The sequence below is a fragment of the Polynucleobacter sp. UB-Piko-W3 genome (assembly GCF_018881635.1).
Classification (GTDB): domain Bacteria; phylum Pseudomonadota; class Gammaproteobacteria; order Burkholderiales; family Burkholderiaceae; genus Polynucleobacter.
The window spans coordinates 110295-167965 of record NZ_JACVPY010000004.1 but is presented as its reverse complement, the minus strand read 5'-3'; the positions used below and the strand labels follow the sequence as shown (position 1 = coordinate 167965).

The window sequence follows — 57671 nt, the reverse complement described above, 5'->3', positions numbered from 1 at the left end:
TCTTGCTAAGGCATTGGGATCAATAAGCCCTAACTGTTCTGCGCGAAGACCATTAGCAATGCGCTTTTCTTGGCGATCAGCATGCAGAAGCTGGGCAGCCTTCCATAAAATAGAGAGCTCGTTGCGATAAGGATAAGTAGTAGCTTCATCAGCCAAACTTTCCTCGCTGACAAGATGCTCAATATCCTCTAGACGCAAATTGGCAGCCATGGGCACCATCTCGGCACGCATTTGTAACGAATCTCTATTTGTCACGCCTTGCGCATCGATATCAATGTAGATAGATAAGGCAGGCCTTGAATCGCCTTCATCCAAAGAAAATTGCTCAATGACAGAGTCAGGCAACATCGTAATTTTGTCACCTGGGAAATAGACCGTCGACATGCGACTGCGCGCCACCTGATCCAAGGAATCATCTTTAGCAATCACCAAACCAGGTGCAGCAATATGGATGCCAATACGATGACCCCCGTCAACGAGCTCTGTTACCGATAAGGCATCGTCGATCTCTGTAGTTCCAGCGTCATCAATCGAGAAAGCTTTTACATCCGCAAGAGGAAGCTCTGCGATAGCAGCAGCATAATTGGCTTGGTCAATAGCGATATTTTGACTGTGCGCAGCTCCATTAGGAAAATGTGCCTTGAGAAACATGCCTTGGTGATAAGCCAGAGGAGAATCAATTGCTCCGCAACGAATCATGAGTTGTGCAGGCGACTCGCTTGTCTGTGTGCAAGCAGCCATCAAGGCTTTGTATGCTGCAGTATTTTTATCTGGTGAAAATAGTAACTGCGAAGCCGAGGACTGAAGTGTTGCCGGGAAGGTACCAGCCACTAATTCTTGCTGCCAAGCAGACTGCTGCTCCAACTCTTTTTGCTTGCGCTCCAATGCTGCTAAGCCAGCCTGTAATTGCTCCAGTGGCGCCCTCTGAAAACGCCCACGCCCTTTGCGACGAAAAAATACCGGGGCTCCCTGCAAAGCAATCCCCAAGGAGACTTGCTGAGCAATAGTGGCTTGCTCACCAAAATATTCTTGTGAGACATCGACGAGACCAAACTCTTCTTCTGGAGCGCAATCCCAAAGCAATTGCAAATCGATGTCTTTAGATAAAACAGTGGCCTCATCCATGACGGCCTGAGCTTCAGGCTTTTCAAAGCGTAGCCAAACTTCCTTGGCTTTGAGCTTAATCTTTTTTCCCGAAAGACTAGTGGCTTGCCAAGACTCGGCATCACCCGAACCTGATGAAGCCTGCACTGTGGCAAGCTTAATGTCGCCGCCTTCTTCGTATAAAAGATTCATGCTTAGAGTGAGATTCCGCCACTAGCCTCTAAAGCAACTCCATTGATATAGCTGGCCTCATTGCTAGCTAAAAATAAATACACATTTGCTATTTCCTCCGGAGTACCAAGGCGCCCAAGCCAACTGCGCCTCTCGATATCCTGCAAAATATTTTCTGGCATCGCTTTAACCATCTCAGTTGCAATAAATCCAGGACAAATCGCATTCACCCGAACCCCTTTAGGGCCGAGCTCGCGAGCCCAAGTCTTGGTAAAACCAATTACGCCAAATTTAGTAGCCGAGTAATTCGTTTGACCAAAGTTACCGTAAATACCAACAACACTAGACGCATTGACAATCGCCCCTGATTTAGTTTCCAACATATGGGGAACAATTAACTGCGTGCAATTAAATACGCCCTTGAGATTGACATCAATTACCGCATCAAATTGCGCTTCTGTCATCTTCACCAAGCGGGCATCTTGCGTAATACCAGCGTTGTTAATCAAGATATCGATACGACCATGTTTTTGCATCACTTGATCTACTGCCGCCTGAATGCTGGCCCGATCGGTCACATTCATGGCATAAGCTTCTGCATTCGGGATTTGTGCAGCAGCGCCTTTTGCAGCCTCTAGATTCATATCCGCCATGATCACGATTGCACCTTCTTGTGCAAAGCGTTGCACCGTAGCAAAACCAATTCCTTTTGCCGCGCCTGTAATGATTGCTACCTTATTTTTTAATCTGTCACCCATTGTTAGCTCTCTGTATTTTGATTTACTTTGATTGTGCCGATTAAGCGCTAATCGCTTTTAATATTTTTTGGTGTACGCCACCAAACCCACCGTTACTCATCACCAGAATATGATCTCCAGGCTTCGCCTCTTTTGCGATGGCACTCACTAAGGAGTCCAGATCATCAAAAGCGTGCGCCTTACACTGCTCTTTTGTATTGAGTGGCGATAACACTTGGGCCAAATCCCAACCTAAAGACTCCTTACCAGCGTTAGCACCATAGGCAAAAACTTGATCGGCTTGTTCTAAGCTGCCAGGAAGCTGCGCTTTCATCACACCAAGCTTCATCGTATTAGAGCGAGGCTCTAATACCGCCAAGATACGGGCTTTGCCAACACGACGACGCAAACCATCCACAGTTGTCGTAATCGCAGTTGGATGATGGGCAAAATCGTCATAGACGGTAATGTCATTTGCACTACCGATTGTTTCAAGACGTCGTTTGACATTTTTAAACTCCGCCAAAGCGCGTGCGGAATCCGCTGGGGAAATGCCGATATGATTTGCTGATGCAATTGCTGCAAGAGCATTGAGTTGATTATGTCGACCCATCACCCCAGAATCTACAGCCCACTTTACGGTAGCCACCTCTTTGCCAGATTTGCGCACAATAAATCCATCGCCCTCTTGAGAAATGAATGACCACTCGTTGTTAGACTCATGACCAAAATGCTCTACAGGCGCCCAAGAGCCCCGAGTAATCACGCTTGCTAAGGCGGGCTCCTCGCCATTCACCACCAACAAACCATCACTCGCAACGGTCCGAACTAAATGGTGAAACTGGGTTTCAATGGCCGCTAGATCAGCAAAAATATCGGCATGATCAAATTCCAAATTATTTAACAAAGCAGTGCGTGGCCTGTAGTGCACAAACTTGCTGCGCTTATCAAAAAAAGCAGTGTCGTATTCATCAGCCTCGATGACAAAATATTTACTTTCTCCTAAGCGTGCAGATACGGTGAAATTGAGAGGCACACCACCAATCAAATAACCTGGTTTGTAACCATTAAATTCTAAGATCCATGTAAGCATGGCTGATGTTGTTGTTTTACCATGCGTTCCGGCAACCGCCAAAACATGCCTGCCATATAAAACTTGCTCGCCAAGCCACTGCGGACCAGAAATATAAGGAAGTCCTTGGTTCAAAATGGCCTCCATCAAGGGATTACCGCGAGAAACTACATTGCCGATCACAAATAAATCAGGCATCGTCTCAAACTGCAATAATTGATCTGGTGAAAAGCCCTCAATCAGTTTGATACCCTGAGCCTCAAGTTGTGTACTCATTGGCGGATACACGTTAGCATCACAACCAGTTACACGATGTCCGGCTTGCCGAGCGATTGCGGCAATGCCGCCCATGAAAGTGCCGCAGATGCCCAAGATATGTATATGCATCTACGAATTTTAGCGAAGGAGTAGCAATGAACCGAAGACAATTACTGACTATCTGCGGAATTAGTCTTTTGGCGCTGCTGGGAGGCGTGCTCACTTCGCAATGGATTTCGAAAACTGGCTTAGCTAGCGAACCCTCTGTAAAAGCTTTTTTTGCTAATCCTTGGCAAACTCCAGATGGAAAATCTATCAATCCAGCCCAATGGCAGGGAAAAGTACTAGTTGTGAACTTTTGGGCCTCCTGGTGCCCCCCTTGCATTGAAGAAATGCCCACTTTGGACCTGCTTTCGCAAGAGTTTTTACAACAAAATGTCTTATTTGTCGGTATCGGCATCGATTCACCCTCTAATATTCGCGAATTTCTGAAAAGTACCCCCGTCTCCTATCCGATTGTGATTGGTGGTCTAGAGGGCAGCAATCTTTCCAAGCAAATGGGCAATACCCAGGGCGCCCTTCCTTACACCGTGATTATTAATCCTAAGGGTAAGGCAACATATACAAAATTAGGTAAGATAAGCGAAGAAGAGCTCAGAAAAGTAATTAAAGATGCTTTATAGAGACTGATACTGATTTTTCTAGATTCAGATTGACCTTTTTATTGCTCAAAAACAAGGCAATTAGGGTATTTAGCCTCAAAATCACACCCCAAAAATCATCGAAGTCTCTTTTTTCAGAATCTTGAGAAGGTATACTCCTTCCATAGCATTCGATGCAATGAACATCAAACTGCCTCTAAAAACAGGGATCTATGTCGAAAAAAGCTTCAATTCTCGTAATTCAGGGTCCAAACCTTAATCTACTAGGCACTCGTGAACCAGGGGTTTATGGGACAACCACCCTCAAAGAAATTCATCAAAAGCTGGAAGATCAGGCTCAAGCTCAATCTGTAGACCTGAGCACCTACCAGAGTAACCATGAAGGCGAGTTAATTGACCGCATTCAAAAAGCGAAACAAGATGGGGTGAATTTCATCATCATCAACCCGGGCGCATTTACCCATACTAGCGTTGCCTTACGAGATGTTTTAGCTGGGGTGGCTATCCCCTTTATAGAAATCCATCTATCTAATATTCATCAGCGCGAAGAGTTCCGTAAACATTCCTATTTATCTGATATCGCTACTGGGGTGATTTGTGGTCTTGGCGCAATTGGTTATGAATTGGCACTGCAAGCGGCGATAGCCCATTCGCAAAAATAAGTCTATTTAAAGTATTACAAGAGAGGAAGTACTCCTATGGATCTGAGAAAACTAAAAACCTTAATCGACCTCGTTTCTGAGTCGGGCATTTCTGAGTTAGAAGTTAATGAAGGTGAAGACCGTGTCCGTATCGTTAACTCTGGCTCTGCGGCCCCTGCTGGCCAAATAGTCCATGCAAATCCAGCACCCGCTCCAGCTCCGCAAGCTGCGCCTGTTGTAGCACCTGCGCCAGCCTCTACTCCGATTGCTGAGACACCTGCTGCTGAATCTGGCTCTGTTGCTCGCTCCCCAATGGTGGGCACTTTCTATCGTGCCCCAAATCCAGAATCTCCAAATTTTGTCAGCATTGGCGATACGGTAAAAGTAGGCCAAACACTTTGCATCATTGAAGCGATGAAATTACTCAATGAGATTGAGTCAGAATACGCAGGTGTCGTGAAAGAGATTTTGTGTGAAAACGGTCAAGGAGTTGAATTTGACCAACCGCTATTCATCATTGCTTAATCTTTTAAGCTCCCCCTACCAAACCATTTTTACCTAACTCAGAGCAGCCATGTTCGATAAGATTCTGATTGCCAATCGGGGAGAAATTGCTCTCCGTATCCAACGCGCATGCCGTGAGTTGGGAATTAAAACTGTAGTGGTCTACTCCACGGCAGATAAAGAAGCAAAGTACGTGAAGTTGGCTGATGAGGCCGTTTGTATTGGACCAGCCCCCTCGCCGCAGAGTTATCTCAATATGCCGGCAATTATTTCTGCGGCTGAAGTAACTGATGCCGAAGCCATTCACCCAGGTTACGGTTTCCTCTCTGAGAACGCTGACTTTGCTGAGCGCGTTGAGAAATCTGGCTTTGCCTTCATTGGGCCAAAAGCGGAAACAATCCGCCTAATGGGCGATAAGGTCTCCGCTAAACGCGCGATGATTAAAGCAGGTGTTCCTTGTGTTCCTGGATCCGAAGGTGCATTACCAGACAACCCTAAAGAAATTCTTGCTACTGCCAAGAGAGTAGGCTATCCAGTCATCATTAAAGCTGCTGGTGGTGGTGGTGGTCGTGGTATGCGTGTTGTTCATACCGAAGCGGCCCTCCTCAATGCTGTCAATATGACGCGAGAAGAAGCGGGCCGTGCTTTTGGAAATCCAGAAGTCTATATGGAGAAGTTTTTAGAAAAACCTCGCCACGTTGAGATTCAGGTTTTGGCTGATACCCATGGCAATGCAATTTGGTTGGGTGAACGTGATTGCTCTATGCAGCGCCGCCATCAAAAAGTAATAGAAGAGGCTCCTGCCCCAGGTATTGATCGTCGCTTGATCGCTAAAGTTGGTGAACGCTGTGCAGAAGCCTGTCGAAAAATGGGTTATCGTGGCGCAGGCACGTTTGAGTTCCTTTATGAGGATGGCGAATTCTTCTTTATCGAGATGAATACCCGCGTTCAAGTTGAGCACCCCGTCACTGAAATGATTACTGGCGTAGATATTGTTCAAGAACAGATTCGAATTGCTGCTGGCCTGAAGTTAAGTTATCGGCAAAAAGATATCGTGTTCCGTGGCCATGCAATCGAATGTCGTTTGAACGCAGAAGATCCGTTCAAGTTCACGCCTAGCCCAGGCAAAATTGGCTCTTTCCATATGCCAGGCGGTCCAGGTATTCGAGTAGATTCTCATGCCTATAGTGGATATGTTGTTCCTTCAAACTATGACTCGATGATTGGCAAATTGATTGCTTATGGCAATACTCGTGAACAGGCGATCCGCCGTATGCAAATTGCCCTCTCTGAAATGGTGATTGATGGCATCACCACGAACGTACCCTTGCACCGCGAATTAATGCTGGACCCCAACTTCATGGAAGGTGGTACTAGCATTCACTACCTGGAGCATCGCTTAGAAGAACAAGCCGCAAGCCGCGGTAAATCTTAACTGATGCGAGTGCCTTATGTCTTATCGTGAACTGGTCTTCACGGTAGTTGCTGAAACAGCAGAACCATTAGGTGATGCGCTCTTGGAGTTAGGGGCGCTATCCGTCACCGTAGAAGATGATGCAGCTGGCGGCTATGATGAGAACCCACTTTACGGAGAACCTGGTCTTTCACCAGAGGTGCAGGCCTGGGATAGATCTTCAGTAACCGCTCTTTTTAACCCAGCGCTTGATGCTTCAGCTAGCGCGCAATTTATCCCTGAATTACTTGCTTCTTTAAAAGAGTCTGGTTTTAAGTTGTCAGCCCCCCAAGAAAAAATTGTTGAAGAGCAAGATTGGGTAAGACTTACCCAAAGTCAGTTTGCACCCATTCCCATTGGCAAACGTATTTGGGTTGTTCCATCCTGGCATGATGCCCCCGCCGATCCAAATGCAATCTGTTTGGCGGTTGATCCAGGCTTAGCTTTTGGTACAGGTAGCCACCCTACCACCCACTTATGTTTGTTGTGGCTAGAAGAGTATGCCAATCTAAAAAATCAGAGTTTGCTCGATTACGGTTGCGGCTCGGGCATTCTCGCCATTGCAGCGGCAAAACTGGGTTGCAATCCCGTAGTAGGCACCGATATCGATCCTCAGGCGATGGTTGCGGCTCGAAGTAATGCCCAAATCAACAATACCGAAATTGAGTTTGTTTTACCAAATGACAATGCTCCAGAGCTTGCAGCAGAAACAAAATACGATATTGTGATGGCTAATATTTTGGCTAACCCACTTCAAGTACTTGCTCCAGCGTTGGTCAATAAAATACGGCTAGGTGGACAAATTGTTTTATCTGGTGTGCTGGCGCGTCAAGCTGATGAGGTCATTGCCACTTACAGTCAATGGCTCAAACTCTCTGTCTGGAAAGAGAATGATGGCTGGGTTTGCCTACACGGAACTCTCTCTAAAAATGAAGGGGGTAGTAAAAAAACTTATTTTGCTGCACCTGCGCAAAAAAGAGGGGTGAAGTTCGCTTTACTAGCGAGCTTTTTTGCTCTGCTAGTAGTTTTTAGTGAGCACCTCTCTAGAAATTCTTTACTGCCAGCGTTAGCGCCGCGTGTTGATGGCACATCAAATGCTTTTTCGGTAACCGCCTTTGCCATTTTGCAATCCATAGATGAAAAAATATGTGGCGCATTAGGATGCGTAAATAGCCCCGTAAGCGATTTTGCTGCATGGAAAATAACTTCCGCCACGCTAACGCCCGAAAATGCCCGAGAGGGCCTTAAAAGCGACGCAAATCAATCAATACTGCAAGTTGAAATACAAAATCGTCTTGCACTTGCTGTTTTAGCCCCTAATTTGGAAATTACGCTCACTGATGCAGAAGAATCTGAGATCAAATCAATCCGCTTTACTCCAAAAGAATGGTTACCTATTGCTTGGCAAGAATCTCACCTTGATTTTTTGCGCTTGGGAATCGCCTCCGGAGAGTTAATCCAAGCTCAACTACCAATTCCATTGCCACAGAATGCTGCTGGCTATCGGGTGAAAGTGGTTTACCCCTAAAACGTCCCCAATTGGGCTTTTTATTTATTCTTAACCTTGATTCTTGTTTATCTCTTACAGAAAGTAATTTATGGCTAGCTTGATCTGCGGCTCTGTCGCCTACGACACCATCATGAACTTTGAAGGCAAATTTGCTGATCAAATCCTGCCTGAGCAGATTCATATTCTGAATGTGGCCTTCTTGGTACCAACAATGCGCCGAGAGTTTGGTGGTTGTGCTGGCAATATCGCCTATAACCTCAGCCTTTTAGGTGGCGATCCGATCATCATGGCAACCGTCGGCGGGGATGCCAAGCCCTACTTAGATCGACTCAAGCAATTGAGTATTGATGTCAGCCATATTCGCCAAATTGAACATGCATTTACTGCGCAAGCGATGATTACAACCGATCAGTCCAATAATCAAATTACCGCCTTTCATCCGGGCGCCATGAATGAATCCCATTTAAACCAAGTTGCTGCAGTGATTAGCGAGCGTAGCAAAAACGCCAAGGGTGCTACTAAATTCGGAATCGTTGCACCAGACGGTCGGCAGGGGATGTGGGAGCACTGTCGTCAATTAGCAAATGCCAACATCCCTTTTGTTTTTGATCCGGGCCAGGGCTTGCCCATGTTTAATGGTCCCGAGCTTCTTGAATTGGTTGATATTGCAAGCTACCTGGCTGTCAATGACTATGAGGGCGAAATGCTTGCCCAAAGAACTGGCTTAAGTCTTTCTAAAGTCGCTGAACGACTGAAAGCCTTGATTGTGACCAAAGGCGCAGAAGGTGCCGATATCTACTCTGATGGTAAATGCATTGCTATTCCACCAGTGCCAGCGGCAAAAATCATTGATCCTACTGGGTGCGGGGATGCTTTTCGTGGAGGATTACTTTTTGGTCTTGAAAATGGCATGGATTGGGAAACTACGGGCCGTCTAGCAAGCTTGATGGGTTCAATCAAAATTAGTCATCAAGGTCCACAAAACCACCAATTGAGCAAATCTCAGATTACAGAGCAATTCAAGTCAGCATTTGGATTCAGGCTCTGAGCTTCGCAAGACTATCCCGAGCCGGGCTTTTTAGGCAATAAAAAAGGGGTCTCATAGAGACCCCTTTGAACTACTTACCACCCGTCTAAAGTTAAAACTTAAGGACGAGCGCCAGTTGGGAAGGGCCAAGCAGCGGCAGGATTCAGTGCACTAGGCGCTGATGCAGCTTTCTTAACCGCGGGCTTTTTTACAGCAGAGCCCGCTTTCTTCGCAGCAGGTTTACTTACTTTTTTTTAGCTACGCGCTTCTTAGCAGCTGGACGCTTTTTAGCGGCTGGCTTCTTTTTAGCAGCTTTTTTAGCGGCTGGCTTCTTCTTAGCAGCTGGACGCTTTTTAGCGGCTGGCTTCTTCTTAGCAGCTGGACGCTTCTTAGCGGCTACTTTTTTCTTAGCAGCTGGACGCTTCTTAGCGGCTACTTTTTTCTTAGCAGCTGGTTTCTTTGCAGCAGGTTTTTTCTTTGTTGCCATGTGTGTTACTCCTTCACGTGAGGATTAGTACGAACTAACGATTAAGAAGACCCGACCATTCATTTCCGCCTGGTTTTGCAACCGATTGGATCTGACGAGCGAGCCATTCATCGGCGCGCGGCTTGATGCTAAGTGCTGCACGCTAATGAATCCTGGAAAAAAAGCCGTGGCCCCGAAGGACAACGGCTTCTTAAATGTGCTGGAAAAAATGGAGAGAATAGCCCAGACACCCTTGAGTAAGGGTTTTCGGATTTGAGTCTGATTTTGCTGACTTCTTAAACTATCCAACCGTCTAATCTCCTATTTAACCGACTATACGCTTAAGACTTACCTCACTACTCCCAACTTAGCGCACCACCGGTTTGATACTCAATAACGCGTGTCTCAAAAAAGTTTCGTTCTTTCTTAAGATCAATCATTTCTGACATCCATGGAAATGGATTCTCTTCATTTGGGAACATCGCGTCAAGTCCTATTTGCAAACATCTACGATTACAGATGTATCTTAGGTACCCTTTGAACATCGGAGCGTTCAATCCAAGCACTCCTCGAGGCATCGTATCTTCGGCATAACGGTACTCTAATTCGACTGCTTTTTCGAAGATGGATTTAATCTCGTCTTTGAACGCGGAAGTCCATAACTGCGGGTTCTCCAGCTTGATTTGGTTTATCAAATCGATGCCAAAATTGCAGTGCATTGACTCGTCGCGAAGGATGTATTGATACTGCTCAGCAGCACCCGTCATTTTGTTTTGACGACCCATTGCAAGTATTTGCGTAAAACCAACATAAAAGAACAAACCTTCCATTACGCAGGCAAAAACAATCAACGAACGAAGTAATTTTTGGTCAGTTTCTAATGTACCAGTCTTGAAATTTGGGTCAGTTAATACATCAATGTAAGGAATTAAGAACTGGTCTTTGGCGCGAATTGACTCAATTTCGTTATACGCATTGAAGATTTCGGACTGATCTAAACCCAAAGATTCAACGATATATTGGTATGCATGGGTATGAATTGCCTCTTCAAAAGCCTGACGCAATAGATATTGGCGGCATTCTGGAGCAGTAATGTGGCGATAAGTACCCAAAACAATATTGTTTGCCGCCAAAGAATCAGCGGTAGTAAAGAAGCCTAAGTTGCGCTTAATGATGCGACGCTCATCTTCAGTCAGACCATTTGGATCTTTCCAAAGCGCGATATCGCGGTTCATATTGATTTCTTGTGGCATCCAATGGTTTGCACAACCAGCTAAATACTTCTCCCAAGCCCACTTATATTTAAATGGAACCAACTGGTTTACATCAGTCTTAGCATTAATCACACGCTTATCAGCAGCGTTTACACGCAAGGCTGTGCCGCTCGATAAATGAGCGGCCTCAATTGACGCAGGTGCCGCAGTTGGCGCCATAGCTACTTGGTCTGGCTGTGGACGTTGTGGCTCCACTGCAACCGGCTGCGGTGCAAGACCAGCTTTCGCTAGTACTGGAGCAACTTCCTCTTCCCAATTCAACATAACTTTCTCCTCAATCCTTCTATTTCTGGCCAATGAGCAAATTGCTTATTGGCATGCTTCACATTCTTCAAAGCCAGCATCACCAGGACGCATTGTGCAAGCTGGGCCATCCGCCTCAACTGCACTGCCAGCACCTGCTGCCGCAGCTGCATCTGTACCGTTTACCCCACCACCGCTAGAAACGGAGTTCAATTGACCGCTAGAAACAGTTGATTTCTCAACGTGAGTTGCAGCCATAGTACGGAGGTAATAGGTTGTTTTCAAGCCACGCAACCAAGCTAACTTGTAGGTGTCATCCAATTTTTTGCCAGATGCGCCGCCCATGTAGATGTTCAATGACTGAGCTTGGTCAATCCACTTCTGACGACGAGAAGCTGCTTCAACTAACCAGCTCGGCTCAACCTCAAAGGCAGTTGCGTACAAATCACGCAAATCTTGTGGGATGCGATCAATCTTAGACAAAGTACCGTCAAAGTACTTTAGATCAGCGATCATGACTTCATCCCAAAGGCCGCGATCCTTCAAATCACGCACTAAGTACTCGTTTACGACCGTGAACTCACCCGAAAGGTTGGATTTCACGAACAAGTTCTGGAAAGTAGGCTCTATACAAGCAGAAACACCAATGATGTTGGAAATCGTGGCTGTTGGCGCAATCGCTACGCAATTGGAGTTGCGCATACCGTGTTGCTTAATACGGGCACGCAAACCGCTCCAATCCATCGTAGAGGAGTTATCCACCTCTACATAACCACCACGCTCCTCAGCTAACAGCGCTACTGAGTCTTGCGGGAGAATGCCGCGGTCCCATAAGGAACCTTTGTAAGTACTGTAAACACCACGCTCCTCAGCCAATTCGCATGAAGCTTGGTAAGCGTAGTAGCAAACTGCTTCCATAGAGGAGTCGGCAAACTTCACAGCCTCATCGCTAGCGTAAGGAATACGTTGCATATGCAAGCAATCTTGGAAGCCCATGATGCCCATGCCGACTGGACGGTGCTTCAAATTGGAATTGCGTGCTTTAGCAACTGCGTAGTAGTTGATATCGATCACGTTATCTAGCATGCGCATCGCAGTACGAACAGTCTTCTGAAGCTTCTCATGGTCCAAAATCATCTTGCCGTTGGCATCAGTCGTCATGTGAGCGGTTAAGTTCACAGAACCCAAGTTACATACAGCAATCTCGGTCTCGTTTGTATTCAGAGTAATCTCTGTGCACAAATTAGAGGAATGAACTACACCAACGTGCTGCTGTGGACTACGAATATTGCAAGGGTCTTTGAAAGTGATCCATGGGTGACCTGTTTCAAACAACATACCAAGCATCTTGCGCCACAACTGCTGCGCAGGGATTCTGCGGAATGGCTTTAACTCACCACGGTCCGCTTTTTGCTCATAGGCAACATAAGCTTCTTCAAAGGCTTTACCAAACTTGTCATGCAAATCAGGGGTATTGGATGGTGAGAACAGCGTCCAATCACCATTTTCCATGACGCGCTTCATGAACAAGTCAGGAATCCAGTTAGAAGTATTCATATCATGCGTACGGCGACGGTCGTCGCCAGTATTCTTGCGCAACTCTAAGAACTCTTCGATATCTAGGTGCCATGTTTCTAGGTAAGCGCAAACTGCGCCCTTACGCTTACCACCTTGGTTCACAGCAACTGCAGTGTCATTCACTACTTTTAAGAATGGCACAACACCTTGTGATTTACCGTTAGTCCCTTTGATGTGGCTTCCTAAGGCGCGGACATTAGTCCAGTCATTACCCAAACCACCTGCAAACTTGGAAAGCAAAGCATTTTCTTTCAAAGCTTCGTAGATGCCATCAAGGTCATCATCCACTGTAGTCAAGTAGCAGCTAGAGAGCTGTGGACGAGTTGTTGCTGAATTAAATAGAGTGGGTGTGCTGGACATGAAATCAAATGTAGAGAGAATTTCATAGAACTCAATCGCACGACGTTCACGATCCATCTCATTTAAAGCTAAGCCCATTGCAACACGCATAAAGAATGCTTGTGGCATTTCAATACGACGCTCTTCAATGTGCAAGAAATAGCGGTCATACAAAGTTTGCAGGCCAAGGTAATTGAACTGCAGGTCACGGCTTGCATTCAAAGCTGCAGCCAAACGTGGCAAGTCATACTCGCGCATCCGTGGGTCTAACAACTCTGCAGAAATACCTTCATTGATGTACTTGGAAAAGTAAGTGTTGTATTCAGCCTGTGTATCACCTTGTAATACCTCTTTACCGAAAATCTCTTTACGGATCGTGTGCATTAAGATGCGAGCTGTCACCTGGCTGTATGCAGGATCTTTCTCAATCAGAGTTCGGGAAGCCAAGATAGCAGAGTCATACACTTGTGCCATTGGTACGCCATCATACAAATTCTTAATTGTTTCAGTGATGATTGGGCTTGCATCAATTTGATTGCCCAAGCCTTCGCAGGCGGCTTCAATCACAGTGCGCAAAGCAGCCATATCGAGCCACTTCTCTTGACCATCGTCGGTAACCTTAATACCAGACTCACCAGCCTGATTAGCTACTTGAGTTTCTTGTGAGGCTTCTTGCTGAGCTGCACGTTCTTGATTACGCTTTTCGCGATAGAGAACGTAGGCGCGAGCAACATTGTGCTCACCACTACGCATCAAAGCCAACTCAACTTGATCTTGAATATCTTCAATATGGAAAGTGCCACCGTTTGGACGGCTACGCAATAAAGCACGCACCACAGAGTGAGTGAGCTGCTCAACTTGTTCACGTACACGGGCAGATGCAGCACCTTGGCCGCCATTAACTGCTAAAAATGCTTTAGTTACTGCAATGGCGATTTTGGATGGCTCGAATGCAACAACAGAACCATTGCGGCGAATGATTTTGTAATCGGACAACTGGGTCGCCTGACTACCACCAACACCACCAGCTACAAAGCCGGCGGAAGGAGTTTGGTTAACGACTCCCGCAGGACCCATTCCTGGATTATTAGCTCCAGTTACTTGGCCTGCTGTCTGAGGATTGGCGTATGTCATGTTACTCCTGCTTATATATATAGTTATTTGGACAAAATATCGTTAAAAAACAAAGGGGTATTGCTGTATTCAAACACTACATCTAGTGTTTTTAAACGCATTGGGTACTAAGTATAGGGAAATATTTAGTTTTTGGTAAGTTTTTTCTGACCAATATTTATTAGTATTTTTACTAAGTTTTACAGTAATTTAGAGCTCATTTTGGTGCGGATTTTCTAGTCCTTTTTAGATAAAGGCTAAAAAAGTGAGCGTATGCTCACATACAAAGATTTGGTCTAGCGAGAAACTAATCCGTACGGTATTTTTTCCTGCGAAATACCTGTCTCTTTTTGGAACTTTTCCCAATCAAAATATTTTCCGGGATCTGTTTTTCGATCTGGTGCGATATCGCTATGTCCTGCAAATTGCAAATTTGGGTAAGTCAGTTGTAATTTCTGAACAAGCTTTGCTAATGATTTGTATTGAATATCCTCAAATGGCGTGTCGCCATCACCCTCCAGCTCAACACCAATTGAAAAATCATTACATCTTTCTCTGCCCATAAAATTCGATGCACCAGCATGCCACGCCCTGTCTTGAGTCGAAACAAATTGGATTAATTCTCCTGTGCGCGCAATCAGGAAATGACTGGAAACTTTTTGATTTGCGATCTCAGAAAAATAGGGGTGAGCATTTGCGTCTAATGTATTTTGAAAAAAACTCACAATATTCTGACTAGAGGTTTGACTTTTAAATTCGCCGGGCGGCAAACTAATGTGATGAATCACCAGTAAGTCGGGCTTTACTTCATCTGGCCTTGTATCTTTGTTTGGTGAGACGCGCCAAGCTGCGGCACCAATCCATCCTTGTTCATCTAAAGCATTGCGGTGCTCCATTGAACAATAAAATCGATTGTCATCAGTAATGGCGTCGGTTTTTGGCAGATGTACTTTGCAATACTGACACTGCACCATTGCCTCAGGCTCCGTCAAGCTCTGATCCTTGCTAGGACTGGAGTTACTTGATTTACTCCCATCAAATTTCGCCTGCTTTTTTCCCTTAAGCCAAAAATATAAAAGGACTGCTCCGGCAAATAGTAAAAGCCACTTAAGCAAAGGTCATACTCTCTGAAGAACCACTTCCAATACAAAGCGACTACCAACATAGGCGAGCAGTAAAACAACATAAGCACTCAATACCCAACGAATTGCCGCCCAACCCCGTAAACCAACCCACCAACGGGCTATCAGTAAACCAGCAAACAAGATCCAGGAGACAAGCGCAAAAATAGTTTTATGGTCAAACACAAAGGGCTTACCAAATAAAACTTGTGAAAAGAATAGGCCAGAAAAAATAGTCATTGTTAGGAGTGCAAAACCAACATACAACAAATTGAATAGCAAGCCCTCCATCATCATGAGTGGCGGTAAATCTTCTAACCAATGAGACAGGCGACTATTGGGAACAATTGCTAATTGACGATGCAAGGCGCGGTCATAAACACTCATCAACATTGCCTGCATCGCTGCTAAGCTTAAGAGACCCACTGAAATGGTTGCCACAATGAAGTGTGCCTTGAACCAAGGATCCGAAACAGCCACAGGCGAAATTAAGACCCCTGGGAAAAAAATCGGAAGTAGAGAGCAAACTAAAGCAAATAATATTGACATCCAAAGCAAGCTAGCGATTGGCAAAAACCAGGATTGGAACCAATAAAAAGCTAAACCTACCCAGGCAATCAGGGATAAGTCCTGAGCAAACCCAAAAACGAAGCCTTGAGATGTAAAGACGGAGTCATGCAACTCAATGCCGTGAAGTATCAAAATCACAAAAATACAGGCCTGCATTATCCCAGCTGAGAGCGGGGATTCCTTGCCAGCCCTAGCCCTCTGGCTCAAAAAGAGCAACAAAAGTAAATAAAGGACTGGGGGGAGCCAGCCGGAACTTGAGTAACCTAAAATATCCATATGGAAAGTCTAATCGATAAATGCTAGAGAATCTCACCGATCGCCTATCACGCGTTGTTAAAACAATGCGGGGGCAAGCCCGCCTCACTGAAGCCAACACTGCTGAAATGCTGCGAGAGATCCGCCTAGCCTTATTGGAGGCTGACGTAGCGCTACCAGTAGTGAAGTCTCTACTAGAGCAGATTAAGTTTAAAGCCCTTGGTGAAGAAGTGGTTGGTAGCCTTAGTCCAGGCCAAGCTCTGGTTGGCGTAGTCCAGCGTGAACTAACCCAAGTGATGATGGGCGATACCGATCAAAGTGGCGAACTCAACCTAGCCACTCAGCCGCCAGCAGTGATTTTGATGGCAGGCTTACAGGGTGCCGGCAAAACCACTTCTGTTGGCAAGCTGGCTAAATGGCTCCAGGAAAAGAAAAAGAAAAAAGTGTTGACCGTTTCTTGTGACGTCTACCGCCCTGCCGCTATTGAACAGCTTGAAACTGTCACCAAACAGGTTGGTGCGGAATTTTTTCCAAGCAATATTAATCAAAAACCAAATGATATTGCACTGGCTGCCCTGGATTGGGCTCGCCGTCATTATTTTGATGTCGTATTGGTTGATACCGCGGGTCGCTTAGGCATTGATGAAGCGCTCATGCAAGAAATTAAAACTTTGCATGCGAGCCTAAACCCAATCGAAACACTATTTGTAGTTGATGCCATGCTCGGTCAAGATGCCGTCAATACTGCGAAAGCCTTCCATGAAGCACTTCCGCTGACTGGCGTGGTTCTGACCAAGCTAGATGGCGACTCTCGCGGTGGCGCCGCCCTTTCTGTGCGCCAAGTGACTGGTGTGCCGCTCAAATTTATTGGTGTGGCTGAAAAAATGGATGGGCTTGAAGCTTTTGATGGACAGCGGATGGCCAATCGTATTTTGGGTATGGGCGATATTCTGGCTCTAGTTGAACAAGCACAAGAACATGTTGATGTTGCTAAGGCCGAGAAATTAGCAACGAAGATCTCTAAAGGTGGATTTGATTTAGGAGATTTTCGTGATCAACTCATGCAAATGCAAAAGATGGGTGGTATGGCGAGCCTGATGGATAAGTTGCCCAGTCAGGTTGCTCAAGCAGCTTCTAAAACAAATCTCAGCAATGCAGATAAACAAACAACGCGCATGCGCGGCATTATCGATAGCATGACCCCGCGTGAACGCAGCAAACCTGAACTACTCAAAGCCAGTCGCAAACGGCGTATTGCGGCAGGAGCGGGAGTGGAGGTCCAAGAAGTCAATCGTCTGCTTGCTCAGTTTGAGCAAATGCAAACCATGATGAAGCAATTCAAGGGCGGAAAGATGGCGCGCACCATGGCAACCATGGCTGCAAAAGGAGCCGCCAAAGGCATTGGCGGACTCTTTAAAAAATAAACTGGATGAATAGTGCGAAGAGCTTAATGAATTGAGTTCTTCGCTGCTTGAATAGCGGCAATCACCTTTGCTTTGATATCGGCTAACGGAATATTTTGGGACTCTGCATCTGTGCGACCTTTAAATTCGACTTCAGCGTTGGCTAAGCCACGATCACCAATCACTACACGGAACGGTGCGCCAATCAATTCCCAGTCAGCAAACATCGCGCCCGGCCGCTCATTGCGATCATCCAAAATCACATCGATACCAGCAGCAAGCAATTCATCATGCAATTGATCGCATGCTACCTTAACAGCCTCTGACTTGTCGTAAGCCATTGGGCAAATCACCACCTCAAATGGCGCCATGGAAATTGGCCAAATAATGCCACGCTCATCATGACCTTGTTCAATAGCTGCGCCTAACAAGCGCGTCACGCCAATACCATAACAACCCATCACCATTGGCTGTGCTTTACCTTGTTGATCAAGGTAGGTACAACCCATTGCTTCTGAATAACGGGTACCTAATTGAAATACGTGACCCACTTCAATGCCACGACAAATATCTACAACGCCTTTACCATCTGGAGAGGGATCACCAATGACTGCATTTCGGATATCAAGCACTATAGGCTCAGGTAAATCGCGGCCCCAGTTCACTCCCGTCAAATGGTGACCGGCATCATTGGCGCCGCACACAAAGTCAGACATATTGGCTACAGTTCGATCTGCCACCACCGTGACATCAGCACTTACTCCAACAGGGCCCAAATAGCCTGCTGGCGCATTACAGGCTTGCTTGATTTCAGTTTCAGTAGCAAAACGAGATTCTGTCATACCAGGCACTTTGCTTGCCTTCACCTCATTCAGATCATGGTCGCCGCGCACCAACAACATAAACAGTTTGGCAGGGCCTTTTTCTTGTTCAACTGCAAACAGTAAGGACTTCACAGTCTTCTCAAGAGGAATATTCAGAAACTTCGCAACATCTGCGCAATTCGTCTTTTCTGGCGTTGGTACCTTACTCATAGCGGCAGTTGCAGCAGCTCTTACTGCTAACAATGCAAGTGATTCAGCTGCCTCTAAATTGGCTGCGTAGTCTGAGCTTGGGCAATAGACAATGGCATCTTCGCCAGTATCTGCAATCACATGAAACTCTTGACTACCAGATCCACCAATAGCACCGTTATCAGCCGTGACCGCTCGGAACTTCAAACCCATCCGCTGAAAGATGCGGGTATAGGCATCAAACATGATTTGATAAGACTTTTTTAATCCTTCAGTATCGCGATCGAATGAGTAAGCATCTTTCATGCTGAACTCACGACCACGCATGATGCCAAAACGGGGACGACGCTCATCACGGAATTTTGTTTGGATCTGATAGAAATTGACAGGCAACTGCTTGTAACTCTTAATCTCATTTCGTGCTAAATCAGTAATCACTTCCTCAGAAGTCGGCTGAATTAAAAAGTCTCTATCGTGACGGTCTTTAATACGAAGTAGCTCAGGGCCCATCTTTTCCCAACGACCAGTCTCTTGCCATAGCTCAGCAGGCTGGATCATCGGCATCAGCAATTCAATTGCACCAGCACGATTCATCTCTTCGCGAATAATATTTTCGACCTTGCGAATTACCTTCAAACCCAGTGGCAAATAGTTATAAATGCCTGCACTAAGCTTGCGAATTAAACCTGCCCGCACCATGAGTTTGTGCGAAACCACCTCTGCGTCAGAGGGGGCTTCTTTTAGCGTAGCGAGAAATGATTGTGATACTTTCATGAATGGATATAATCAAATCGTTGATTTTAAAGGATTTGAGGCACGATCATGCTTGACCGTGAAGGGTATCGCCCCAATGTCGGCATTGTCCTCCTGAATGGCCGTAACGAGGTTTTCTGGGGAAAACGCGTTGGGCAGCATTCGTGGCAGTTCCCACAAGGTGGGATTCAGCATGGTGAAAGCCCTGAGCAGGCCATGTTCCGCGAATTGCATGAGGAAGTTGGCTTGCTGCCGGAGCATGTCCAAATTATTGGACGAACTAGGGACTGGCTTCGTTATGACGTTCCTGAGGAATACTTGCGCCGTCAAATCACCACTCGCGTCCACCGTACCGCCTATCGAGGCCAAAAACAGATTTGGTTCCTTTTGCGCTTAGTAGGTCTAGACAGCGATATTCAATTACGTGCCTCAGATCACCCAGAATTTGATGCCTGGCGCTGGGTCCCATTCTGGATTCAGTTAGATTCAGTCATTGATTTCAAGCGCGAAGTTTATGAGCTAGCCCTTTCAGAGCTCGCTCGCTACCTTTCTAGGGGGTTAAGAATGCAGCAACTTGCCTGGGGAACGCCACTCGATCTCATTCAGGCTTTTTACGCTGATCATGAGGATCAATACAAACCACCCACCAAATCGGATAAAGAAAAATGAATGCCACCTTACGCAAAATTAGCGCCTGCGCGATTAGCATTTCAATCGGCGGAAGCTTAATAGCTTGCACAGGCGACCCACTACAGAGTGGTTTAGATCCATTCGCTCCGATGGTATTTAAGGAGGGTACAACCACTATGCCTTTAAATCCACCCAATAAATCTACCCTACAGCCCTTTTATGTTACTCAAACCACGATCTTCAAATTTGCTGTAGACACTAACTCTATCCTCATTGGTGCGGATGGAATCACGCGCTACATCGTCGTAATCACTAATCCAAGTGGTGGCCAACAAAGCCAATACGAGGGGATTCGTTGCGACTCCTTTCAATGGCGTCTCTACGGGGTCTATGAAAGTAGCGGCTGGAGAGAAAATCCTCTATCTAGCTGGAAAGCTATTGAACGTGATATACCGAATCGGTATCAAGCCTCCTTAGCGCAAGGGGCATTTTGTAATTTCAACTCTCAAGAGAAAAATATCAACACCATCTTGAGTTCGCTAAATCCTAATGGCTTTATTGGTGGACAAAAGCCAACCAACTCAAACGGTATTCAATAAAAGAGTTACTTAACTTGGATTAATTAGCGCTTAAACAGGTACCAATCTTTTCACCCGCTAGAAGACGAGTCAGCACATTAGACTCACGACCAGAAGCGATCACTGTAGATGCTCCCGTTTGTACTGCAATCTTTGCGGCTAATACCTTAGTTAACATACCACCCTTACTCAATTCGCTGGCTGCACCACCCGCCATCTTCTCTAGAGCAGGATCACCCGCAACAGCATTGCTTAGTAGGGCTGCATCCTGATTGAGACGAGGATCGGCAGTATATAAACCACCTTGATCAGTCAAGATAATCAAAAGATCAGCATGAACTAAGTTTGTGACTAAAGCGGCTAAGCTATCGTTATCACCAAATTTAATTTCATCGGTTACTACCGTGTCGTTTTCATTGATGATTGGAATAACGCCCAGCTTTAACAAAGTTTCTAAGGTTGCTTTCGCATTCGCATTACGCTCAGGATTTGCCAAATCGGCATTAGTCAATAAAATCTGCGCGCTGTGTAAATTAAAGCGGGCAAAACAGCTCTCGTAAACTTGAACTAAACCCATTTGCCCAACCGCAGCAGCAGCCTGAAGTTGATGAATTTCTTGTGGGCGCTTAGCCCAACCTAAACGCTGCATACCTTCAGCAATTGCCCCTGAGCTCACCATCAACACTTCGTGGCCAGACTTCAATAGCGCTGCCATTTGCTCGGCCCACATCCCAATTGCAGCATGGTCTAAGCCCTCACCATTATTGGTAACTAGACTAGAGCCTACTTTGACAACGATACGTTTGGTTTGTTTAGCGTTCATAAAAACTGAGAAATTTGAATCAATACTTTAATCGGGTTTTTTATCTTCTAGCTGATCTTTATAGCGAGGATCTTGAGCGCGTTCGTCTTGCTCATCACGATCGCGACGCACAGAATCTAAATAATCCTGTAGTGCGTAGCAAAGCTTATCGCATCCAAGACCAGTCAAAGCAGAGATCTCAAATTTGGGGCCTTTCCACTTAAACTTTTTCACAAAGTCTGTAACCACCTTTTGACGATCCTCTTCGGGAATCATATCCACTTTGTTTAAAACTAACCAGCGCGGCTTTTCAACTAGAGCTTCGTCGTACTTACGCAGCTCATTGACAATTGCATTGGCATCGGCCACAGGATCAACATTCTCATCAAAAGGTGCAATATCCACCAAGTGCAATAGCACGCCTGTTCGTTGCAGATGACGTAAGAAGCGATGACCCAGGCCAGCCCCTTCAGCAGCGCCCTCAATCAAACCTGGAATATCGGCAATCACAAAACTGCGCTCACTCCCTACACGAACTACACCCAAATTAGGATGTAAGGTAGTAAATGGATAGTCAGCAATCTTTGGACGCGCATTAGAAACAGCAGTAATCAAAGTTGACTTACCGGCATTAGGCATGCCCAGTAAACCTACGTCAGCCAATACCTTTAACTCTAGCTTTAACTTACGACGCTCACCTGGCTTGCCATTAGTCTTTTGACGTGGTGCTCGATTCGTACTACTCTTAAAGTGAATATTGCCCCAACCACCTACACCGCCTTGTGCAAGACATAGACGTTCACCATGGGTTGTTAAATCGGCAATCGGTTCACCAGTTTCGTAGTCAGCAATGATTGTGCCAACTGGCATCCGCAGTTCAATATCATCCCCTGCGCGGCCATAGCAATCTGCACCACGACCAGGTTCACCATTTTTTGCAGTATGTGTTTTAGCGTAGCGGTAATCAATCAAGGTATTAATATTGCGATCGGCTATAGCCCATACACTTCCGCCCTTACCGCCATCACCGCCATCAGGTCCACCAAATTCAATGAACTTTTCACGGCGCATAGAAGCACTCCCGGCGCCACCTTGGCCAGCTATGACTTCAATACGCGCTTCGTCTATAAATTTCATGAATAAAAAAGGCCTCGCTTAGCGAGGCCTGTTCCTAAGAGTTAAATTCGCAATAAATCTGAATCAAACGGATCTCAGTCAGGCGCCTTATGAACGAGGCAAGACTGAAACTAGGGCCTTCTTCAAAGCACCCTTAACGCCGAATTGCACTTGACCGTCAATTAAGGCGAACAAAGTGTGATCTTTACCAATACCAACGTTTACACCTGGATGAACCTTAGTGCCGCGTTGACGAATAATGATGCTGCCAGCATTAATTTGCTCGCCGCCAAATACCTTAACGCCTAAGCGTTTCGATTCTGAGTCGCGACCATTTCGTGTTGAGCCGCCGCCTTTTTTCTGTGCCATATCTTTCTCCTACCCTGAATTAGGCTTTAATCGTGTTGATCAAAATTTCAGTGAAATTTTGACGATGGCCTTGGTGCTTTTGATAATGCTTGCGACGGCGCATCTTAAAGATTGTCACTTTATCGTGACGTCCCTGGGAGACGACAGTGGCCATCACAGCTGCACCATTAACCAATGGATCACCTAATTTCAGTGAAGCGCCTTCGCCAACGGCGAGGACCTGGTCAAGAGTGATTTCGCTGCCGATTTCCGCTGGTATCTGTTCTATTTTCAATTTTTCGCCTGCAGCAACTTTATACTGTTTGCCACCGGTTTTTATGACCGCGTACATGGTTTGAAACCTCAATTAATATCTACATTTAAGCTAATCCACCCTGGATCAGCTAAGCCCATTATTATATCTTGCATGCCAAGTACTGTCAAAATCAATGACTTAAGCCAAATCCTGGCCCCAATTGCCTTAGATTTCAAGGCTTTAGATGGGGTAATTCGCCAGCGATTGGCCTCAAAAGTCGCCTTAATTGACCAAATTTCCTCATATATCATCCAGGCTGGTGGTAAGCGGGTACGCCCCGCCCTATTGATGCTGGTGGCCAAAGCCCTTGGCAATGGCAAAGAAATCTCACACACCCTAGAAATGGCGGCAGTAGTTGAATTTATCCATACTGCCACCCTCCTGCATGACGATGTTGTAGATGAGTCCACCCTTAGAAGGGGTCGGGAGACCGCAAATGCGGCTTTTGGCAACGCTGCCAGCGTTCTAGTAGGTGATTTTCTTTACTCTAGAGCTTTCCAGATGATGGTTGATCCAAATGACATGCGCGTGATGAAGATTCTGTCAGATGCCACCAATACGATTGCCGAAGGTGAAGTATTGCAATTGTTAAACATGAATGACCCAGAGGTAGACGAAGCAAGCTACTTACAAGTGATTCGCTACAAAACTGCCAAACTATTTGAAGCATCTACCGAGTTGGGCGCAATGTTAGCTAATGCAACAGATTTACAGTGTGCACAAGCTGCGGCTTTTGGTCGCCACATTGGTACCGCATTCCAACTCATGGATGATCTACTGGACTACACGGCCAACGCTGCGCAGATGGGCAAGAATGCTGGCGATGATTTACGTGAAGGCAAACCGACATTGCCTCTCATTTATTTACTAGAAAACGGCAGCAGTGAAGAGCGTCTTTTAGTGCGAGCAGCCATTCAACAAAATCAAGATTTACCTGATGATGTATTTGTCCAAATTTTGAATGCTGTGCAAACTTCTGGTGCTTTAGATTACACCCAAGCTGCGGCCAAACGTGAAGCAGACTTGGCTTTGGCATGTATTCAAGATTTCCCAGCTAACGAAGCAACATCAGCATTGCGCGCCTTGTGTGAATACTCACTCGCACGCCAGACCTAAAAAGTAATTAGCCCCCAACGCTTTTCATTCTTAACTCGCGTGCAGTAATGCGCGCGCGCTCTGCTTCTTCACTTAAACGTGAAACCTCTGCTGGAGATAATTTTTCTAGATTCGAATAATCTAACTTCCAGCTTGGATCAGTAGACCAAATCAAGGGTGACTGCACTGTCGTGCGCGCCGCAGTAGCGCTTTCTAAAAGACTTAGCGCTAATTCAAAATTCAGCGTTCGGGAGCTGGAGTCATGAGGCTTTGCCGCTGAATTTCCGAGAGGAAAATCACTAAATAAAAATCTCGGTACTCCGCAATATTCAACAATATCCTTCGCAGCACCCATCACAACCGTAGAAATACCGTTTGCCTCTAAATACCGTGCTAGCAAACTTTGACTCTGATGGCATATCGGGCAATTCGGAATTAAAACTGCAATATCCACTTTATCTACGCGCAGCATTTCCAAAATAAGAGGTGCATCAATTTCTAGAGTGTGACGTTGGCTACGATTAGTCGGTAGCCCATAAAAATTCGGTGATAGCGCTCCAATCCTTCCAGACTGAACCGCTTGTTTAGCTGTCGCTAACGGAAACCAACAATCGCTATCCTCCATATTGGCATTTTTACGATCGATCCCAACGTGGGCAATTCGTAAATCGATATCACCAGTCACAGAGTTTTGATAGGGCTGGTAAAACTTGGCAGCAGCGTTATAAGGGGCGCCTGGGCCTTGAAGACCTTTATTGGGGTCATAAGGCACAGCAGTAGTAATGAGGCCCAAGACCAATTGATTTAGTGGTTTTTGGAGTGGCGCAAAGGGCGCCTCTATGTAATGAGCCCAGATGTATGGGTTGTCATAACCCAAGCCAAGGTAATAGCTTCGGGTGCGCTCCATATAGCGAATGGGCTGATCCATTTCTGGTGCAAAAATAAGCTCTAGAGCCTTAGACATCCATTGATCCCTGTAAGATATTACCTAACAAATATTCACTTTATAGGAACTCATTATGGCTCAATGGCTTAGATTTCAGCATCAGGGGAAAAGTGGTTTAGGTCAGGTGCAGGGCGACCAAATTCTGGTTTATGCGGGCGACTTGTTCAAGGATCCAAAACCAACGGGTGAAACACTCAAACTAGCAGATATCACGATTGATATCCCTTGCACCCCATCCAAAATGGTTGCAATGGTGGACAACTTCCATGCGCTAGTGACTAAACTAGAGCATGCTGTACCTGCTGAACCTTTGTACTTCCTAAAGGGGAATAACTCTTTCTTAGCTGCCAATCAAACTATTCGCATGCCTAAGTCCTACTCAGGCAAAGTGGTTTATGAGGGTGAACTTGGGATTGTGATCGGCCAGCATATCCATGAGGCTGATGAAGCTGAAGCTGCAAAAGCGATTTTTGGCTACACCTGTATCAATGATGTGACGGCTATTGAAATTCTGAATCGTGATCCAGGTTATGCCCAATGGACACGCTCGAAGAGCTTTAATACCTTTGGTGTCTTTGGCCCTTACATCACTACCGGTGTAGATCCCAGCAAATTAAGCATCAAGACAATTCTGAATGATCAAGAGCGTCAAAACTATCCGATTGCAGATATGATTTTCCCGCCCGCGAAATTAGTCAGCTTAATTTCGCAAGATGTTCCCCTGCAAGCGGGCGACATCATTGCTTGTGGAACCTCAGTAGGTGTTGGTTCAATGAAGCCGGGCAGCAATGTCAGCATCATCATTGATGGCGTTGGTCGCCTCGATAATCGTTTCGAATAAAAAAGTAGTTGCCTTAAGAACAAAAACCCTTGCAACTAGATAGCAAGGGCTTTTAATGCCTTCAGTTTATTGTTGTAATGCTTAGTAACCTGAAACTGATGGCAAAGCTAAACTACCTTTGGAGACTTGCACGTTTTCATCTAGGTACTTTGTCAAAGCAAATACAGCGTTCAAACAAGGTGTTGGTGTTTGAGTGATCTGACCTAGCTCAATTGCAGAGCCCAAAAGTGCATCGATCTCTAGGCTACGGCCAGCCTCTAAGTCCTGCAACATAGAAGTCTTGTGTTTACCAACTTTTTCAGCGCCAGCAATACGACGCTCAATATCAACCCGGAAAGTTACACCCAGCTTTTCTGCAACACTTTGAGCTTCTGCCATCATGTTGCGCGCTAATTCTTTGGTCAATGGATATTGGCAAATACCTTCCAAGGTTCCATGCGTTAAAGCACTAATTGGATTAAAAGTCATATTGCCCCACAGCTTGAGCCAAATCTCTGAACGAATATCTTCCAAAATTGGAGATTTAAATCCAGCTGCGGCCATCACCTCAGAGATCTTCTGAATACGCTCAGTAGGCTTACCATCCAACTCGCCCAATGGGAAACGATTGCCCTCTACGTGTCGGATCACACCAGGAGCTTGAGTAAAGGTTGCAGGGTAAACAACGCAACCAATAATATTGTTTGGATTAATGGCTTTCTTTGCTACACCACCGGCATCTACTGTTTCAACCGAGTGATCTTGATACTCGCCAGCAAGCTTTTGGAAATACCACCAAGGAATGCCATTTTGCATCGGAATCAAAACAGTCTCTGGGCCCATGATGGCTGCTAAGTCATGAATGATTGGATCAACTTGATGCGCCTTCACCGCTAGCATGATTACATCTGGTGTTTCAACATCTGCAATTTTTTCAACCGCTTTGACATGGGCCACTAGAGGCTCGGGCTGGTCATCCATGATTAATGCCAAACCGCGCTCTTTAACTGCAGCTAAAGTTGCACCGCGTGCCACAACGGTTACCTCATTGCCCGCTCGCGCCAACATCACTGCTAGGTAGCCGCCAATAGCGCCACCCCCGCCAATCACACAGATTTTCATAGGGATCCCATCAGAATAAAATTTTTGTATTACTTAAATACTAGATGAGAATATTTTCCGACACAACAAATTTGATTGCCTAATTTTTAGGCAAGGAGTATCTAAACTGTTTTTAAGCGGTCTTTAGATACATGGCTGCCTAAGACCATCCCCATAATACTGGCGAGTAAACCTGCCAACTGTGGCGGCAAAGTGGCATTTGGCGCCAAAATTTCACAGCTAATCCAAACAGTCAAACCACAGACTACCGACAAGAGGCCGCCTAAAGAATTTGCTTTTGACCAGTACACCCCGAATGCTAGAGGTACAAAGGCTGCAACTAACGTAACCTTATAGGCACTCTCAACCATTTTGAAAATGGATAGCTCAGAATTAATTGCAAAGAAGGTAACTACAACAGCAAAACACAATACTGTGATGCGCATGATTTTTAGTAACTCATGGTCCGTTAAATGATTAAAAAATCCTCGCACAATATTTTCTGCAAAGGTTACTGAGGGGGCGAGTAATGTTGCACTAGCGCAACTCTTAATTGCCGAAAGTAAAGCTCCAAAGAACATGACCTGCGCAATCACCGGCGCATGATTCAGAATCAATTTTGGCAGAATCATTTGTGAATCAGTATATAAATACTCTTTCACTAGATCTGGATTAATGAGCGTTGCCGAATAAGCTAAATACATTGGTATGAAAGCGAAAATAAAATACAGGACCCCACCCAAGATGGCGGCCTGCACAGCAATGTTGACATTCTTAGAAGAGGTAATGCGCTGGAAAACATCCTGCTGGGGAATGGAACCAAGCATCATGGTGCATAAAGCAGCCACAAAGCCCAAGATAGAGGCCAGATTCATATCCGGCCAGAAGTTACTAAATTGGCCCGCAGCTGCAGCATGCTCTATTACTACACCGATGCCACCGGTTTGCGCGGTCATCTCGCCACCGATATACAACATCCCAATCACAATAATGATCATTTGAATAAAGTCGGTAATTGCAACCGACCACATGCCACCGAATAAGGTATAAATCAGCACACTTCCAGCTCCAATAATCATGCCAGCAGTCTGAGAGATGCTGCCCTCAGACACCACATTAAATACGAGACCCAAAGCTTTAATTTGTGCAGCGACCCAACCCAAATAAGAGACCACAATACAAAGCGTAACCAATACTTCAACAGTGCGTCCATATCTTTCACGAAAGAAGTCGCCAATCGTGAGCATCCGGCGGTTATAGAGATGGCGAGCAAAAAAGAGGCCAACTAATATCAAACACAAGGAAGATCCAAAGGGGTCAGAAACAACTCCGCCCAAACCTTCTTTTAAAAATGTAGCAGGAATACCTAAAACGGTTTCAGAACCAAACCAGGTAGCAAAAACGGTGGCAGTAACGATCGGCAGAGGAAGGCTATGACCAGCGGCAGCAAAGTCAGCGGTATTTTTAACCCGTAAGGCAGCCCATAATCCAATGCCAATGGATATAAGCCAATAAATGATGACGAACCAAATGAGCACGCCCTATTTCTCCTTCAATAATTTGGTGAAATTATATGGCCATGTCAACTTTGCTAGTAAGGGAATTTATAGCTATTTAGGGCACCCTACTCTGACATAATTCAAGGGTGAATTTACCTCAAATGAGCCTTAGCGAGAACCCAAGCACAGATCTGGCTTACCAAAAAGCCATTTTGGGCTCCGTCTCCCGCACCTTTGCTCTCACTATTCCGCTGTTGCCTCCCATGATTGAAAAAGTGGTGGGCAATACTTATTTGCTGTGCCGGATTGTGGACACCATTGAAGATGCAGCAGATTTAAGCCCAGAGACTAAACAAAAGCTTTCTCAACTATTTTTAGATGCAGTTCTGGAAAAATCATCTGTTGAGTCTTTTGTAGAGCCTTGCCTTAGGGCGCTAGATCAGTATGGCAATCTAGATGAGTTAGATCTCATTGCCCATACCCCAACCGTTTTACGTATTTTGCATACTTGCTCAAAAGATGATCAAGCAGCAGTGAGTCGTTGCATCTCCATCATGTCAGAGGGCATGTCTTATTTTCATGGCAAACAGACTCAGGTAGGTCTAAAAGACTTAAGCGAATTTGAGAAATATTGTTATGTTGTTGCGGGTGTAGTAGGAGAGCTTCTCACCACTATTTTTAGTAATCACTCGTCTGCATTTGCAAAGAGTATGAAGGGTCACGATGAACTTGCTGTTGCTTTTGGCCAGGCCCTGCAAATGACCAATATCCTCAAAGACTCCCCCGAAGATCATGCACGCGGCGTATCTTGGAAGCCAGCCAATATCAGCGAGAAAGAGCTTTTAAAGATTTCCTATCAGAAGCTCCAAGACTCCTTAAGTTACATACTCCTCATTCCAAAAACAGAACTTGGAATGAGGCGCTTTTGTTTCTTGGCTTTTGGCTTAGCAGTAATGACACTCTCAAAGATAGCCAAGCGAAACGAATTTAGCAACAAAGATGAGGTAAAGCTTAGTAGAAAAACAGTAATGGCCTTTTACACTTTTACAAAATTTTCTGTGAAGAGCGATGTACTCATGCAGACTTTTTTTAGAATGTTTTCTCAATCGCTCAGAAAAGAAATCTGAACTTACAGCGCGCCTTCGTGCTTTAAAAGCCATAATTTGATTTGACGATATAGGCCAGGCGCATCTTCTTTCATAAACCCACCAATTCCTTGCGCAGAAACTACTCGATGACAAGGTGCGATTAAAGGATAGGGATTAGCGCCACAGGCTGTGCCCACTGCACGTGGGCCGCTCTTAATCTGGCTTGCAATCTCGCCATAGGTTTTAGTTTTACCAACCGGTATCGTCTGAATGTTACTCCAAACTCTTTTCTGATGATTGGTTCCTGATGGCTTTAGGGGCAAATCAAATGGATGATGCGGATTTTGGAAGTAGGCCTTGAACTGCTTTTCCGCCTCTTTTGCCAATTGATTTTTAGGGCTTACTAGGGCAGCGGTAGCAGGTAGATACTCAATTCTAGACAACATCAAACTACCATCAACCAACTCAGTCAAAATCCCCAAACCCCCAAAAGGGGCTGCAATGACGCAATATTGAGCGCTATCTGAGGCAGCTTGTTTTTTGATTGGGGTCATAGAAAGTGATTCTCACATAATTAAACACTGAAGACGACACTACTTTCTTTCATATCTATAGCTTGCGAAATGCCACTTTGCTATATTGATTCATTCTTACTTTTTGCAGGCAGACATCATGGACACCTTTTTTGACGATTGGCCTTTTTATAGCCAAGTTGCTCTAGTCCTCTTTTTACTAGCTCTTTCTGGCTTTTTTTCAATGGCCGAAACCAGCATGCTTTCATCGAATCGTCATCGCCTACGCGCCATGGCTAGTAGTGGCAATAAAGGGGCTGCCTTGGCAGAGCGACTCTTAAAGCGGATTGATTCGCTTTTATCAGTTCTCTTAATTTCCAACAACCTGATTAATACTATCCTACCGATTCTGGTAACGGGAATTGCACTGCATATCTTTGGAGATAGTGGGCTCGTACTTTCCTTGGCTACTTTAGTGGTTGCTTTGCTCATTATTATTTTTAGTGAAATTACTCCGAAGGTCATAGGAGCAGCTTTTCCAGAAAAGATTGCTTCTCGAGTCGGCTGGTTTATTTTGCCGCTGACTTTTTTCTTAAAACCCTTACTGTGGTTTATTAATAGCTTTGTATCAGGGCTGATGAGGGTCTTCGGCCTGCAATCCTCCTCAGATAGCAGAACTATGAGTAAAGAAGAATTACGTAGCTTGGTTCTGGAATCGAATCGCTTCGTATCAAACCATCATCGCACTATTTTACTGAACTTATTTAACTTAGAAAATATTACGGTTGATGATGTAATGACCACAAGATCAAAAATTGAAATTTTGGATCTTGCGCGGCCGATTGATGAAGTTGTTCAACAATTAGAAACCTGCTATCACAATAAGCTACCAGTCTGCGATGGTGACTCTGAACAAATTGTTGGCATCCTATCCGTTAAGAAGGCCTTGTCACTATTGGGTGATACAGACCTGAAACATCAAGACTTTAAGGCCCTATTAAATGAACCTTATTTCATCCCGAGTGGGACGCCAGTTTTACAACAAATGCAATTCTTTCAAGACAATCAACAACGCTTAAGTCTGGTCGTCAATGAATATGGTGAAGTCCTGGGTTTAGTCACCTTTGAAGATATCGTGGAAGAGCTCATTGGCGAATTCACAACCTCTTTTTCTAATCTTTCAACTGATCCCCAATGGCTAGCAAATGGTACCTACCTAGCCAGTGGTACTGCATCTCTAAGAGATCTCAATCGCTTACTCAATCTCAATCTGCCTTTAGATGGCCCTCGCACTTTAAATGGTCTGATTCTAGAAAAGCTCGAGGCAATACCGGATCACGATGTCAGCTTACGAATTGCAGGCATTGTGATGGAGATTGTGCAGTTTGATGAGCAAGGCGTAAAGACTGTCAAACTCTATCGACCCACCCTCGCTCAAGAGCAAGATTGAGCAACACCCAAGATGACTCACTCATTATTCGTACCTGGCATGAAATCGCAATTAATGCGCTGGAATCTAGGGCGAGTGATATTCATATTGAAGCTGGATCACAGGCTACTTTAGTCCGTATTCGAGTGGATGGCTTGCTACAAGTGCAAGCGCAATTTGAGATTGCACTTCATGAGCGATTAATCACTCGCATCAAGGTATTGGCACGACTTGATATTGCTGAAAAACGCCTCCCTCAAGATGGCCGACTCTTAATTGGGCCTGATTTTTCCAAACCCAATGTTGACTGCCGAGTTTCAGTCATTCCGACACTGCATGGAGAAAAAGCAGTAATCCGGATTTTGCCCAATTGCATTAATGATCTTGCTATCGAACAAGTTGGCTTACTTCCAGAACAGTTAGTAATATTTCGGAACGCTCTCAATCAAGCCAATGGTCTGATATTGGTGACTGGTCCTACCGGTAGCGGCAAAACTAGAACGCTCTATAGCTGTTTGCGCACACTGAATCAAAGTCATCGCAATCTTTGTTCTATAGAAGACCCCATTGAAATTCGCCTACCTGGAGTAAATCAAGTAGCCTATCACCCTCGTTCAGGCTTAGATTTTCCGACAATCATCCGTGCCCTATTACGGCAAGATCCAGACATCATCATGATTGGTGAAATTCGAGATAGCGTTACCGCACAGCTTGCCATACAAGCAGCGCAAACTGGCCATCTTGTCTTAAGCACGCTACATACCCGCAACGCTAGAGGTGCACTCACTAGATTAAAAAGTTTAGGTATTGACCAAGAGTCTCTCGAATGTTGCTTGCGTAGCGTCAGCTCGCAACGCTTGGTTCGCAAAATATGTCCACAATGTTTGGGTCAAACTATTGAAGAGGCTAGCTTATGCCCTGTCTGTAAGGGCGCTGGTAGCTATGGGCGTATTGGGGTACATGAAGTCTTGAGTGCAAACCATTTGTTTGATCCATCCTTAAAGCATCCAAGCATGTATGAGGCTGGCCTTCATTACGTCAAGACAGGCTTGATTCAAGAAAGCGATTTACAGACTGAGGTCGGTACATGGCACTAAGTAAATCTGATCAACTGACTTTTGCACAACAGCTCCTATCACTGTTAACCGTTGGTCTCCCACTCTTAAATGCCATGGAGCTCATACTTACCTCTAGCCCAAAGCAATGGCAACGCTGTTTAAATAATTTATGTGAGCAGTTAAGGCAGGGGCAAAGCTTTTCTCAAGCTTTACTATTACAGAGAAACCAATTTTCAGCAGAATTTATTAATCTCATTCGGGTTAGTGAGCGCACCGGAAATATTGAACTGGCACTACAAACTATTTGTCAGCAGCTTGAGGCGCAAATTGAATTGCGCCGCAAAGTACAGCAGGCTTTAAGTTACCCCACCATCACTCTTGCCAGCTCTTTTCTGCTAATTCTGGTCATGATGATTTGGGTTGTACCCGTATTTAAAGATGTTTTTGCCCACTTTCAGGCTGAATTACCAGTGCCAACCAAAGCACTCATTCAAGCATCTACCATCATTGAATATTTTTTCTTAGAAATAAGCGCCCTTCTAATTAGTAGCGCTGGATTATTTCTGATCGCTTGGCTCAAAATACCGCGCCTTCAGAAAAAATGTGACCAACTGATTTTTTGCATTCCGATGTTGGGTAAATTGTTTCGCCTAGCAACCCTGACCTACTGGTGCAGAACCTTGGGGCATTTATTAGAGTCAGGCTTAGCTCTTCCCGATGCGCTTCGCGTGACTGCGCAATCCTCCAATCATTGGCTTAGCCATGACTTTAGTGCTGAAGTATTCAAACACCTTGCTAGGGGCTGGCCACTGGGTGATGCGCTGATCCGCGCTGACCCTAAACATGTTTTGTTTGATATTGAAACCTTACAATTGCTGAGAATTGCTTCGGAAAGCGGAACTCTTCCTCAGATGCTAGGCAAAAGAGCAAATACACTAGGCGCCCAGCTCAGTAATCGCCTTAATACCTTGAGTCAAAGCTTAGAGCCCTTGCTGATTATGTTTGTTGGGATTGTTATTGGTAGTCTTGTCATAATCTTATATCTCCCAATCTTTAATTTAGGACAGATTGTGTAATGGGCTCTATAGCACTCATTGACCTTATTCGGCTTTTGTTAATTTTTGTATTGGTCTATTTGGCCTACATTGATTTACGGACCTTTCGATTGCCCGATCTCATTACTCTGCCCCTCATCTTTATAGGCCTTTGTTTTAACAGCTTCTCCAACCTACAATTTGTAGGTCCGCAAGAATCTATCCTTGGCGCCCTGCTTGGCTATCTCTTCCTATGGCTACTGAATCGCATCTATCGATATCTAAGACAGCAAGATGGTGTTGGCATGGGTGATGCCAAGCTTTTGGCTGGTCTAGGCGCCTGGCTCGGCTGGCATGCTCTGCCCGGCATCCTGTTCATAGCATCAGCCTTGGGAATCATTGGCGGAATGCTTTGGCTTAGGCTACATAAACAAAAGCATGGCTCACCATTTCCTTTTGGGCCATTTCTGATCTTTGCTGGCATCATGGAGTTGTTATGGCCCCAGCTGCTCCAACACCTACTCCTGAGCAATCCGACTTAAGCCTACTGAAGGGACACATCCCCCTGATTGGCTTAACCGGTGGAATTGGCTCTGGTAAAACGGCCGTTAGCGACTTACTGGCAAAGCTTGGTGCTGGCATCGTAGACACAGACCTCATTGCCCACCAAATAACAGCGCCTCATGGAGCCGCAATCGCGCCGATTGAAAAGCAATTTGGTCCAGACTTCATTACAGCCGATGGGGCACTCCATAGAGATAAGATGCGTTCCTTAGTCTTTACCAAGACCGAAGCCAGAAAATCCCTAGAAGCGATTACCCACCCACTGATACGCCAAGAAACTCTCAGACAAGCCCTGGGTTTAAGTAAAAAGGGTGTTCCATACCTAGTATTCGTTGTGCCTTTGCTAGTTGAATCTGGCTCCTGGCTCAAGCTCGTTGATCGTCTAGTCCTTGTGGACTGCCCCAAAGAGACCCAAATTCAAAGAGTGATGCAGCGCAGCAATTTACCCCGAGAAGAGGTTGAACGAATTCTGGCGGCTCAAGCGACCCGAGAAGAGCGCCTCAAGCATGCCGATGTGGTGATTGAAAATCAGGGAAGTCTGAGGGACTTAGAAGTAGTAGTAGAAAACTTGCACCAAAAAATCTTACGGTTTCAGAAAGACAAGTCCAGTTCGTCATAGAATATGGGCTTGTGATTGTCTACGAATACCCATTTAACGAATTAGTCCGAAGCATGCTTCGGCTGGAGTATTTGTTCGCCCGTTTCAATCACTTCCTTCGCTCAGATGATCCAGAGCTTCACCATAACGCCATCGCTATTTTGTTTGATCTTGGTGATATTGGTGCTAGGGGTGATATCAAGTCTCTATTACTCAAAGAGTTTGAGCGGCAAAAATATAATCTCAACGGCCTCAAGTCATCACAGAAGGTAGATCAAGAAACCCTATCCCAAACTCTTTCTGAACTTGATGCTGTTGCCAGCAAGGTTAACAGTTCTACCGGTAGACCTAATTCAATGATTACTGAGAGTGAATGGTTAAATGCGATTCGCACTCGACTCAATATTCCTGGCGGAACAAGTCCAATTGATTTGCCTAGCTATCATGCTTGGAAAAATAGCCCTTCGACTGAGCGCCGAAAACTTTTAGAAGGTTACATCAGTCCACTTCTACCTTGGCAGGAAGCATGTCAATTATTTTTGCGCCTATTACGTCAATCAGGAGAAGCAAAAGATGTGCTGGCTCACAATGGCTCATTTCAGCAAGCACCTTCTGGCAAGGTATATCAATTAATGCGCATTACATTGGAAGATGACGCTCTCTTTTCAGAAATCAGCGCCAACAAATATCTACTCTCAGTAAGATTCCTCAAGGCCGATCGAGACAAAAAAGCACAGCTTGTTAATGCAGATGTGCCATTTAAGCTAACGCTTTGCCAGTTCTAAGCTAAAGACCTTCGAAGGCACTCTAGCATTGGCCAGGCGGCCGGCAGCAAGGGGCCAACACTCGGGGCCTGTGCACTAATCGACTCCCAAGATAAAGCTTGTCCTTCACGCCCTATAGGCGCGCCCTTCCAATCACGGATGATGCTAACATATAAACGAACATAAGCATGTGGATAGTCATGCTCTAAGACTGTTAATTCTTCGCTAGACTGAACATCGATACCAAGCTCTTCTTGAAGTTCACGCTGTAGAGCCTGAAAAACAGTTTCACCTTTTTCAACTTTTCCACCGGGTACTTCCCAGTAACCAGCGTATGGCTTACCTTCAGGCCTTTGACCTAAAAGATAGCGATTTTCTGAATCTAGCAATATCCCTGCAGCAACGACAGTAACCGGGCGATTCATTTCATTCATAGAAATAAATCATCTTAGGTATGTGAGCCTGCCCAGTGTTTAGCAAATTGCCATGCAACCCGACCAGAACGTGAGCCGCGCTCCAGCGCCCAAACTAGGGCTTCTGAACGTGCAGATTCAACTTGCGCTGCACTTAAACCAAAATGACTTAACCAATGCGCAACGATCGCTAAATACTCATCTTGCTTCGGTGGATAAAAAGAGAGCCACAAGCCAAAACGCTCAGATAAAGAAATCTTTTCTTCCACCACTTCGCCTGGATGAATTTCGCCATCATCGCTATAAGCATAACTTTCGTTATCCTTCATGTATTCAGGCAATAAATGGCGGCGATTAGAAGTGGCATAAATCAAAATATTATCAACTTGGGCAGAAACAGAGCCGTCTAGGGCTGATTTCATTGCTTTATAGCCTGATTCCCCCTCATCAAATGACAAATCATCGCAAAAAATAATAAAATATTCAGGGCGCTCAGCCAAGATATCAGTAATATCAGCCAAGTCTGCTAATTGCTCTTTCTCAACCTCAACTAAACGCAAGCCTTGAGCAGCAAACTCATGTAAGCTCGCCTTAATCAAAGATGATTTACCTGTCCCCCTAGCGCCAGTAAGCAAAATGTTATTGGCTGGTTTTTTCTGAATGAAATTTTTAGTATTGTCCCGAATGGCATCCCGCTGTCGGTCAATATTCTTTAGGTCTTCAAAAGTAATGTCTGAGACATGCTTAACAGGCTGCAAGAAACCAATGCTACCAAAAATACTATCGCGGCGGCGCCATCTAAATGCAGTAGAAGAATCCCACTCCTTCTCAGTTAAGGGTTTTGGCAGAAAAGTTTCAAGATGATTTAAGAGTTGCTCTAATTTTTCATTCATATTGTTCTTAACTTTTAAGAGCGGTAGTCGGCGTTAATTGAAACGTATTCATGTGATAAGTCACATGTCCACATTGTTTGAGCAGCATTACCGCGCCCTAAATCAATCTTGACAGTAATCTCAGGGGCCTGCATCACTCTTTGGCCATCAACCTCTTGATAGCTTGGATTGCGGCCGCCATCTTTAGCAACCCAAACATCACCAAGCCACATTTGCACGCGACTCACATCTAGATCGGCAATACCTGCATAACCAATCGCTGCCAAAATACGACCCAAATTTGGATCGCTTGCAAAGAAAGCGGTTTTTACTAAAGGTGAGTGAGCGACAGCTTTTGCAACCAAACGGCATTCTTCCTCAGTCTTACCTCCAAGCACTTCGATGGTGATGAATTTCGTAGCACCTTCGCCATCACGTACAATCATTTGCGCTAACTTTCTAGCCAGAGCAATCAAGGCATCACGTACCGCCACATAACTTGGGTCTGTAACTGTCTGAATCTGTACTGCAGATTGACCGGTTGCGATAACAATGAATGAATCGTTCGTTGAGGTATCACCATCGATCGTAATGGCATTAAAAGAAAGATCAGCGATTTCACGAGTGAGATTACCCAATAAACCTGGTGCAAAACCTGCATCACTTGCAATAAAGCCCAACATGGTCGCCATATTTGGATGAATCATCCCAGCGCCTTTGCAAATACCGGTAATCACTACTGGCCCCGCTGGCGTTGATACCGTCATTGAAGTTGCCTTAGGCTGAGTATCGGTAGTCATAATGGCCTGAGCAGCATCAAACCAATTATCTTCACCCAGACTTGAAACTGCTTTTGGCAAAGCGCTAATCAGTTTTTCAATTGGTAAAGGCTCCAGAATCACGCCAGTTGAAAATGGCAGAATTTGTTCTGGATTCATCTTGAGCTCTTTGGCTAGAGCGGCACAAGTTTCGAGAGCATGTTTCATACCTGACTCGCCAGTTCCAGCATTTGCATTACCAGTGTTCACCACTAAGGCACGAATTTCTCCATTACGACCCTCTTGCGCTAAATGCTCACGGCAAATCTGTACGGGCGCAGCACAAAATCGATTGAGGGTAAAGACGCCAGCAAGCTGAGATCCAGGAGCTAAGGTCATTACTAACAAATCTTTACGATTTGCCTTCTTAATTCCAGCTTCGGCAATGCCCATCTCAAAACCCTTAACGGGCTTGAGATCAGCTTTTTGGGGGAGGGGTAGATTAACTGTCATAGTCTGACAATTGTAGATGAGGGTTTAAAGGGGTGCTAACGAATCCCTTTAAGGTGGTTCTAGCTTAAGGCGCCGCAGCAATTCTTATATTTTTTGCCGCTACCGCAAGTACAAGGGTCGTTACGACCAATCTTTGGTCCTGTTCGCACAGGTGCAGGCAAAATCTCAATCGCATCACCACGATCACCGGTTGAGCCAGCTACTTCTTTATCAGGATCCGCATGTTGATATTGGACATCGGCTAATTTAGCCAAATCATCATTCATCGATTCAGCAGCTTGATCTAATTCGCTAGCGCTTCTGATCTTGACCGTCATGATGTTTTTCACAACATCATTTTTGATAACACTCAGTAACTCGCCGTATAGTTCAAAAGCTTCGCGACGATATTCTTGTTTTGGATCTTTTTGAGCATAGCCTCGCAAATGAATGCCTTGACGCAAATGATCTAGTGCTGCCAAATGCTCACGCCAATGGGTGTCAAGACTATAGAGAAGCACAGAGCGCTCAAATCCAGCAAAAGACTCTCGACCAGATAGATCAACCTTAGCGTCATATTCATCTTTTGCCGCTTGCAGTACGCGATCAACAATCTCTGTGTCATCCGCTGTCTCAGCATTTTCAATCCAATTCCGCAAATCGATCGTTAAACCCCAGTCGTTTGCTAAGGCATTCTCAAGCCCAGCCAAATCCCATTGCTCTTCCATAGATTCAAGGGGAACATAGAGGGAGCAAACTGAACGTAAGACATCTTCACGCAAATTGGCAATTAAGTCACCAATATCTTTACTTTCGAGAACTTCATTTCTTAGGCGATAAGTTTCTTTACGCTGATCGTTCGCAACGTCGTCGTACTCCAATAACTGTTTGCGAATATCAAAGTTACGACCTTCAACTTTACGCTGCGCTGACTCAATCGAACGAGTCACCATACCGGCTTCAATTGGCTCGCCATCAGGCATCTTCAGTCGTTCCATGACAGAGCGCAAACGATCGCCGGCAAAAATACGCAAGAGCGAATCATCTAAGGAGAGATAGAAGCGGGAGGAACCTGGATCGCCTTGACGGCCAGAACGTCCTCTTAACTGATTATCAATACGACGACTTTCGTGACGCTCTGTACCAATGATGTGCAAACCACCAACAGCAAGAACATGATCATGAATTCCTTGCCACTCATCTTGCAGCGCCTTAATCTTGCTTGCCTTTTCTGCATCAGATAGAGCGGAGTCGGCTTGAATTAAGGCGGATTGTTTACCTACATTGCCACCAAGCACAATATCCGTTCCGCGGCCAGCCATATTGGTAGCAATGGTAATCATTTTTGGACGGCCCGCTTGCGCAATAATTTCCGCCTCACGTGCGTGCTGCTTAGCGTTCAAAACCTGATGCGGTAATTTACGCTGGTCTAGTAATTTCGCTATCAACTCCGAGTTTTCAATCGAGGTGGTACCCACCAATACTGGCTGACCACGCTCATAGCAATTCTCAATATCTTTAATGACGGCGTCATAACGCTCGCGAGAAGATTTAAAGATTTGATCTTGACGATCTTTGCGCTGACTAATTCTGTTAGGTGGAATGACTACTGTTTCAAGGTTGTATATCTCCTTGAACTCATATGCTTCAGTATCAGCAGTACCTGTCATACCAGACAACTTGCCATACATGCGGAAGTAATTTTGAAAAGTAATCGTGGCAAGGGTCTGATTCTCATTCTGAATCGCGACACCCTCTTTCGCTTCAACTGCTTGGTGCAAACCATCAGACCAACGGCGACCCTGCATTAATCGACCAGTGAACTCATCAACAATGATGACTTCTTTATTTTGCACAACATAGTGTTGGTCTCGGTTATACAGACAGTGCGCACGCAATGCTGCATAAACGTGATGCATCAAGGTAATATTTTGTGGGGCATACAAAGACGCACCATCATTTAAGGCGCCCAACTGCACTAAGATTTCTTCAGCTTTATCGTGACCCCGTTCGGTCAAATAGACCTGCTGTGACTTTTCATCTACCCAATAATCTCCAGGTTTCTCAACTCCAGTGCCATCTGCCTTTTCTTCACCAATTTGACGCTCTAAATAAGAAGGAAGCGCATTGATTTTGATGTAAAGATCGGTGTGATCCTCGGCCTGGCCAGAAATAATCAGCGGTGTACGCGCTTCATCAATCAGAATGGAGTCAACTTCATCAACGATCGCATACGCCAAACCACGTTGTACACGCTGATCCAAGTCCTGAACCATGTTGTCGCGCAAATAGTCAAAACCAAACTCGTTATTAGTACCGTAGGTAATGTCTGCTGCATAGGCTTCTTGCTTGGTCTTGTGATCCATCTGAGATAGATTGACGCCGACCTTCATGCCCAGGAAGTTATACAAGGTAGACATCCATTCGGCATCACGCTGCGCCAAATAATCATTTACTGTGACAACATGCACACCGTTACCAGTTAAGGCGTTTAAATAGACTGGTAGTGTTGCCGTTAAGGTTTTTCCTTCACCTGTACCCATCTCAGCAATCTTGCCTTGATGCAAGGCGAGGGCACCCATAATCTGCGCATCGAAATGTCGCATCTTCATGACACGAACACTAGCCTCCCGAACCACCGCAAATACTTCTGCAGAAATATCTTCTAAAGTCTCTCCTGCAGCTAGACGAGCTTTAAACTCGCCTGTTTTAGCAGCAAGCGCAACATCATCCAAAGATTGCAGGCTTGCTTCAAAAGCAGCAACCTTGGCAACGACTTTGCGATACTGTTTTAAGAGGCGGTCGTTACGACTGCCGACCAGGGTTTTAAGAAGACCGATTACCATGGGATATTGAATAAAATGAAGTCTTTGAGTTTATCACTCGCAACCCCATTTTTTATGAACTTTGCCCCTAAACCGTCTCGCAACCATTCTGCCCATGACTGGATGGAATACCTACGCGAATCTAATGGTCTTGGCGGTATTCTGGCTAAAACAGAGGATCTAGCCAAACTCAAGGCTAAGCTCTTTTTGGCCTTAGAGTCGCTAGATATGGGGCACTTGAGCCCAAAAATTGAAGTTGGATGGCGCTCAGGGGCTCAAGAAGAGCTTTTTTTTCTGGTTGGCAGCGCCAGTATTGGAACTCGCCTACAGCAATTTTTACCTAGTTTAATCAATGAGTTAGGAAAAATTGGACTTCATTGCAAGGCCATTAAAGTCAAAGTTAAGCCGACCTCCTCAGACTGGGAAGTGAAGCCAAGACAAAACTTCAAAAATATCCCTCCTAGAGGCTTGAATCCAGTGGCAAAAAAGTCATTGCAAGAACTCATTGAAAAACTTCCGCCAGGCTCTGAGCTGCGAAGTGCGGTTGAGCGCCTTCTACAAAATAAATCTAAATAACTAAAGAATTTTTAACCCACTCTAGAAAAAGAGTGGTTGGCTCTCTTGAGAATAGGCTGCTGGAGCCTTGGCTTCCGAGAAACACTCGATGGCATAAGAGCTTGGGTCCTCTAAAAGCTTACGCAATAGAGCGTTATTGAGGGCATGGCCTGATTTCTCAGCTACATAAGCCCCCACAATGGGGTGGCCTACCAAATACAGATCCCCAATCGCATCCAAAATTTTGTGACGCACAAACTCATCTTCATAACGCAATTCTTCGTTATTCAAGATGCGGTGCTCATCTAAAACAATCGCATTGTCCAAACTGCCGCCGCGAGCCAGGCCCATCTCACGTAAGGCCTCTACTTCATGGGCAAAACCAAAAGTGCGTGCACGACCAATTTCACTTCGGTAAGCATGCTCTGCAAAATCTACAATAAAACGTTGGCCAGTTTTATCTACTGCCGGATGTTTAAAGTCAATTGTGAAATCTAACTTAAATCCAAAGAAAGGTTCTAAGCGCGCAAGCTTATCGCCCTCGCGCACTTCAACAGGCTTCTTAATCACAACATACTGACGCGCTACATCTTGCTCAACAATTCCAGCCGATTCAATTAAAAATAAGAACGAAGCAGCGCTACCATCCATGATGGGCACTTCTTCATCGTCAAGCTCAATCAATAAATTATCCAAACCAAGGCCAGCACAAGCAGATAGCAAATGTTCGACGGTTGAGACGCGCACACCATCCTTCTGAATAACTGATGCAAGCCTGGTATCGCAGACAGCTAAAGCAGTGGCGGGAACTACCGACTGCTCTGCAGTATCAATACGGACAAACTGAACCCCTGAATTTGCCGGTGCAGGCTTAATAGAAATGGTCACCTTGCGGCCAGAGTGCAAGCCAATGCCAACAGTTTTCACTGTAGTGGCAATTGTTCTCTGTTTCATCATGGTGATGTCTCTAAATTCAGGGGGGTATTAGCTAATGACTTAGTACGAATTACAGTTTTTTCAAAATAGATGCAGCATCACTCACCTCAAACTTACCAGGAGCTTCGCGATCTAAAGATTTCACTACCCCGTCCTCAACAATCATGGCATAACGATCTGAGCGCATACCTAAACCACGAGCAGTCAGGTCCAGCTCTATACCCATCTTTTTAGTGAACTCGCCACTACCATCACCCATCATGCGAATCTTTTTGCCAACTTTTTGATCGCGGCCCCAAGCGCCCATAACGAAAGGGTCATTCACAGAAATACACCAGATCTCATCAACACCTTTTGCTTTAATCGCATCATAGTGCTCAACATATCCAGGTACATGCTTTGCAGAGCAGGTTGGCGTATATGCGCCAGGCAATGCAAAGATCACAATTTTTTTGCCAGCGACAAGCTTCTCAACTTCAAAGGCATTTGGCCCCAAGGAGCAGCCTTCGCTCTCTTCATTAAAAAATTCATAAAGAGTAGCGTTCGGTAATTTTTGTCCAACAGTAATCATGACATCTCCAATAAGTAATTGTTAGTAAGTATGCCAACGCAAGCGCAGGATTCGTCGTCCGGAGGGTCGCCGCGCTGGCATTTCGCAATTACCTATTGTATTGAGGTTTACTTAGTCTGCTTGTTTACGTAAAAAGGCTGGGATTTCATAGTAATCAGCCCCTTTATCCAACATGGATTTGGCCTGAGGAGAGCTATCAGCACCTAAAGTTGGTGCTGGAGAGGCCTCACGGGTACTTCGGAATACCCGCGGCAAATCATATTGACTGTAATTAACGGCACTACTAGCTGCTGGCGCTGACATTGCTGGTGTAACGCCAGAACTAGTCGAGGCTATGCCTGCACTAACACTCATCACTGAATCCAAGCCTACCTTGCTCATAGCAGCAGAAGCGCTAGTAGGGGCAAAAGTATTCAGGTCAGCCATTGTTGGCATTGCATCACTAGTACCAGTAGCCTGTCTCCACACTACTTCTGGCTGATGGTTGTGACGGGCCTGCGGATTATTCAAGCCAGTAGCAACTACAGTCACGCGCAATGCATCGCCCAAGCTTTCGTCATACACAGTGCCAAAGATCACAGTTGCATCATCAGCAGCATAGCCACGAATGGCGGCCATGACTTCGCGAGTTTCAGATAATTTCAATGAACGGTTGGCAGTAATATTCACCAATACGCCACGCGCTCCAGATAAATCAACGCCCTCTAGTAGTGGAGATGCAACCGCAGCTTCAGCAGCCAAACGAGCACGATCCATACCAGAAACGGTTGCTGTACCCATCATGGCCTTACCTTGCTCGCCCATCACAGTCTTCACATCTTCGAAGTCAACGTTGATCAAACCTTGAACATTGATGATTTCTGCAATACCAGAGACTGCGTTATGTAATACATCATCAGCACAAGCAAAGGCCTTATCAAACTCAGCATCTTCACCCATCACTTCAAAGAGCTTTTCATTGAGAACAACAATCAATGAGTCAACATAAGCCTCAAGCTCTGCAGCGCCATTTTCTGCAACTTTTAAGCGCTTTACGCCCTCAAAATCAAATGGTTTGCTGATAACGCCAACAGTTAAAATACCCATTTCTTTGGCCACTTGAGCAACGATTGGGGCTGCACCAGTACCGGTTCCACCACCCATGCCAGCAGTGATGAACACCATGTGAGCACCTTGCAAAGTATCAGCGATACGAGCACGCGCCTCTTGCGCAGAAGCTGCGCCAATTTCAGGTTTTGCACCAGCACCTAATCCGCTAGAGCCCAGTTGCAAATTCACAGATGCCTCAGAACGCTGTAAGGCGCCAGCATCGGTGTTCATGCAAATGAACTCTACTCCATTCACTCCGCGACGAATCATATGCTGGACAGCATTGCCACCAGCCCCACCGACTCCAACCACTTTAATAATGGTTTTGCCAGCTGTATCTTGATCTAACATTTCAAATTCCATATACCCTCCTAGGTAAATAACTTACTACATTGACGACGACGAAAAACTTAAAAATTTCCTGCAAACCATTCCTTCATGCGCGACATCACTCCTTGCAGCGCACCTGATTGAGAAGCACGACGACCACGCAAAAATTGCGCTTGGCCTTCCATTAGCAAACCAATGCTAGTAGCGTATCTAGGACTACGAAGAACTTCATGTAAGTGACCACGATATTCAGGTGTACCAATTCGAGCTTGTCTCAAAAAGACTTGTTCAGCTAGCTCAACCATGCCCGGCATTAGTGAAGTTCCACCAGTGAGCACAATTCCGGAAGAAACCATATCTTCATACCCAGAATCACGCACTACACCCCTCACCAAAGTAAAGAGTTCTTCAACACGTGGCTCAATCACAGCGGCAAGTGCTTGCTTAGACATTGGACGTGGCTCACGGTCTCCCACCCCAGGAACATCAATCATGGCACCTGAATCAGCCATTTCTTGGCGTGCTATTCCATGTGCAATTTTCAAATCTTCCGCATCAATCGTTGGCGTCCGCAATGCCATTGCAATATCGTTAGTAATTTGATCGCCTGCAATTGGAATCACTGCTGTATGACGAATTGATCCTTGGAAATAAATGGCGATATCTGTAGTACCCCCGCCAATATCAACCAAAACAACACCAAGTTCTTTTTCATCATCGGTGAGGACGGCTAAGCTTGATGCCAAAGGCTGCAAAATTAAATCGTTGACTTCTAAACCGCAACGACGGACACATTTCACAATATTTTGTGCGGCACTGACAGCGCCAGTCACGATATGAACTTTCACCTCTAAACGTAAACCACTCATGCCGATGGGTTCACGCACATCCTCTTGGCCATCGATAATGAATTCCTGGACTAGGATATGCAAAATTTGCTGATCGGTTGGAATATTGATCGCCTTAGCTGTTTCTAATACACGCTCAACATCACCCGCAACTACTTCTTTGTCACGTATTGCAACCATACCGCTCGAGTTAAAGCTCACAATATGATTTCCGGCAATGCCAGTAAAGACTTGAACAATCTGTCGATCAGCCATCACTTCAGCCTCTTCTAGCGCCTTCTGAATCGACTGAACAGTTGCCTCAATATTGACGACGACACCCTTTTTTAAACCCTTAGATGTTGTTTGTCCCACGCCAACTACATTGAATTGACCATCAGGAGTTAACTCTGCTACCAAAGCAACTACCTTGGAAGTTCCAATGTCTAAACCCACCAGCAGGTCGCGATTATCTTTGCTCATTCACATTCCTCATTGCTTCAACTCACTTTTCTTTCCATCTAGGTCATTCTTTTTCATACTTCCAGAAGCAAGATGCACTGCAAAACCATTTACATAGCGTAGATCTACTGCATCAATTCGATTTGCCCATTTCTCTTGTACTTGAGGCCAGTACTTAAATAGGCGTGCAATCCGTTCCTCAGTTAAGTTCTTATCAGAGCTTTCTTCATCACGTCCAAATTCCACCTTGATTCCATTGGATAACTTGACATGCCAGGCATAACGTTCAGTTAATGCCAGACTCACGACTTCAGCATTCCAAGGTTTAAACCAGTTATTGGCCTTTTCATAAAGACTCATCACTTCTTTACTAGCATCATCTGGACCCGAAAAATCTAGTAGGTGTTTGTCATCCACAATCTCTGAAACACGACCGGCAAATAGTTCGCCATGTGAATTCATTAAAGTACTGCTGCCCTCTCCACCCCAAGTAGCAAATGGCCTTTGCTCTTCAATATTGACAATCAATCCATTGGGCCAAACTCTACGGACATTAGCGTGTCGTACCCAAGGCATACTCTCGAAACCCCGTTTCACATCCTCTAAACGCACACTAAAGAAATTGCCTTGCACGGTTTCTATTACCTGACGCTTCACGAGGGATTTATTAACATGCTGAAGTGTTTGACCAGCAACAGGCTCCACCTGAATTTGCTTCAAAGTGAACACAGGCCTCTGACTTAACCAAACCAAGACTCCAACTACGACCATCACAATGAGGCAGCGCATCAAGAAACGACTAAGCTTTTGCATGCGCTCAGCATGGTTCCAAAGAGGAGACATGATGACAGAGAAGATATCTCCGAATCGGTCTAGAAGCGTACTCATGCAGTAGCGCCCTCTTTATGTTGCATGGTTTGATTGAGTAACCACAAGACCAAGTCCGCATAACTAACCCTAGCAGCTTTAGCGGCCATTGGCACCAAGGAATGTGAAGTCATACCTGGTGAAGTATTCATCTCCAGTAAGTAAGGTTTGCCAGTTTTTTGATCTAGCATCACATCAGCACGGCCCCATGTACGGCAACCCAAAGCTCTATAGGCAGCTAAAGCCAATGCTTGAACGCGCTCATTGACCTCAGGAGCAAGCCCAGTGGGGCACAAGTATTGGGTTTCATTTGAGAAATACTTATGATGAAAGTCGTAATTGGCTTGCGGTGGAATAATTTTAATAACCGGCAATGCTTCTGCTGTGTTGCCCTGACCAACTAATGGGCACGTTAACTCATCGCCCACAATGCAAGTCTCAGCAATCACTTTTTTATCTAATCCTGCAGCAAGTCCATAGGCAGTAGGTAACTCATCTACAGACTTCACCTTAGTTAAGCCAAGTGAAGAGCCCTCATGCGCTGGCTTAACAATTAGAGGCAGTCCTAATTTTTTAACGACTGCATTCCAGTCACTATCTGCAGTAAGCTCTTCAAACTCTGGAGTTGATAAACCGTTGCTTAGCCAAATTTGTTTGGTTGCAATCTTGTCAATTGCTAAGGCAGAGGCCAATACACCGCTACCGGTATAAGGTAGATTCAATAAATCCAATAAACCTTGAATCGTTCCATCTTCGCCATAGCGACCATGCAAAGAAATAAATACGCGATCAAATTTTTCTTTTGCTAGCTCTGTTGGACAACGCAAGCCTGGATCAAATGCATGCGCATCCACGCCTTTAGAGAGCAAAGCCTCCAAAACTCCATTACCCGACATCAGAGATATCTCTCGCTCACCAGAACGGCCGCCTAATAGTACCCCAACGCGCCCAAGTGATTTGATATCCAACTTGGATAGCTGAGACTTCACGCGATCACCCCACGCACCAAGGCTTGTATCTAACTTAGACACTCTTTGCCTCCGCCAAGGTATGCGGCAACGCCGATATTGATCCTGCACCCATCGTAATTAAGACATCGCCATCTTTTAACACCTGCGATAACTTTTCTGGCATCTCAGTAATGTTGGCTGCAAAGGCGACCGCAGCAGAATTTAAGGAGCGCTTTGCACCCTTCTCTTCTGCAAGCGCCGCCTTCATCAAACTCTTACCGTCTGCACCTGGAATCTTTGCCTCACCGGCTGGATAAACTTCGGTTAACACCAAAGAATCAAAGTTTCTGAGGACCTGTACAAATTCCCCAAAACAATCCCGTGTTCTGGTGAATCGATGAGGCTGAAACGCCAATACCAAGCGACGATCTGGGAAGGCACCACGAGCAGCGTCTAAGGTTGCCGCCATCTCTACTGGATGATGCCCATAATCGTCGATTAATGTAAAACTGCCTCCAGAGGCCAAGGGGATTTCACCATAACGCTGGAAGCGACGGCCAACACCGCTAAATTCAGAGAGTGCTTTGGTAATAGCCTCATCGCCAACACCTAGTTCTGTAGCAATACCAATTGCAGCTAAGGCGTTACGTACATTGTGCAAACCAGGCAAGTTCAGTGTCACATTTAAAGTTCCAGGTTTATTGCCATGCCTGCGAACGGTGCGACGATCTACTGTAAAGTGCATGCGCGTGCCATCGGCGCGAACATTACTAGCTCTGATATCTGCATCTTCTGATAACCCGTAACGTAACACGGGCTGAGATACAAATGGAATGATGTCGCGCACATTAGCATCATCAATACATAACACTGCTACCCCATAAAAAGGCATACGCTGAATAAATTGCACGAAGGCTTGCTTCAATCTCGCCATATCATGCTGATAGGTATCCATATGATCTGCATCAATATTGGTAACTACTTCCATGGCTGGGAAAAGCTGCAAGAATGAGGCATCAGATTCATCCGCTTCGACCACGATGAAATCTCCGCGACCTAAGCGGGCATTAGCACCTGCAGAATTCAACTTGCCACCAATGACAAAGGTTGGATCAAGGCCGCCTTCAGCTAGCACAGAGGCGACTAAGCTGGTTGTGGTAGTTTTACCGTGTGTGCCAGCGATAGCAATACCTTGTTTTAGGCGCATTAACTCACCCAACATCACCGCCCGCTGAATCACCGGAATCTTAGCTGCGCGCGCTGCTAGAACCTCTGGGTTATTTCCGGCTACAGCAGTAGAAATCACCACCGCTTCTGCAGTACCAATATTCTTAGGATCATGGCCAATATGAATGACTGCGCCTAACTCCTTTAAGCGCTTGGTTACTACACCTTCAGCCAAATCAGATCCAGATACTTGATAACCTAAATTCAGCAACACTTCAGCTATGCCGCTCATGCCGGCACCGCCAATGCCAATGAAATGGATTTGCTGCACGATATGCTTCATACGCCCACTCCTGCACAATCAGCGCAAACCTCAGCCACCCGCAAGGTTGCATGTGGTTTAGCTAAAGCGTGCGCACGCAAGGCTATTTCTTTAAGGTCCGCACGATTAAAATTTTGAATCATCAATGCCAAATCTTGTGGATTGAGATTTTGCTGTGGCAATAAAATAGCTGCATTTGAATCAGCTAAAAATTTTGCATTAGCAGTTTGATGATCATCAATTGCGAATGGAAAAGGAATTAAGCAAGAGGCAACGCCACAAGCAGCTAGCTCTGACACCGTCATTGCTCCGGCACGGCAAATCACAAGGTCTGCTTGTGCGTACGCAGAGGGCATATCATCAATAAAGGGAAGAACCTCAGCCTCAACCCCTAAATCAGCATAGCGCTTTTGTAAGTCAGCCAAATGCTTATCACCTGCTTGATGAATGACCTTAGGGCGCGCATCTTTAGAAATCAATTTCAATGCTGCGGGAATATTTTCATTTAAAGCGGCCGCACCTAAACTGCCACCCACCACCAAAATAGATAAAGGGCCTTGACGCCGCTCGTAACGCAGAGCTGGTTTTTGCATGTGATCAAATTCTTCGCGAATCGGATTGCCTACCCACTCAGCATTCGCCATCGTATTCGGGAAGCCGGTTAATGTGCGCATTGCAATTCTGGCAAGGGCTTGATTAGCGCTGCCAGCTACAGAGTTAGCTTCATGCAACACTAAAGGACGCTTTAATAATTTGGTTACTAAACCGCCAGGGAAGGTAATGTAACCACCCATACCTAAGACTACAGATGGTTTTAAGCGTCGCATGATCTTCCAACTCTGAAAACAAGCGCGTATCAAATTCATTGGCAGCATTAATTTAGCCTTGAGCCCTTTGCCACGTAAACCGCCAAACTCAATAGCCTCAAATGGAAAATCACAAGACTTCACTAAACGGTATTCCATACCATTTTGATTTCCTAGCCATGACACATTCCAGCCACAGATCCGCAAATATTCAGCGACAGCAAGACCTGGGAAGATATGCCCACCAGTACCTCCAGCCATCACCAATATTGAGGGTTTTGTCACAGCTTCCCTCCGCGCATCAAAATACGATTCTCATAATCAATCCGCAGCAGCATTGCAACCGCAATGGTATTCATCAAAATTGCGGATCCACCGTAACTCACTAATGGCAATGTCAAACCTTTAGTTGGCAACAGGCCTAAGTTCACGCCCATATTGATAAAGGCTTGCCAACCAATCCAGATAGCCACACCCTTAGCTGCAAGACCAGCAAAACTCCGATCTAATTGCAAAGCGGTACGCCCAATTAAGAAGGCACGTCGTACGATCCAGTAAAACAAGAAAATCATGACAACTACACCAACAAAGCCTAGCTCTTCCCCAATCACCGCCATGATGAAATCGGTATGTGCTTCAGGTAAATAATGTAATTTTTCTACGCTGCCACCAAGACCAGTGCCAAACCACTCACCGCGGCCAAAGGCCATCAAGGAATGGGTTAACTGATAAGCTTTATTAGCTGCGTTATCTGCCTGCCATGGGTCAACAAAAGCCATAATTCGTTTTTGTCTAAAAGGAGAGAGTGCAATAATCGTGACTGCACTGGCAACTCCAACAGCAATCAAGCCACCAAATAGCTTGGCATTAATGCCGCCCAAGAACAGAATGCCAAATGCAATTAAAGCGACTACTATGAATGCGCCCATATCAGGCTCAGCCATCAGGAGGCCACCAACTAAGGCAACCGCAATACCCATTGGCAGCATGCCCTTAACAAAAGAGTGTAAATATTCTTGACGTTGAACTGTGTAGCTTGCTGCAAAAATAATCGCTGCAAATTTCATTAACTCAGATGGTTGGAAGTTCATTAAGCCCAGCGGAATCCAGCGCTTAGCCCCGTTGACGCCTTTGCCAACACCTGGGATTAAAACTGCAATTAATAGCAGTACAGTAAAACCAAAAATCAGAGGGGAATAACGATCCCACATCTTGGTTGGAATATTAAACACTGAAATACCTACAACAACAGCAATAGCTAATGAGATTAAATGGCGAATCAAAAAGTAGTTACTACTGTAGTTGGCATATTTAGGACCATCAGCCAAAGTAATAGATGCTGAGTACACCATTACCAAACCAATCAACATAAGGGAGAGAGCTGCCCATACAAGCAATTGATCGTATTCCATCATGCGTGAGCGAGTTTGCTCAACACCGGATACCGCATCTCTCAATCCAGTACGGAAGTTATCAATACCACCTCGAGAAAAATTCCAGAACCGATCTAAGCCCAAGCGGTTATCAGGAAAAAACTTGTCTTTTAGGTTCACGCTTGCACTCCCTCAAAACGCATTCCTAATTCTTCAACCTCACCAACAAATGCCTGAGCACGGGCAACATAATCTTTGAATTGGTCAAAACTCGCACATGCTGGAGAAAGTAAGACCAAATCACCAGACTGCGCTTGTTCTGCAGCTGTCCTGACGGCAACCTCTAAGCTGCCACTTATTGAGCAAGGAACTTCCTGGCCAATGGCCTCGCCAATTGCAGCGCCATCTTTGCCAATCAAGAAAACACCCTTAACAAAACGTAGGGCAGGTTCGCGTAATGGGCTAAAGTCTTGTCCTTTGCCGTCACCACCTGCAATTAACCAAATCCTCTTAGCAGACTCATTACTACCCAATCCATTCAGCGCAGCTACAGTCGCACCAACATTGGTACCCTTGCTGTCATCGATATACTCCACATCATTCACAATCGCAACGCTCTGAACACGATGTGGCTCACCGTGATAATCGCGCAAACCATGCAGGAGAACATTCATAGGCAAGTTGGCAGATCTCGCCAATGCTAGTGCAGCCAGTGCATTCAATGCATTATGACGACCACGAATTCTGAGTGCATCAGCCGGAATTAAACGCCTCAAGCGTAACGGTTCATCTTCTTCAATGGCAGTTGATTTACGACGACGTTTAGGCTTTGGCTCAACATCTTCATCTATCTCCGCCCATACCAGCCAGTCAATTCCGCCAGCTCGTAAGTCATGCTCGATGCCAAAAGCGCCCTGTTCATCGGGGCTATTAGAACCAAAAGTCACAATCGACTTTTCTGCTTTTTGATCATCAGAAAGCAAATTCATCACTACAGAGTCATCGCGATTTAAGACGCAAATCGTGTCCACACCAAATATTTTTCCTTTTGCATCTGCGTACGCATGCATATCACCATGCCAATCTAAATGATCTTGTGTGATATTGAGAACAGTAGCTGCAGTTGCATTGAGACTATTTGTGTAAACCAATTGAAAACTAGATAATTCAAGTACCCAGATATCGGGCATGTCTTCAATTTGGTCAGAGTCATTTAGGCAGACCATCAGCTTGTCTAATGCTGCAGGGCTAATATTTCCGGCGACTGCAACCTTCTTGCCAGCTCGCTCGCAGAGTTGTCCTGTTAACGCAGTAGTAGTTGTTTTTCCATTCGTACCAGTAATAGCCAACACTGCTGATGAATAAGGAGAATGATTTACTTGTGCCATACGATCCAAACTGGCAATTGCACGCGCAAAAAATTCGATCTCACTCCAAACATCAATTCTGGCTTTTCTAGCCTTCTCCAAGAATGATTTAGTTGGCTCTTGAAGTGGGGATAAGCCAGGACTAATACCAATAACATCAATATCATCCAATAGCTCATCGCTAAATGGTCCAAACTGAATATCTTTCAATCCAGCTATTTTTAATTCATCAAGCCAAGCATTCTGGCGCTCAGAAAACTGAGATGGATCACGCGTATCTATGAAGCGAACGGTGACTCCATTAAGCAGGCACCACTTAGCCATAGCAACACCGGACTCACCCAGCCCCATAATCAAAAATCGGTGAGGGGCTTGATAGCCTGCATCATCTACCAAAGTAGGATTAGCAAAAGTATTTTGTAAGTTCAGCATATTTACTTTTAGGCTCACCGTAATTTCAGGCTAGATAAGCCAATTAATACCAACAAAATGGTGATAATCCAGAAACGAATAACCACTTGCGTCTCTTTCCAGCCACCCAACTCAAAATGATGATGAAGTGGAGCCATACGGAAAATACGGCGACCTTCACCCGAATATTTTTTGGTTAATTTGAACCAAAATACTTGCAGCATTACCGAAACTGTTTCTGCAACAAATATTCCGCCCATGACAAAGAGCACAATCTCTTGGCGCACAATTACTGCAATAGTTCCAAGTGCTCCGCCCAAAGCAAGTGCTCCAACGTCACCCATAAAGACTTGTGCTGGATGGGCGTTGAACCAAAGGAAAGCTAAGCCCGCTCCACCCATCGCGCCACAAAAGATCAGTAACTCACCAGCACCCGGGATATAGGGGAACAATAAATATTTGGCATAGATGGCATTACCCATCACATAAGCAAATGCACCCAATGCAGCGCCTACCAATATGACAGGCATGATCACTAAACCATCGAGGCCATCAGTTAGATTTACCGCATTACTACTACCAACAATCACCAAGTAACTTAAGATGATGAAGCCCATCATCCCAAGTGGATAACTAACCTCTTTAATAAATGGCAATAGCAAGTTCGTTTTTGCTGGAAGATCCAAAGCAAAACCACTCCTCAGCCATTCGTAGAAAAGTTGGAGTACTTTAAGGTTGTTTACTTCCGATACTGAGAATGCCAAGTAAATCGCTGCAAATAAACCAATCAAAGTTTGCCAAAGGAATTTTTCCTTAGAAGCCATGCCCTTAGGGTCCTTATGGGCAACCTTACGATAGTCATCTACCCAGCCAATTGCACCAAATCCGAAAGTGACAATCATCACAATCCAAATAAAACGATTACTTAAATCTGCCCACAACATGCAAGAAACAAAAATACCAATCAAGATCAAAACTCCACCCATTGTTGGAGTGCCTGATTTGACTAAATGGGTTTGTGGTCCATCAGTGCGTACAGCTTGACCCATTTTCAAGGCGGTCAATTTACGAATGACCCATGGGCCAGCAGCTAAGCCAATTAACAAGGCAGTCACTGTCGCCATTACTGCGCGAAAAGTGATGTAGTTAAAGACTCGGAAGAATCCAAAATCATCCTGCAGCCATTGCGCTAAGATTAAGAGCATGTTTTAGCCTCCTCTAACAAGGCTTGTACTACACGCTCCATGCGCATAAAACGTGAACCTTTGACCAAAATGTTTAAATGCTCATTACTACCAGTTGATTGGGCATGTAATGCATCTCTCAACTGCACAATCAGACCATCCATTTCAGAAAAATGTTTTGCACTAGCAATTGGGGTTTTATTTTTCTGAATGTCTTCAAAGCCTTTAATAGCAAATCGGCACTGCTCACCCAAAGCAAATAATTTGGCAACCCCCTGCTCGGCAGCGTAGGCGCCAACCTCGCGATGAAACTCAGGCCCTTGATTACCAACTTCACCCATGTCACCTAAAACCAACCAAGATTTATTACCTGACTGCTTTAGTGCGTCAATTGCAGCTCTCACTGAATCGGGATTAGCGTTATAGCTGTCATCAATTAAGGTGTGATTGAGATTGATCTTCTTCGCTTGCATGCGCCCAATTACCGGCGAGAATGCTTCAAGACCTTCCTTAATTTTCTCAAGACTGATTCCGGCAGCTATAGCAACAGCGCTGGCTGCCAATGCATTACGTGCATTGTGACTACCCAAGGTATTCAGTTGAACTTCTATAGAGCTTGAATCTGTTTGCACTTGGAGGTGGCCGTTACTTAACAGTCGTCCCATCACTGCAGCCCTTAATGTGGACTGACCGGACAGCAGAATAAAGTCGATGATCTTTCGTGCTGCAGCAGCTTCACGCCAAACATCTGCAAATTCAGAGTCTGCGGGGAAGATTGCAATGCCATCTTTTGTTAAAGCACGAATCGCATCGGAATGCTCTTGCGCTACCGCAGCTACAGTAGTCATAAACTCTTGATGCTCACGCTGTGCATTATTAATCAAGGCAATACTGGACTGCGCAATATTGGCTAGCTGCGTAGTTTCACCTGGATGATTCATGCCCAACTCAACTACGGCAAGCTGATCTGTCGAACGCAGCCTTAACAAGGTTAGCGGTAAGCCAATATCATTATTCAGATTACCTTTAGTAACCAAGGTATGCGCTTCCCCAACTGTCGCTCTAAAAATAGAGGCAATCATTTCTTTAACGGTCGTCTTACCATTGCTACCAGTCACTAAAGCCAATGGAATAGGATGATTGGCGCGCCAAGCTTTTGCTAATGCTCCTAGACCTATACGAGTATCGTTAACTAAAATAGCAGGTAGATTTGTAGGGCACCTATCCTTATTACTAACGAGTGCTCCCACTGCTCCTGCCTTAGCAACATCCGATAAAAAATCATGCGCATCGAAGCGCTCGCCAGATAAAGCTATAAATAACTCTTTAGCGTCAATCTGACGACTATCCGTTCCAATCCTTGAAATGTTGACTGACTGGGCATCTTGTGCAGAAATATTTAGCAGTAAGCTACCAGGTAACATGGCATGCACTTGAGCAAGTGTTGTCATGGCAGACATCAAGCGATACCTCCAGCAGCCAAGCGAACATGCTCTTGGTCAGAGAAATCAAATTTCTTACCATTGATTTCTTGGGTCGTTTCGTGACCTTTGCCAGCAACCAAAACAATATCTTGAGAAGCAGCATGACGTACAGCAGCCATAATCGCTGCAGAGCGATCAGTAATGACTTGAATATTTGAATACTCCTGACTGATACCGCTACGAATCATTTCGATGATTGCCTGCGGCTCTTCAGACCTTGGATTATCACTAGTAATAATGATGTGATCAGCGTATTGCTGAGCCACTGTACCCATTTCAGATCGCTTGCCAGCATCACGATCACCACCACAACCAAATACACACCAAATTTTTCCGTCACGCTGCTTTGCTATGGGTGCCAAGGTTTGTAGGGTTTTTTGGAGGGCGTCGGGGGTATGTGCGTAATCAACTACCACTAATAAACTCGCTGATTTTTGCTGCTTACCTATTTGAATTAATTCCATACGCCCAAGAACAGGTCGCAATTGACTTACTCGCTTACTTGCCTCATCACAACTGAAACCTTGACTGAGTAATGCCGTCCAAACTGCAAGTGCATTACTTAAATTGAACTCGCCCAATACAGGAATATGCAAGCTATTACTTCCGACTCCCTCATAGCTAAAGAGGGAGTCATATCCAGCACTATTAAAGATGCTATCTTTTGCGTAAATACGCTTTAGACGATCGCCAAATTTTTCAAATCCCTGAAGAGCGCTTTGGGCAATTGTGTATCCCCAAACCTGAATGCCGCCCTTAGCTAAAAGCTTTATGGCAATCTCACGGCCAAATGTATCATCTAAATTAATGATGGCATGCTCTAGCCCTGCCAGTGCAAATAGTTTTACTTTTGCCTCGCCGTAGTTAGCCATACTACCGTGATAGTCCAAATGATCTTGTGTCAGATTTGTAAATACCGCGCAATTTAGCTGGGTACCAGCTACTCGATGCTGATCTAAGGCATGAGATGACACCTCCATTACCGCTTGCTTAGCACCCGCATTGAGCAACTCTTTAAGTTGAGTTTGTAGCTTGGGTGCATCTGGAGTTGTATAGCCAGTTTGTACTAAAGAATCTAGGAAGCCAGCGCCTAAGGTACCTAACACTACTGTGCGGTGATTGGGCCCATCCAAGGCCTGAGCTAACCATTGTGAAATACTCGTTTTACCGTTTGTGCCCGTTACTCCAATTACCTTTAATTGTTTGCTTGGATGGTCATACCATTCTGCAGATAATTCACCAACTTTTTCTGCCAGGTTTTCAACTGCAATACATTGTGGGTGATCTACATATTGAGCGCCAGGGCCTGCAGGATCAAATACGACTGCAGCTGCACCATTCCCTAATGCAGCATCAATAAATTGACGGCTATCACGTAATGCATTGCCATGACCAACTGGATAGGCAAAAAAGATATCGCCAGAGTGGATCTGGCGACTATCTGCAGTGACCTTAGCAGTACTATTTACTAGGCTATGCAAGTGCTCAATCAGGTGATTGGGTTCTATATTCAATGCTACCCTCATCTTTTCAGAATCACCTGCTGCGTCTGTAAATTTGCAGTACGAATCTCTTCAGGACTCTTATCTTGCAAAACCATTTGTTTCACTTTGTTATCAGGTAATACATTGAGAGTATTGAGTGTTTCACTCACAATAGTTGAGAACACTGGGGCAGCAACATCGCCACCGTAGTGACTACCGTTAGTTGGTTCATCAATCATCACTGCTACCACAATTCGCGGAGCACTAATTGGTGCTAAGCCTGCAAAGTAAGCGCGGTACTTATTGCCATACCCCTTACCAACTAATTTATGAGCTGTACCTGTCTTACCACCAACTCTAAAGCCTTCAGCCTGCGCTTTGATTGCAGTGCCACCGGGCTCAGTAACTGTTTCAAGCATGGTGCGCATTTCAATTGCAGTCTTAGCAGAAAGAACTCTAGTGCCCGGCTTGAAATTAGGACTACGCTCTATGGTGAGTGGCACTAACTCACCATCACGCGCAAATACTGTGTAAGCACGGGCTACCTGAAAGAGAGATGCA

Annotated in this window: 52 protein-coding genes and 3 pseudogenes (2 of these 55 cut by a window edge); 20 read left to right on the top strand and 35 right to left on the bottom strand. The window is 45.3% G+C overall.

Going from position 1 to position 57671, the window contains the following annotated elements; all coding sequences use genetic code 11:
* The 3 genes in view from ICN31_RS10200 to mpl are tightly spaced (at most 40 nt apart) and all read right to left on the bottom strand, a layout consistent with a single transcriptional unit that may run on beyond the window.
* Window positions 1–1296: the 5' portion of a ribonuclease catalytic domain-containing protein gene (locus tag ICN31_RS10200; protein WP_216261147.1), read on the bottom strand. 708 nt of this gene lie to the left of the window's left edge; the window shows 1296 of its 2004 coding nt (coding positions 1–1296); its start codon is at window positions 1294–1296; its stop codon lies beyond the left edge, outside the window.
* A gap of 2 nt (window positions 1297–1298) precedes the next feature.
* Window positions 1299–2033: a 3-oxoacyl-ACP reductase FabG gene (fabG, locus tag ICN31_RS10195; protein WP_216261146.1), complete on the bottom strand. Its 735-nt coding sequence runs from the start codon at window positions 2031–2033 to the stop codon at window positions 1299–1301.
* A gap of 40 nt (window positions 2034–2073) precedes the next feature.
* Window positions 2074–3471: a UDP-N-acetylmuramate:L-alanyl-gamma-D-glutamyl-meso-diaminopimelate ligase gene (gene mpl / locus ICN31_RS10190; RefSeq protein WP_216261145.1), complete on the bottom strand. Its 1398-nt coding sequence runs from the start codon at window positions 3469–3471 to the stop codon at window positions 2074–2076.
* A 26-nt stretch (window positions 3472–3497) separates the two neighbouring features.
* Between mpl and ICN31_RS10185 the strand changes: the two genes are divergently transcribed.
* The 7 genes and pseudogenes from ICN31_RS10185 (at window position 3498) to ICN31_RS10160 (ending at window position 9160) form a co-directional block, all read left to right on the top strand.
* A complete protein-coding gene (locus ICN31_RS10185) occupies window positions 3498–4025 on the top strand; it encodes a TlpA disulfide reductase family protein (RefSeq protein WP_216261144.1) in 528 nt (175 codons plus the stop codon).
* Between the two features lie 191 nt (window positions 4026–4216).
* Window positions 4217–4666, top strand: coding sequence for a type II 3-dehydroquinate dehydratase (aroQ, locus tag ICN31_RS10180; RefSeq protein ID WP_216261143.1), 450 nt, complete (start codon window positions 4217–4219; stop codon window positions 4664–4666).
* A gap of 36 nt (window positions 4667–4702) precedes the next feature.
* Window positions 4703–5170 carry an acetyl-CoA carboxylase biotin carboxyl carrier protein gene (gene accB, locus ICN31_RS10175; protein WP_216261142.1) on the top strand — a complete coding sequence of 156 codons (468 nt, stop codon included), beginning with the start codon at window positions 4703–4705 and terminating at the stop codon, window positions 5168–5170.
* 49 nt (window positions 5171–5219) lie between these two features.
* The gene (gene accC / locus ICN31_RS10170) at window positions 5220–6584 is read left to right on the top strand and encodes an acetyl-CoA carboxylase biotin carboxylase subunit (protein ID WP_216261141.1); all 1365 of its coding nucleotides are present in this window, start codon (window positions 5220–5222) and stop codon (window positions 6582–6584) included.
* Window positions 6585–6600: 16 nt separating this feature from the next.
* A pseudogene (prmA, locus tag ICN31_RS10660) lies at window positions 6601–7521 on the top strand (50S ribosomal protein L11 methyltransferase); the annotation flags it as partial.
* 63 nt (window positions 7522–7584) lie between these two features.
* Entirely contained in the window at window positions 7585–8130 is a 546-nt protein-coding gene (locus tag ICN31_RS10655) for a DUF3426 domain-containing protein (protein ID WP_370624337.1), read from the top strand.
* Between the two features lie 70 nt (window positions 8131–8200).
* Window positions 8201–9160: a carbohydrate kinase family protein gene (locus ICN31_RS10160; RefSeq protein WP_216261139.1), complete on the top strand. Its 960-nt coding sequence runs from the start codon at window positions 8201–8203 to the stop codon at window positions 9158–9160.
* Window positions 9161–9258: 98 nt separating this feature from the next.
* Here ICN31_RS10160 and ICN31_RS10155 read toward each other — a convergent pair.
* The 5 genes and pseudogenes from ICN31_RS10155 to ICN31_RS10135 all read right to left on the bottom strand — a co-directional run.
* Window positions 9259–9623: pseudogene (locus tag ICN31_RS10155) on the bottom strand (histone); the annotation flags it as partial.
* Window positions 9624–9961: 338 nt separating this feature from the next.
* Window positions 9962–11143, bottom strand: a complete 1182-nt coding sequence (locus ICN31_RS10150; RefSeq protein ID WP_216261137.1) for a ribonucleotide-diphosphate reductase subunit beta — start codon at window positions 11141–11143, stop codon at window positions 9962–9964.
* Window positions 11144–11188: 45 nt separating this feature from the next.
* Window positions 11189–14173, bottom strand: coding sequence for a ribonucleoside-diphosphate reductase subunit alpha (locus ICN31_RS10145; protein ID WP_216261135.1), 2985 nt, complete (start codon window positions 14171–14173; stop codon window positions 11189–11191).
* A gap of 275 nt (window positions 14174–14448) precedes the next feature.
* Entirely contained in the window at window positions 14449–15267 is an 819-nt protein-coding gene (gene ampD / locus ICN31_RS10140) for a 1,6-anhydro-N-acetylmuramyl-L-alanine amidase AmpD (protein WP_255531003.1), read from the bottom strand.
* 3 nt (window positions 15268–15270) lie between these two features.
* Window positions 15271–15981, bottom strand: coding sequence for an inner membrane protein YpjD (locus ICN31_RS10135; RefSeq protein WP_370624335.1), 711 nt, complete (start codon window positions 15979–15981; stop codon window positions 15271–15273).
* A 158-nt stretch (window positions 15982–16139) separates the two neighbouring features.
* Between ICN31_RS10135 and ffh the strand changes: the two genes are divergently transcribed.
* A complete protein-coding gene (gene ffh / locus ICN31_RS10130; RefSeq protein ID WP_216261131.1) occupies window positions 16140–17522 on the top strand; it encodes a signal recognition particle protein in 1383 nt (460 codons plus the stop codon).
* Between the two features lie 23 nt (window positions 17523–17545).
* On the opposite strand, the gene ICN31_RS10125 is transcribed toward ffh, so the two are convergent.
* On the bottom strand, window positions 17546–19288 hold the full coding sequence (locus ICN31_RS10125; RefSeq protein ID WP_216261129.1) for a proline--tRNA ligase: 1743 nt from the start codon (window positions 19286–19288) through the stop codon (window positions 17546–17548).
* A gap of 48 nt (window positions 19289–19336) precedes the next feature.
* Here ICN31_RS10125 and ICN31_RS10120 point away from each other — a divergent pair, with 48 nt between their 5' ends.
* Together ICN31_RS10120 and ICN31_RS10115 are read left to right on the top strand one after the other, a co-directional pair.
* A complete protein-coding gene (locus ICN31_RS10120; protein ID WP_216261128.1) occupies window positions 19337–19936 on the top strand; it encodes an RNA pyrophosphohydrolase in 600 nt (199 codons plus the stop codon).
* On the top strand, window positions 19933–20496 hold the full coding sequence (locus tag ICN31_RS10115) for a CNP1-like family protein (protein ID WP_216261125.1): 564 nt from the start codon (window positions 19933–19935) through the stop codon (window positions 20494–20496). Before ICN31_RS10120 ends, ICN31_RS10115 begins: the two co-directional genes overlap by 4 nt.
* 25 nt (window positions 20497–20521) lie before the next feature.
* On the opposite strand, the pseudogene proB reads toward ICN31_RS10115, so the two are convergent.
* The 4 genes and pseudogenes from proB to rplU all read right to left on the bottom strand — a co-directional run.
* A pseudogene (gene proB, locus ICN31_RS10110) lies at window positions 20522–21298 on the bottom strand (glutamate 5-kinase); the annotation flags it as partial.
* A 27-nt stretch (window positions 21299–21325) separates the two neighbouring features.
* A complete protein-coding gene (gene cgtA, locus ICN31_RS10105) occupies window positions 21326–22414 on the bottom strand; it encodes an Obg family GTPase CgtA (RefSeq protein WP_216261121.1) in 1089 nt (362 codons plus the stop codon).
* Window positions 22415–22501: 87 nt separating this feature from the next.
* Window positions 22502–22762 (bottom strand): 50S ribosomal protein L27, encoded by a 261-nt coding sequence (rpmA, locus tag ICN31_RS10100; RefSeq protein WP_088525748.1) that lies wholly within the window; start codon window positions 22760–22762, stop codon window positions 22502–22504.
* A gap of 19 nt (window positions 22763–22781) precedes the next feature.
* The gene (gene rplU, locus ICN31_RS10095) at window positions 22782–23093 is read right to left on the bottom strand and encodes a 50S ribosomal protein L21 (protein ID WP_011902040.1); all 312 of its coding nucleotides are present in this window, start codon (window positions 23091–23093) and stop codon (window positions 22782–22784) included.
* A 75-nt stretch (window positions 23094–23168) separates the two neighbouring features.
* Here rplU and ICN31_RS10090 point away from each other — a divergent pair, with 75 nt between their 5' ends.
* Window positions 23169–24173, top strand: coding sequence for a polyprenyl synthetase family protein (locus ICN31_RS10090; protein ID WP_216261119.1), 1005 nt, complete (start codon window positions 23169–23171; stop codon window positions 24171–24173).
* Window positions 24174–24180: 7 nt separating this feature from the next.
* Here ICN31_RS10090 and ICN31_RS10085 read toward each other — a convergent pair whose 3' ends face one another.
* Window positions 24181–25116 (bottom strand): reductase, encoded by a 936-nt coding sequence (locus ICN31_RS10085; protein ID WP_216261117.1) that lies wholly within the window; start codon window positions 25114–25116, stop codon window positions 24181–24183.
* Window positions 25117–25171: 55 nt separating this feature from the next.
* On the opposite strand from ICN31_RS10085, the gene ICN31_RS10080 reads away from it, so the two are divergent.
* Entirely contained in the window at window positions 25172–25939 is a 768-nt protein-coding gene (locus ICN31_RS10080; protein ID WP_216261116.1) for a fumarylacetoacetate hydrolase family protein, read from the top strand.
* Window positions 25940–26020: 81 nt separating this feature from the next.
* On the opposite strand, the gene ICN31_RS10075 is transcribed toward ICN31_RS10080, so the two are convergent.
* Together ICN31_RS10075 and ICN31_RS10070 are read right to left on the bottom strand one after the other, a co-directional pair.
* On the bottom strand, window positions 26021–27040 hold the full coding sequence (locus ICN31_RS10075) for a 2-dehydropantoate 2-reductase (RefSeq protein ID WP_216261115.1): 1020 nt from the start codon (window positions 27038–27040) through the stop codon (window positions 26021–26023).
* Window positions 27041–27141: 101 nt separating this feature from the next.
* Window positions 27142–28557: a sodium:solute symporter family protein gene (locus ICN31_RS10070; RefSeq protein WP_216261114.1), complete on the bottom strand. Its 1416-nt coding sequence runs from the start codon at window positions 28555–28557 to the stop codon at window positions 27142–27144.
* Window positions 28558–28679: 122 nt separating this feature from the next.
* On the opposite strand from ICN31_RS10070, the gene ICN31_RS10065 reads away from it, so the two are divergent.
* On the top strand, window positions 28680–29645 hold the full coding sequence (locus ICN31_RS10065; RefSeq protein ID WP_216261113.1) for a squalene/phytoene synthase family protein: 966 nt from the start codon (window positions 28680–28682) through the stop codon (window positions 29643–29645).
* 2 nt (window positions 29646–29647) lie between these two features.
* Here ICN31_RS10065 and ICN31_RS10060 read toward each other — a convergent pair whose 3' ends face one another.
* The gene (locus ICN31_RS10060; RefSeq protein WP_216261112.1) at window positions 29648–30160 is read right to left on the bottom strand and encodes a methylated-DNA--[protein]-cysteine S-methyltransferase; all 513 of its coding nucleotides are present in this window, start codon (window positions 30158–30160) and stop codon (window positions 29648–29650) included.
* 118 nt (window positions 30161–30278) lie between these two features.
* On the opposite strand from ICN31_RS10060, the gene ICN31_RS10055 reads away from it, so the two are divergent.
* From ICN31_RS10055 to zapD, 6 genes are read left to right on the top strand one after another with little or no spacing between them, the layout of a single operon-like run.
* The gene (locus ICN31_RS10055; RefSeq protein WP_216261111.1) at window positions 30279–31568 is read left to right on the top strand and encodes an HlyC/CorC family transporter; all 1290 of its coding nucleotides are present in this window, start codon (window positions 30279–30281) and stop codon (window positions 31566–31568) included.
* On the top strand, window positions 31565–32644 hold the full coding sequence (locus ICN31_RS10050) for a GspE/PulE family protein (RefSeq protein ID WP_216261110.1): 1080 nt from the start codon (window positions 31565–31567) through the stop codon (window positions 32642–32644). The genes ICN31_RS10055 and ICN31_RS10050 overlap by 4 nt, the downstream gene beginning before the upstream one ends.
* On the top strand, window positions 32635–33681 hold the full coding sequence (locus ICN31_RS10045; RefSeq protein WP_216261108.1) for a type II secretion system F family protein: 1047 nt from the start codon (window positions 32635–32637) through the stop codon (window positions 33679–33681). Before ICN31_RS10050 ends, ICN31_RS10045 begins: the two co-directional genes overlap by 10 nt.
* Window positions 33681–34181, top strand: a complete 501-nt coding sequence (locus ICN31_RS10040; protein ID WP_216261106.1) for an A24 family peptidase — start codon at window positions 33681–33683, stop codon at window positions 34179–34181. Before ICN31_RS10045 ends, ICN31_RS10040 begins: the two co-directional genes overlap by 1 nt.
* Window positions 34136–34822: a dephospho-CoA kinase gene (coaE, locus tag ICN31_RS10035; protein WP_216861450.1), complete on the top strand. Its 687-nt coding sequence runs from the start codon at window positions 34136–34138 to the stop codon at window positions 34820–34822. The genes ICN31_RS10040 and coaE overlap by 46 nt, the downstream gene beginning before the upstream one ends.
* Window positions 34823–34833: 11 nt before the next feature.
* Complete coding sequence (gene zapD / locus ICN31_RS10030; protein WP_216261104.1) at window positions 34834–35586, top strand: cell division protein ZapD; 753 nt, start codon at window positions 34834–34836, stop codon at window positions 35584–35586.
* On the opposite strand, the gene mutT is transcribed toward zapD, so the two are convergent.
* The 4 genes from mutT to secA are packed head-to-tail and all read right to left on the bottom strand — an operon-like array spanning window position 35583 to window position 40946.
* Window positions 35583–35999 carry an 8-oxo-dGTP diphosphatase MutT gene (gene mutT, locus ICN31_RS10025; RefSeq protein ID WP_216261102.1) on the bottom strand — a complete coding sequence of 139 codons (417 nt, stop codon included), beginning with the start codon at window positions 35997–35999 and terminating at the stop codon, window positions 35583–35585. The genes zapD and mutT overlap by 4 nt on opposite strands.
* Before the next feature lie 14 nt (window positions 36000–36013).
* Window positions 36014–36871, bottom strand: a complete 858-nt coding sequence (locus tag ICN31_RS10020; protein ID WP_216261100.1) for an ATP-binding protein — start codon at window positions 36869–36871, stop codon at window positions 36014–36016.
* 14 nt (window positions 36872–36885) lie between these two features.
* Window positions 36886–38121, bottom strand: a complete 1236-nt coding sequence (argJ, locus tag ICN31_RS10015) for a bifunctional glutamate N-acetyltransferase/amino-acid acetyltransferase ArgJ (protein WP_216261098.1) — start codon at window positions 38119–38121, stop codon at window positions 36886–36888.
* 59 nt (window positions 38122–38180) lie between these two features.
* On the bottom strand, window positions 38181–40946 hold the full coding sequence (secA, locus tag ICN31_RS10010; protein ID WP_216261096.1) for a preprotein translocase subunit SecA: 2766 nt from the start codon (window positions 40944–40946) through the stop codon (window positions 38181–38183).
* 24 nt (window positions 40947–40970) lie between these two features.
* On the opposite strand from secA, the gene ICN31_RS10005 reads away from it, so the two are divergent.
* On the top strand, window positions 40971–41501 hold the full coding sequence (locus ICN31_RS10005) for a hypothetical protein (protein ID WP_255531001.1): 531 nt from the start codon (window positions 40971–40973) through the stop codon (window positions 41499–41501).
* A gap of 21 nt (window positions 41502–41522) precedes the next feature.
* Here the strand turns inward: ICN31_RS10005 and lpxC are convergent, their stop codons facing one another.
* From lpxC to ICN31_RS09935, 14 genes are all read right to left on the bottom strand, one after another.
* Window positions 41523–42437: a UDP-3-O-acyl-N-acetylglucosamine deacetylase gene (gene lpxC / locus ICN31_RS10000; protein WP_216261094.1), complete on the bottom strand. Its 915-nt coding sequence runs from the start codon at window positions 42435–42437 to the stop codon at window positions 41523–41525.
* 49 nt (window positions 42438–42486) lie between these two features.
* Window positions 42487–42987, bottom strand: a complete 501-nt coding sequence (locus tag ICN31_RS09995) for a peroxiredoxin (RefSeq protein ID WP_216261092.1) — start codon at window positions 42985–42987, stop codon at window positions 42487–42489.
* 111 nt (window positions 42988–43098) lie between these two features.
* Window positions 43099–44439 (bottom strand): cell division protein FtsZ, encoded by a 1341-nt coding sequence (gene ftsZ, locus ICN31_RS09990; RefSeq protein ID WP_216261090.1) that lies wholly within the window; start codon window positions 44437–44439, stop codon window positions 43099–43101.
* Window positions 44440–44486: 47 nt separating this feature from the next.
* Window positions 44487–45716 (bottom strand): cell division protein FtsA, encoded by a 1230-nt coding sequence (gene ftsA / locus ICN31_RS09985; RefSeq protein WP_216261087.1) that lies wholly within the window; start codon window positions 45714–45716, stop codon window positions 44487–44489.
* Between the two features lie 9 nt (window positions 45717–45725).
* Window positions 45726–46583, bottom strand: coding sequence for a cell division protein FtsQ/DivIB (locus tag ICN31_RS09980; protein WP_216261085.1), 858 nt, complete (start codon window positions 46581–46583; stop codon window positions 45726–45728).
* Window positions 46580–47551, bottom strand: a complete 972-nt coding sequence (locus tag ICN31_RS09975; protein ID WP_216261176.1) for a D-alanine--D-alanine ligase — start codon at window positions 47549–47551, stop codon at window positions 46580–46582. The genes ICN31_RS09980 and ICN31_RS09975 overlap by 4 nt, the downstream gene beginning before the upstream one ends.
* A 34-nt stretch (window positions 47552–47585) precedes the next feature.
* Window positions 47586–49022 carry a UDP-N-acetylmuramate--L-alanine ligase gene (murC, locus tag ICN31_RS09970; protein ID WP_216261083.1) on the bottom strand — a complete coding sequence of 479 codons (1437 nt, stop codon included), beginning with the start codon at window positions 49020–49022 and terminating at the stop codon, window positions 47586–47588.
* The gene (gene murG, locus ICN31_RS09965; RefSeq protein WP_370624334.1) at window positions 49019–50092 is read right to left on the bottom strand and encodes an undecaprenyldiphospho-muramoylpentapeptide beta-N-acetylglucosaminyltransferase; all 1074 of its coding nucleotides are present in this window, start codon (window positions 50090–50092) and stop codon (window positions 49019–49021) included. Before murG ends, murC begins: the two co-directional genes overlap by 4 nt.
* Window positions 50089–51324 carry a putative lipid II flippase FtsW gene (gene ftsW, locus ICN31_RS09960; RefSeq protein WP_216861454.1) on the bottom strand — a complete coding sequence of 412 codons (1236 nt, stop codon included), beginning with the start codon at window positions 51322–51324 and terminating at the stop codon, window positions 50089–50091. Before ftsW ends, murG begins: the two co-directional genes overlap by 4 nt.
* 32 nt (window positions 51325–51356) lie before the next feature.
* A complete protein-coding gene (gene murD, locus ICN31_RS09955; RefSeq protein WP_216261078.1) occupies window positions 51357–52979 on the bottom strand; it encodes a UDP-N-acetylmuramoyl-L-alanine--D-glutamate ligase in 1623 nt (540 codons plus the stop codon).
* Window positions 52980–52993: 14 nt separating this feature from the next.
* Complete coding sequence (mraY, locus tag ICN31_RS09950; protein WP_216261076.1) at window positions 52994–54163, bottom strand: phospho-N-acetylmuramoyl-pentapeptide-transferase; 1170 nt, start codon at window positions 54161–54163, stop codon at window positions 52994–52996.
* The gene (gene murF, locus ICN31_RS09945; protein ID WP_216261074.1) at window positions 54154–55602 is read right to left on the bottom strand and encodes a UDP-N-acetylmuramoyl-tripeptide--D-alanyl-D-alanine ligase; all 1449 of its coding nucleotides are present in this window, start codon (window positions 55600–55602) and stop codon (window positions 54154–54156) included. Before murF ends, mraY begins: the two co-directional genes overlap by 10 nt.
* Entirely contained in the window at window positions 55602–57140 is a 1539-nt protein-coding gene (locus ICN31_RS09940) for a UDP-N-acetylmuramoyl-L-alanyl-D-glutamate--2,6-diaminopimelate ligase (protein ID WP_255531000.1), read from the bottom strand. Before ICN31_RS09940 ends, murF begins: the two co-directional genes overlap by 1 nt.
* A gap of 8 nt (window positions 57141–57148) precedes the next feature.
* Window positions 57149–57671, bottom strand: partial view of a penicillin-binding protein 2 gene (locus ICN31_RS09935; RefSeq protein WP_216261070.1) — the end only. It continues 1250 nt past the right edge of the window; the window shows 523 of its 1773 coding nt (coding positions 1251–1773); its start codon lies off the right edge, out of view; it ends in the stop codon at window positions 57149–57151.

Bases quoted from the DNA above. Each gene is read 5' to 3' on its own strand.
- ffh (WP_216261131.1), top strand. From the start codon at position 16,140: ATGCTAGAGAATCTCACCGATCGCCTATCACGCGTTGTTAAAACAATG.
- ICN31_RS10145 (WP_216261135.1), bottom strand. From the start codon at position 14,173: ATGACATACGCCAATCCTCAGACAGCAGGCCAAGTAACTGGAGCTAAT.
- ICN31_RS10020 (WP_216261100.1), bottom strand. From the start codon at position 36,871: ATGAATGAAAAATTAGAGCAACTCTTAAATCATCTTGAAACTTTTCTG.
- ICN31_RS10115 (WP_216261125.1), top strand. From the start codon at position 19,933: ATGAATGCCACCTTACGCAAAATTAGCGCCTGCGCGATTAGCATTTCA.
- ICN31_RS10125 (WP_216261129.1), bottom strand. From the start codon at position 19,288: ATGAAAGTATCACAATCATTTCTCGCTACGCTAAAAGAAGCCCCCTCT.
- mutT (WP_216261102.1), bottom strand. From the start codon at position 35,999: ATGAATGAAATGAATCGCCCGGTTACTGTCGTTGCTGCAGGGATATTG.
- ICN31_RS10060 (WP_216261112.1), bottom strand. From the start codon at position 30,160: ATGACCCCAATCAAAAAACAAGCTGCCTCAGATAGCGCTCAATATTGC.
- murF (WP_216261074.1), bottom strand. From the start codon at position 55,602: ATGTCTGCCATGACAACACTTGCTCAAGTGCATGCCATGTTACCTGGT.
- ICN31_RS10045 (WP_216261108.1), top strand. From the start codon at position 32,635: ATGGCACTAAGTAAATCTGATCAACTGACTTTTGCACAACAGCTCCTA.
- argJ (WP_216261098.1), bottom strand. From the start codon at position 38,121: ATGACAGTTAATCTACCCCTCCCCCAAAAAGCTGATCTCAAGCCCGTT.
- ICN31_RS10150 (WP_216261137.1), bottom strand. From the start codon at position 11,143: ATGTTGAATTGGGAAGAGGAAGTTGCTCCAGTACTAGCGAAAGCTGGT.
- cgtA (WP_216261121.1), bottom strand. From the start codon at position 22,414: ATGAAATTTATAGACGAAGCGCGTATTGAAGTCATAGCTGGCCAAGGT.
- ICN31_RS10120 (WP_216261128.1), top strand. From the start codon at position 19,337: ATGCTTGACCGTGAAGGGTATCGCCCCAATGTCGGCATTGTCCTCCTG.
- rpmA (WP_088525748.1), bottom strand. From the start codon at position 22,762: ATGGCACAGAAAAAAGGCGGCGGCTCAACACGAAATGGTCGCGACTCA.
- secA (WP_216261096.1), bottom strand. From the start codon at position 40,946: ATGGTAATCGGTCTTCTTAAAACCCTGGTCGGCAGTCGTAACGACCGC.
- ICN31_RS10090 (WP_216261119.1), top strand. From the start codon at position 23,169: ATGCCAAGTACTGTCAAAATCAATGACTTAAGCCAAATCCTGGCCCCA.
- fabG (WP_216261146.1), bottom strand. From the start codon at position 2,033: ATGGGTGACAGATTAAAAAATAAGGTAGCAATCATTACAGGCGCGGCA.
- murD (WP_216261078.1), bottom strand. From the start codon at position 52,979: ATGCTGAACTTACAAAATACTTTTGCTAATCCTACTTTGGTAGATGAT.
- accC (WP_216261141.1), top strand. From the start codon at position 5,220: ATGTTCGATAAGATTCTGATTGCCAATCGGGGAGAAATTGCTCTCCGT.
- ICN31_RS10075 (WP_216261115.1), bottom strand. From the start codon at position 27,040: ATGAAAATCTGTGTGATTGGCGGGGGTGGCGCTATTGGCGGCTACCTA.
- mraY (WP_216261076.1), bottom strand. From the start codon at position 54,163: ATGCTCTTAATCTTAGCGCAATGGCTGCAGGATGATTTTGGATTCTTC.
- murC (WP_216261083.1), bottom strand. From the start codon at position 49,022: ATGAAGCATATCGTGCAGCAAATCCATTTCATTGGCATTGGCGGTGCC.
- ICN31_RS10080 (WP_216261116.1), top strand. From the start codon at position 25,172: ATGGCTCAATGGCTTAGATTTCAGCATCAGGGGAAAAGTGGTTTAGGT.
- rplU (WP_011902040.1), bottom strand. From the start codon at position 23,093: ATGTACGCGGTCATAAAAACCGGTGGCAAACAGTATAAAGTTGCTGCA.
- ICN31_RS10185 (WP_216261144.1), top strand. From the start codon at position 3,498: ATGAACCGAAGACAATTACTGACTATCTGCGGAATTAGTCTTTTGGCG.
- ftsZ (WP_216261090.1), bottom strand. From the start codon at position 44,439: ATGGAATTTGAAATGTTAGATCAAGATACAGCTGGCAAAACCATTATT.
- ICN31_RS10160 (WP_216261139.1), top strand. From the start codon at position 8,201: ATGGCTAGCTTGATCTGCGGCTCTGTCGCCTACGACACCATCATGAAC.
- accB (WP_216261142.1), top strand. From the start codon at position 4,703: ATGGATCTGAGAAAACTAAAAACCTTAATCGACCTCGTTTCTGAGTCG.
- ICN31_RS10085 (WP_216261117.1), bottom strand. From the start codon at position 25,116: ATGTCTAAGGCTCTAGAGCTTATTTTTGCACCAGAAATGGATCAGCCC.
- mpl (WP_216261145.1), bottom strand. From the start codon at position 3,471: ATGCATATACATATCTTGGGCATCTGCGGCACTTTCATGGGCGGCATT.
- lpxC (WP_216261094.1), bottom strand. From the start codon at position 42,437: ATGATGAAACAGAGAACAATTGCCACTACAGTGAAAACTGTTGGCATT.
- aroQ (WP_216261143.1), top strand. From the start codon at position 4,217: ATGTCGAAAAAAGCTTCAATTCTCGTAATTCAGGGTCCAAACCTTAAT.
- ICN31_RS09980 (WP_216261085.1), bottom strand. From the start codon at position 46,583: ATGAGTACGCTTCTAGACCGATTCGGAGATATCTTCTCTGTCATCATG.
- ICN31_RS10055 (WP_216261111.1), top strand. From the start codon at position 30,279: ATGGACACCTTTTTTGACGATTGGCCTTTTTATAGCCAAGTTGCTCTA.
- coaE (WP_216861450.1), top strand. From the start codon at position 34,136: ATGGCCCCAGCTGCTCCAACACCTACTCCTGAGCAATCCGACTTAAGC.
- ICN31_RS10065 (WP_216261113.1), top strand. From the start codon at position 28,680: ATGAGCCTTAGCGAGAACCCAAGCACAGATCTGGCTTACCAAAAAGCC.
- ICN31_RS09995 (WP_216261092.1), bottom strand. From the start codon at position 42,987: ATGATTACTGTTGGACAAAAATTACCGAACGCTACTCTTTATGAATTT.
- ftsA (WP_216261087.1), bottom strand. From the start codon at position 45,716: ATGAGCAAAGATAATCGCGACCTGCTGGTGGGTTTAGACATTGGAACT.
- ICN31_RS10040 (WP_216261106.1), top strand. From the start codon at position 33,681: ATGGGCTCTATAGCACTCATTGACCTTATTCGGCTTTTGTTAATTTTT.